This window comes from Butyricimonas sp., from assembly GCF_019423355.1.
In the GTDB taxonomy this organism is placed as follows: domain Bacteria; phylum Bacteroidota; class Bacteroidia; order Bacteroidales; family Marinifilaceae; genus Butyricimonas; species Butyricimonas faecihominis.
In genome coordinates this window covers 1-57,671 of the sequence record NZ_JAHZBP010000012.1, presented here as the reverse complement: position 1 = coordinate 57,671, position 57,671 = coordinate 1, and the positions used below count along the sequence as shown (strand labels likewise).

The 57,671-nt window shown below is 43.3% G+C and carries 43 protein-coding genes, 1 tRNA gene and 1 pseudogene; 31 read left to right on the top strand and 14 right to left on the bottom strand.

The features are described from left to right. Positions 1 to 209 precede the first annotated feature (209 nt). Positions 210 to 1,206: pseudogene (locus QVC79_RS15230) on the top strand (ISAon1 family transposase). Between the two features lie 113 nt (positions 1,207 to 1,319). On the opposite strand, the gene QVC79_RS15225 reads toward QVC79_RS15230, so the two are convergent. Further along, a tRNA-Ile gene (locus QVC79_RS15225) sits at positions 1,320 to 1,393 on the bottom strand. Between the two features lie 172 nt (positions 1,394 to 1,565). On the opposite strand from QVC79_RS15225, the gene rlmH reads away from it, so the two are divergent. Both rlmH and QVC79_RS15215 read left to right on the top strand, forming a co-directional pair. After that, positions 1,566 to 2,039, top strand: a complete 474-nt coding sequence (gene rlmH, locus QVC79_RS15220; RefSeq protein WP_270595541.1) for a 23S rRNA (pseudouridine(1915)-N(3))-methyltransferase RlmH — start codon at positions 1,566 to 1,568, stop codon at positions 2,037 to 2,039. Then, positions 2,032 to 5,658: an ATP-binding protein gene (locus tag QVC79_RS15215; RefSeq protein ID WP_270595542.1), complete on the top strand. Its 3,627-nt coding sequence runs from the start codon at positions 2,032 to 2,034 to the stop codon at positions 5,656 to 5,658. Before rlmH ends, QVC79_RS15215 begins: the two co-directional genes overlap by 8 nt. Before the next feature lie 85 nt (positions 5,659 to 5,743). Here the strand turns inward: QVC79_RS15215 and QVC79_RS15210 are convergent, their stop codons facing one another. Then, on the bottom strand, positions 5,744 to 6,763 hold the full coding sequence (locus QVC79_RS15210) for a glycosyltransferase family 9 protein (RefSeq protein WP_124317914.1): 1,020 nt from the start codon (positions 6,761 to 6,763) through the stop codon (positions 5,744 to 5,746). A gap of 93 nt (positions 6,764 to 6,856) precedes the next feature. Between QVC79_RS15210 and pssA the strand changes: the two genes are divergently transcribed. Then, positions 6,857 to 7,699 (top strand): CDP-diacylglycerol--serine O-phosphatidyltransferase, encoded by an 843-nt coding sequence (gene pssA, locus QVC79_RS15205; protein ID WP_270595543.1) that lies wholly within the window; start codon positions 6,857 to 6,859, stop codon positions 7,697 to 7,699. On the opposite strand, the gene QVC79_RS15200 is transcribed toward pssA, so the two are convergent. After that, on the bottom strand, positions 7,665 to 8,372 hold the full coding sequence (locus QVC79_RS15200) for an HU domain-containing protein (RefSeq protein ID WP_270595544.1): 708 nt from the start codon (positions 8,370 to 8,372) through the stop codon (positions 7,665 to 7,667). The two genes, pssA and QVC79_RS15200, sit on opposite strands and share 35 nt — an antisense overlap. A 128-nt stretch (positions 8,373 to 8,500) precedes the next feature. On the opposite strand from QVC79_RS15200, the gene galE reads away from it, so the two are divergent. Then, on the top strand, positions 8,501 to 9,523 hold the full coding sequence (galE, locus tag QVC79_RS15195; RefSeq protein WP_270595545.1) for a UDP-glucose 4-epimerase GalE: 1,023 nt from the start codon (positions 8,501 to 8,503) through the stop codon (positions 9,521 to 9,523). Positions 9,524 to 9,618: 95 nt separating this feature from the next. On the opposite strand, the gene QVC79_RS15190 is transcribed toward galE, so the two are convergent. The 3 genes from QVC79_RS15190 to QVC79_RS15180 all read right to left on the bottom strand — a co-directional run bounded on the left by QVC79_RS15190 (position 9,619) and on the right by QVC79_RS15180 (position 14,058). Continuing rightward, complete coding sequence (locus QVC79_RS15190) at positions 9,619 to 11,133, bottom strand: PAS domain-containing sensor histidine kinase (protein ID WP_270595546.1); 1,515 nt, start codon at positions 11,131 to 11,133, stop codon at positions 9,619 to 9,621. Between the two features lie 207 nt (positions 11,134 to 11,340). Beyond that, entirely contained in the window at positions 11,341 to 13,179 is a 1,839-nt protein-coding gene (gene glmS / locus QVC79_RS15185; protein ID WP_087421967.1) for a glutamine--fructose-6-phosphate transaminase (isomerizing), read from the bottom strand. Between the two features lie 72 nt (positions 13,180 to 13,251). Next, a complete protein-coding gene (locus QVC79_RS15180) occupies positions 13,252 to 14,058 on the bottom strand; it encodes a glycogen/starch synthase (protein WP_087422227.1) in 807 nt (268 codons plus the stop codon). A gap of 149 nt (positions 14,059 to 14,207) precedes the next feature. On the opposite strand from QVC79_RS15180, the gene QVC79_RS15175 reads away from it, so the two are divergent. From QVC79_RS15175 to pyrF, 17 genes are all read left to right on the top strand, one after another. Continuing rightward, entirely contained in the window at positions 14,208 to 14,621 is a 414-nt protein-coding gene (locus tag QVC79_RS15175; RefSeq protein ID WP_229782957.1) for a YraN family protein, read from the top strand. A 211-nt stretch (positions 14,622 to 14,832) separates the two neighbouring features. Next, the gene (locus QVC79_RS15170) at positions 14,833 to 15,240 is read left to right on the top strand and encodes an OsmC family protein (RefSeq protein WP_027201228.1); all 408 of its coding nucleotides are present in this window, start codon (positions 14,833 to 14,835) and stop codon (positions 15,238 to 15,240) included. Then, entirely contained in the window at positions 15,240 to 16,232 is a 993-nt protein-coding gene (locus QVC79_RS15165; protein WP_270595597.1) for an NAD-dependent epimerase/dehydratase family protein, read from the top strand. The genes QVC79_RS15170 and QVC79_RS15165 overlap by 1 nt, the downstream gene beginning before the upstream one ends. 277 nt (positions 16,233 to 16,509) lie before the next feature. Next, positions 16,510 to 17,151 (top strand): DUF6266 family protein, encoded by a 642-nt coding sequence (locus QVC79_RS15160; RefSeq protein WP_270595547.1) that lies wholly within the window; start codon positions 16,510 to 16,512, stop codon positions 17,149 to 17,151. Between the two features lie 7 nt (positions 17,152 to 17,158). Then, on the top strand, positions 17,159 to 17,797 hold the full coding sequence (locus QVC79_RS15155; RefSeq protein WP_270595548.1) for a hypothetical protein: 639 nt from the start codon (positions 17,159 to 17,161) through the stop codon (positions 17,795 to 17,797). A 127-nt stretch (positions 17,798 to 17,924) separates the two neighbouring features. Further along, positions 17,925 to 18,464 carry an RNA polymerase sigma-70 factor gene (locus tag QVC79_RS15150; protein ID WP_124317263.1) on the top strand — a complete coding sequence of 180 codons (540 nt, stop codon included), beginning with the start codon at positions 17,925 to 17,927 and terminating at the stop codon, positions 18,462 to 18,464. An 812-nt stretch (positions 18,465 to 19,276) separates the two neighbouring features. Next, the gene (locus QVC79_RS15145) at positions 19,277 to 21,970 is read left to right on the top strand and encodes a M1 aminopeptidase family protein (protein ID WP_270595549.1); all 2,694 of its coding nucleotides are present in this window, start codon (positions 19,277 to 19,279) and stop codon (positions 21,968 to 21,970) included. A gap of 93 nt (positions 21,971 to 22,063) precedes the next feature. Beyond that, positions 22,064 to 22,702: a hypothetical protein gene (locus tag QVC79_RS15140; protein ID WP_124318478.1), complete on the top strand. Its 639-nt coding sequence runs from the start codon at positions 22,064 to 22,066 to the stop codon at positions 22,700 to 22,702. A 219-nt stretch (positions 22,703 to 22,921) separates the two neighbouring features. Further along, positions 22,922 to 24,106, top strand: coding sequence for a FecR family protein (locus tag QVC79_RS15135; RefSeq protein ID WP_287642512.1), 1,185 nt, complete (start codon positions 22,922 to 22,924; stop codon positions 24,104 to 24,106). 159 nt (positions 24,107 to 24,265) lie between these two features. Continuing rightward, positions 24,266 to 27,862 carry a SusC/RagA family TonB-linked outer membrane protein gene (locus QVC79_RS15130; RefSeq protein ID WP_287642511.1) on the top strand — a complete coding sequence of 1,199 codons (3,597 nt, stop codon included), beginning with the start codon at positions 24,266 to 24,268 and terminating at the stop codon, positions 27,860 to 27,862. 11 nt (positions 27,863 to 27,873) lie between these two features. Then, the gene (locus QVC79_RS15125; RefSeq protein WP_270595552.1) at positions 27,874 to 29,463 is read left to right on the top strand and encodes a RagB/SusD family nutrient uptake outer membrane protein; all 1,590 of its coding nucleotides are present in this window, start codon (positions 27,874 to 27,876) and stop codon (positions 29,461 to 29,463) included. Between the two features lie 45 nt (positions 29,464 to 29,508). Further along, positions 29,509 to 30,507: a hypothetical protein gene (locus tag QVC79_RS15120; protein ID WP_287642510.1), complete on the top strand. Its 999-nt coding sequence runs from the start codon at positions 29,509 to 29,511 to the stop codon at positions 30,505 to 30,507. A 27-nt stretch (positions 30,508 to 30,534) separates the two neighbouring features. Continuing rightward, on the top strand, positions 30,535 to 31,851 hold the full coding sequence (locus QVC79_RS15115; RefSeq protein ID WP_270595554.1) for a thioredoxin family protein: 1,317 nt from the start codon (positions 30,535 to 30,537) through the stop codon (positions 31,849 to 31,851). 50 nt (positions 31,852 to 31,901) lie between these two features. Next, positions 31,902 to 33,017 carry a TlpA disulfide reductase family protein gene (locus tag QVC79_RS15110; RefSeq protein ID WP_287642509.1) on the top strand — a complete coding sequence of 372 codons (1,116 nt, stop codon included), beginning with the start codon at positions 31,902 to 31,904 and terminating at the stop codon, positions 33,015 to 33,017. A 93-nt stretch (positions 33,018 to 33,110) separates the two neighbouring features. Further along, entirely contained in the window at positions 33,111 to 35,747 is a 2,637-nt protein-coding gene (locus tag QVC79_RS15105; RefSeq protein ID WP_270595557.1) for a zinc-dependent metalloprotease, read from the top strand. Between the two features lie 154 nt (positions 35,748 to 35,901). Beyond that, the gene (prfA, locus tag QVC79_RS15100) at positions 35,902 to 36,987 is read left to right on the top strand and encodes a peptide chain release factor 1 (protein ID WP_270595558.1); all 1,086 of its coding nucleotides are present in this window, start codon (positions 35,902 to 35,904) and stop codon (positions 36,985 to 36,987) included. 39 nt (positions 36,988 to 37,026) lie between these two features. Next, positions 37,027 to 37,854 (top strand): orotidine-5'-phosphate decarboxylase, encoded by an 828-nt coding sequence (gene pyrF / locus QVC79_RS15095; RefSeq protein WP_270595559.1) that lies wholly within the window; start codon positions 37,027 to 37,029, stop codon positions 37,852 to 37,854. A 342-nt stretch (positions 37,855 to 38,196) separates the two neighbouring features. Here the strand turns inward: pyrF and QVC79_RS15090 are convergent, their stop codons facing one another. The 4 genes from QVC79_RS15090 to QVC79_RS15075 form a co-directional block, all read right to left on the bottom strand. Continuing rightward, positions 38,197 to 38,760: an AAA family ATPase gene (locus tag QVC79_RS15090; RefSeq protein WP_270595560.1), complete on the bottom strand. Its 564-nt coding sequence runs from the start codon at positions 38,758 to 38,760 to the stop codon at positions 38,197 to 38,199. A 2-nt stretch (positions 38,761 to 38,762) separates the two neighbouring features. Continuing rightward, entirely contained in the window at positions 38,763 to 39,587 is an 825-nt protein-coding gene (locus QVC79_RS15085; RefSeq protein WP_270595561.1) for an HAD family hydrolase, read from the bottom strand. A 136-nt stretch (positions 39,588 to 39,723) separates the two neighbouring features. Continuing rightward, a complete protein-coding gene (locus QVC79_RS15080) occupies positions 39,724 to 40,596 on the bottom strand; it encodes a pyridoxamine kinase (RefSeq protein ID WP_270595562.1) in 873 nt (290 codons plus the stop codon). 37 nt (positions 40,597 to 40,633) lie between these two features. Next, entirely contained in the window at positions 40,634 to 42,925 is a 2,292-nt protein-coding gene (locus QVC79_RS15075; RefSeq protein ID WP_270595563.1) for a PAS domain-containing sensor histidine kinase, read from the bottom strand. A gap of 284 nt (positions 42,926 to 43,209) precedes the next feature. Here QVC79_RS15075 and QVC79_RS15070 point away from each other — a divergent pair, with 284 nt between their 5' ends. Beyond that, positions 43,210 to 45,390, top strand: coding sequence for a glutamine synthetase III family protein (locus QVC79_RS15070; protein WP_270595564.1), 2,181 nt, complete (start codon positions 43,210 to 43,212; stop codon positions 45,388 to 45,390). Positions 45,391 to 45,393: 3 nt separating this feature from the next. On the opposite strand, the gene QVC79_RS15065 is transcribed toward QVC79_RS15070, so the two are convergent. Beyond that, a complete protein-coding gene (locus tag QVC79_RS15065) occupies positions 45,394 to 46,047 on the bottom strand; it encodes a hypothetical protein (RefSeq protein ID WP_270595565.1) in 654 nt (217 codons plus the stop codon). Positions 46,048 to 46,315: 268 nt separating this feature from the next. Here QVC79_RS15065 and QVC79_RS15060 point away from each other — a divergent pair, with 268 nt between their 5' ends. The 5 genes from QVC79_RS15060 (at position 46,316) to QVC79_RS15040 (ending at position 50,003) form a co-directional block, all read left to right on the top strand. After that, the gene (locus tag QVC79_RS15060) at positions 46,316 to 46,996 is read left to right on the top strand and encodes a hypothetical protein (protein WP_270595566.1); all 681 of its coding nucleotides are present in this window, start codon (positions 46,316 to 46,318) and stop codon (positions 46,994 to 46,996) included. A gap of 24 nt (positions 46,997 to 47,020) precedes the next feature. Continuing rightward, a complete protein-coding gene (locus QVC79_RS15055) occupies positions 47,021 to 47,839 on the top strand; it encodes a KilA-N domain-containing protein (protein ID WP_270595567.1) in 819 nt (272 codons plus the stop codon). A gap of 68 nt (positions 47,840 to 47,907) precedes the next feature. Further along, complete coding sequence (locus tag QVC79_RS15050; protein WP_270595568.1) at positions 47,908 to 48,336, top strand: DUF8440 family protein; 429 nt, start codon at positions 47,908 to 47,910, stop codon at positions 48,334 to 48,336. Positions 48,337 to 48,444: 108 nt separating this feature from the next. Further along, the gene (locus QVC79_RS15045; protein WP_270595569.1) at positions 48,445 to 48,741 is read left to right on the top strand and encodes a hypothetical protein; all 297 of its coding nucleotides are present in this window, start codon (positions 48,445 to 48,447) and stop codon (positions 48,739 to 48,741) included. Positions 48,742 to 48,788: 47 nt separating this feature from the next. Continuing rightward, entirely contained in the window at positions 48,789 to 50,003 is a 1,215-nt protein-coding gene (locus tag QVC79_RS15040) for a sodium ion-translocating decarboxylase subunit beta (protein WP_270595570.1), read from the top strand. A gap of 66 nt (positions 50,004 to 50,069) precedes the next feature. Here the strand turns inward: QVC79_RS15040 and QVC79_RS15035 are convergent, their stop codons facing one another. Further along, positions 50,070 to 51,452, bottom strand: coding sequence for a C1 family peptidase (locus QVC79_RS15035; protein WP_124316078.1), 1,383 nt, complete (start codon positions 51,450 to 51,452; stop codon positions 50,070 to 50,072). Positions 51,453 to 51,522: 70 nt separating this feature from the next. Then, positions 51,523 to 52,914 carry a dihydrolipoyl dehydrogenase gene (gene lpdA / locus QVC79_RS15030; RefSeq protein WP_270595571.1) on the bottom strand — a complete coding sequence of 464 codons (1,392 nt, stop codon included), beginning with the start codon at positions 52,912 to 52,914 and terminating at the stop codon, positions 51,523 to 51,525. A gap of 342 nt (positions 52,915 to 53,256) precedes the next feature. On the opposite strand from lpdA, the gene QVC79_RS15025 reads away from it, so the two are divergent. The 3 genes from QVC79_RS15025 (at position 53,257) to QVC79_RS15015 (ending at position 57,053) form a co-directional block, all read left to right on the top strand. Next, on the top strand, positions 53,257 to 54,129 hold the full coding sequence (locus QVC79_RS15025) for an electron transfer flavoprotein subunit beta/FixA family protein (protein ID WP_270595572.1): 873 nt from the start codon (positions 53,257 to 53,259) through the stop codon (positions 54,127 to 54,129). Between the two features lie 99 nt (positions 54,130 to 54,228). Further along, on the top strand, positions 54,229 to 55,248 hold the full coding sequence (locus tag QVC79_RS15020) for an electron transfer flavoprotein subunit alpha/FixB family protein (RefSeq protein ID WP_124316075.1): 1,020 nt from the start codon (positions 54,229 to 54,231) through the stop codon (positions 55,246 to 55,248). A 98-nt stretch (positions 55,249 to 55,346) separates the two neighbouring features. Then, positions 55,347 to 57,053, top strand: a complete 1,707-nt coding sequence (locus tag QVC79_RS15015) for an Acyl-CoA dehydrogenase C-terminal domain-containing protein (protein ID WP_270595573.1) — start codon at positions 55,347 to 55,349, stop codon at positions 57,051 to 57,053. A 49-nt stretch (positions 57,054 to 57,102) separates the two neighbouring features. Here QVC79_RS15015 and QVC79_RS15010 read toward each other — a convergent pair whose 3' ends face one another. Beyond that, positions 57,103 to 57,318 carry a hypothetical protein gene (locus QVC79_RS15010; protein WP_270595574.1) on the bottom strand — a complete coding sequence of 72 codons (216 nt, stop codon included), beginning with the start codon at positions 57,316 to 57,318 and terminating at the stop codon, positions 57,103 to 57,105. Positions 57,319 to 57,671 lie beyond the last annotated feature (353 nt).

Below are 57,671 nucleotides of genomic sequence, written 5' to 3'. Positions count from 1 at the left end.
GGAGATACCAGAGACGCTTGAGGAACGCGATAAAGGAGTTGACGGCAACGCCGAAGGGCGGTTTCGTCCAAACGGGTTCTATGAGGAGAGTACAGTCAGGGACTATCCGGTTCGTGGTCGCAAGATGACGTTCCATGTGAAGCGCTAGGATATAGTGGCTGAAGGCACCCGCATCTCGAAAAAGTTCGCGGCTTTTTTAAAAGATATGCTTGGACAGGTACCCGATCACGGGTCGCTCTCTTGAATGGTTCTTTGATATTGACGGGGATTTGTTTGAACGTCAGTACAAACGGCATCAGAGTGGATATTGGGAGTGGCAAGATACTCCCGAAGGGAAGCACGCCGAACGGTGGCGAGTCTTCCCCCGAAAACATGGGTGTGCATCTGAGCATCGATGAGACATCGCTCGGCAACGGTGAGTTCTACACGATAGTCACCAATAAGGAAGTGCGTGGCAGGGAACATTCATTGGTTGCCATTGTCCTCGGCACCGATTCTGATGAAGTTTTGAGAGTCCTGAGGCAGATTGACAGCGGCGTGCGCCGTAAGGTGACAGAAGTCACCCTTGATCTGTCCGACAGCATGAACCGCATCTGTCGCTATGCCTTTCCCGGGGCCAAACGTGTCATTGACCGTTTTCATGTGCAGAAGCAGGTACTTGAAGCCGTGCAGGAAGTGAGAATTGCTCACCGTTGGGATGCAATCAATGCCGATACCGAGGCCCGTGAGCAGGTCAATCTGACAGGTGAAAAGTATGAACCCGCACGCCTTGCCAACGGCGACACGCTCAAAGAGCTGCTTGCCCGTGGACGCTATGCCCTGTTCAAATCCCCAGAAAAGTGGACTGACTCCCAGAGGCAGCGCGTCGACCTGATGTTCTCGCTATACCCGGACCTTAAAAAAGCCTACTGGCTGTCACAACATCTCAGTGCAATATTCTCCAACAAGAAGTCAATGGCCGACAATGCCAGACTCAATCTGGCTCGTTGGTACAACCGTGTCGCCGAATCAGGATTCAAGTCATTCAACACAATCGCGGCAACATTTTACGAACACTCCGATGAAATAATCAACTATTTTGACAACCGTTCAACCAACGCATCCGCGGAATCCATCAATTCCAAAATCAAAGTATTCCGCGCAAAGTTTCACGGGGTCAACGATACCAAATTCTTCATCTTCCGCCTATGCAACCTTTATGCCTAAACACAGCTTTTTTACTATGCGCCCTTTTTTACCATACGCCCACATTTGCTCCAAACACCCTCAAAACAGACAAAAAGAAAAGAGAGTCACTTTCGTAACTCTCTCTGTTTCTGTGGTCCCACTTGGGCTTGAACCAAGGACCCCCTGATTATGAGTCAGGTGCTCTAACCAGCTGAGCTATAGGACCTACACTTGCGTGTGTTAAAGTGGTTAGCCTTTAACGGGTGCAAATATAGTGTTTTATTGAAATTCGGGCAAATATTGAGGGGCTTTTTTTTGAAGGTTCGTGGGAGATACCGTAAATTTATTTACATTTGCGTGTAGATGAACTTATTAGTATAATTGATAAAATTCGTGGTGTGAAAGTTTGTTTGTTAGTGATAGGAAAGACAGATGCGGAGTTTGTACGGGCGGGGATTGCCGAGTACGAGAAACGTTTGAGATATTATATCCCTTACGAGATGAAGGTGATCCCGGATGTGCGGAACACGAAAAACATGAGCGAGATACAGCAAAAAGAACGAGAAGGAGAATTGTTGTTGGGGCAGTTGGAGGCGGCGGATTATGTGATTTTGTTGGATGAGAAGGGAAACGAGTACACTTCAAAGGCTTTTGCGGACTTTTTGGCACAGAAGATGCTGACAAGTATGAAACGACTTGTATTTATCATCGGGGGACCTTACGGTTTTTCGGAAGAAGTATATAAACGTGCAAACATGAAAATATCACTATCCAAGATGACTTTTTCTCACCAGATGGTGAGGATGATCTTCACGGAGCAATTATATAGGGCAATGACTATATTGAAAGGAGAACCTTATCATCATGAATAAAGCGAGGGTGAAAAGCATGAAGAAGTTTTGGCTCGTACTATCACTAGCCATGTTCTGTCTGGCCGTGGCCTCTTTGTGGGAGTATTCTCTGAACGATTGGTCCGTGGATAAGAAACTGTTTCTTTTCCAAGAACGGTTGAAGTTCGAGGAGAAACGAATTGACGATCAATTGCGGAAGCTGGATCACGAGGCGGAACGGCAAAATCCGGAATGGAAGGGTAAACAGTCTGTGTTGGTCGGCTTTAAGGGGAGTAAGTTGGTTTACTGGAGTAACGAGAGAATCGGTTCACCTCGTTTGTACGAGATATTGTCAGCGGGAAATGCTTTGGTGAAGATTAATAATCTTTATTTTGATGTTCGTAAGCATGCCGTTGGGGACACGGTTTATTACGCGCTTCTGTTTATAAAGGAGGATTACCCGTATTCGAGTAACTACGTGAAAAGTCATTTTAACCCGTCATTGGGGGAAAATTTGGATGACGCGAGCAAGGTGATTATCCGGGAGACGTGGGAAGATGGGGGAGAACTCGTGTACAACCGTGACGGGAGGCCTTTGTTCAAGATAGAGAGTCGAGTGGAGCATGGAGATGTTGTGCCCACTTATTTCTTGTTGATCCCCTATATCATGTTTCTTTTCTTGTTGTTTTATGCTTACGAAATATCGCTGGATAGGGCCCGATCGTTCCGGATGCAACTGTTTCATGTGTTCGGTTTTTTCTGCTTTATCGTGCTGATGCGTGCCTTGATGGTTGAATACAAGGTTCCGCAAACTCTTTATGCTTTGCCTATTTTCACGACTAGTCAGGTTGGGGGACGGTTTATCGTGTCAGTGGGAGATTTGTTTGTCACGATGTTCTGTTTGGCACATTATTTCTTTATAACCTTTAACAAGCTGAAAATTAAGTATGACGAGCCTCGTTTGGTGCGTTATAAATATATATTCCTCGTAGGATTCGTGATAGGCGTGTTTTTCTACACGAATTTGTTACACTTTTCGATTAACACGTTAATCGAGAGTACGCAGGTCAGCTTGAATATTGCCCGTTTCATCAATGTCGATTTCTCGTCAATCGTGGCTTTTATCACGTTGATTATTGCCGGGATGGGATTTATCGTTTTAATCAACAGTTCTGTGCGTTATTTCCAGAATTTGTTCTCTATCAGTCAGGCGTTTTTTGGAGTAACTGGTGTGCTTGTTTTTTGTGCGGCACTCTGTTATTTCTTTAATTTCTCTCTGTCCCCATTGGAGTGTCTTTTCCCGTTGTCGCTTTACCTGTTGTTTATTTTGGGGGTATATCTGATGAAACAGGATGCCCAGAAAAGTATTTTCATGATCGCGCTCGTGGTGGTCTGTATTTACATTATTTTCTTGGCAAAGAGTAGTGAGATTCATCGGGAACAAGGGGTGAGGGCGAGTTTTGCGAACGAGATTATCAAGGAGAGAGACCCGATTTTCGAGCATAAGTTATTGGAAGTTAACGAGGAAATAAAACAAAGCCAGAAAGTGGATTCGCTGGTGACAGTGGGGGATACGGACTTATTGGCGGCTTATATTTCAAGCGAGTTATTGGATATGACGGGATTTTATTATACTTGTAAGGCGATGATATGTGATCCACGGGACACGATATTGTTGACTCCTACTTACGAAAAATACGGTTGTGACAAGTATTACGACAAGCTGATTGATAGTTTGGGAACCCGTGTTGGTTACACGTCGTTTTTCAATATAAAAGATTTTGACGGGGTGGTTGAGTACCTCGGGCGTTTTTCTTTCTCCACGCCTCGGGGTGGTAGTTGCGTGTATATTCGTTTCGAGTCGAAAAACCGTCATGAAGGGATCGGGTATGCTCAGATTCTATCTAGGGAGATCGGGGCCGAGAAGGAGGCCCGTTATCCCTATTCTTATGCGAAATACAAGGGGGGGCTATTGGTGGATTCCAAGGGGGATTTTAGTTATCCCCGTTCTCTAGAACGTTTCGGGAAGATCGAGCACGCCCGGATTATGAACATGGACGGGTTCTCGCACATGGTGATTCCCGTGGAGAATGACGGGGTGTGTATCGTAAGTTTGGGTGATGACGTGTTTGCACTCTATTACCTGAATTTGTTGTATGCTATTTTTGTCAGTGGTATCTTGACTTCTTACGGGATGTTCTTCCGGTTTGACGGGGGATGGGGAAGTTTCCGACAGACGAGTCTCACGTTGAGAATTAAAAAGAATATCATCACGTTGATCGGAGCGTTGTTCCTGATCATGACGATCATGAGTATTATCGTGAATGCCGAGAGTTTTGAACGTCGGCATAGTTCGAAGGTGATCGAGTTGTCGCGGTATATAACGGATGAGTTGGAACATAATGATTGCGTGGATGCTGCGAAGTGTCCCGAGATATTGAAAAAATTGAAAGATATGTCCGAGGTGCTTTGGGTAGATATTAATATCTATAACTGGGAAGGGGCCCTCGTGGCGACTTCCCGGCCCGTGATATTCGAGAAGGGATTTGATGGGACATTGCTGAACCCGAAGGCTTTTGAACAGATTGTTAAGAGGGGACAGATTAATTTTGTACAGGATGAGCGAATCGTGGAATTGGCATACATGGCGGTGTATATGCCATTGGTGTTGGAGAGCGGGGATAGGTACGTGTTGAGTATCCCGTATTTTACCCGTGGGGAGGAACTGAACAAGGATATTTTGCTGATCGTGATTATTGCGGTGAATATTGCCATGATTGTGATGGTGCTTGCCTTTATTCTGTCGAGTATCGTGGCCGAGCGGATCACGAAACCGCTACAAGTGGTGAATGAGAAACTGCGTCAGATGAGGGTGGGGGGAAAGAACGAGAAGATTGTGTACCACGAGCGGGATGAAATTGGTATGCTGGTGAAGGAGTATAACGAGATGGTTGATAAACTGGAGGCGAACGTGAAGAAGTTAGCGAAGTCGGAGCGGGAGAGCGCTTGGCGGGAGATGGCCCGGCAGATTGCTCACGAGATCAAAAACCCGTTGACCCCGATGAAGTTGAATTTGCAGTTTATGCAGCGCACCTTGCAAAAGGGGGATATGGAGGAAGTGCGCCAGCGGTTTAAGGATATTTCGGCCGTGTTGATCGAACAGATAGATCACATGGCATCGATTGCCTCGGCTTTCTCTGATTTTGCCAAGTTACAGGAGGCGAATAACGAGTGGTTCGATCTGAGTGAATTGGTAAACGGCTGTGCAAAGTTGTTCCATGAGAACGTGGATGCCATGGAATGTGATATAGAACCGAATGTTTCCGTGTATGGTGATCGGGATCAGGTGAACCGGGTGATCGTGAATTTATTGAAGAATGCGGAACAGAGTATACCGGAAGGACGGGAGGGGCACGTGTTGGTGCGACTGAAAACGGTGTTAGGCAAGATCATATTGCTTGTTAAAGATAATGGTTGCGGGATTCCGGAAAGCATCCGGGATCGTATCTCCGAACCTAATTTCACGACAAAGTCTGGGGGAACGGGACTAGGATTAGCGATGTCCTACAAGATTATAGAGGCTATGGGTGGCTCGATCACTTTTGAAAGCGTGGAGAATGAGGGTACGACGTTCTATGTGGTACTGAAACAAGACAATTGAAATGATTAAGTGATTGACGATTTAATGATTAGGTGATTAAAAAAAGGATAGAAAGGGATCACTTAATCGGAAATCATTGAATCATTTAATCCATAAGATTTAAAATTCTTAAGGCTGTGTTGACTACTCGTTTGGGGAGAATGTCGACCATACATTTTTGCCAGATGGATTGTTTGCATTTACCATGACCGTCTTTGGTACAGGGGCGGCAGGGAAGATCGACTTCGATGACTTCGACTTGTTTGCCCGTGGGGTAGCCGAAGGCCGTCGGGCCCATCAAGGCGATGGCTTTCGTGTGGAACAGGTCCGCAGCGTGAAGAAAACCGGTATCCCCACTGATCACGAGGTTGGATTGCTTCACGAGGTAACAGGATTCCAATAGACTGGTTTTTCCTGTCAGGTTGTTGACTCTTTCGGGTGCGATAGCCTTGATGGTCTCGCAGAACGTGTCGGTCGGGCCTGCCAGAATGATAAAACGGTAGTCGGGCATAAGTTGGATCACTTGCTGCCAGTTACTAACCGGCCAACGTTTCATTTCCCAGTTGGCGGAAGGAATGAGTGTGATGGTCTTCGGGGTAAGCGTACGGTGAAAACGTTCCTCGTATTCTGCCGGAAAATTCCAATCACAGTAATCGGATTCAAAATTCGTGATTCCCCATGTGGCTAGTGGTTTTTGGTAAGAAACGATGCCCCGGAACGGTTTGTCGAATTTGTTTATCCGTAGTTTAAAAAGCAAAAATCGTTTCCAGCGGTCCTTGTGGCGTAGCGTGTAATGCGGTCCTCTTGGAAAAAGGTGGTAAAAGGGCGGGAGTAACACGGCTTTCAAGATGTTGGAGCGGATGTTGCTGTGTGCGTCGTAGATATAATCAAATTTCTCGGCTTTCAGTTGACGGGCCATTTGTAATAAACCTTTGAATCCCGTTTTCTTATCATATCCCCATACCCGGTCGATGCGTTTGTCCATGTTAAGGAAAGAACCCATGTCTTTCCGGGCAATCCAGTGAATTTCAGCATCGGGAAAATGGTTCTTGATGCCGTTCACGACATTCATGCATTGGATGATGTCTCCGATGGAGCTGAACCTGATAATGAGAAATTTAGCCATATCTAAAACGAATTTGCAACAAAAGTAATAAAAATGTAGTTTATCTATCGTAAAAAGAACTATTTTCGTGTTCAGATCATAAAAAGTAATACCATGAAGAAACATATACCTAATCTGATTACCTGTATGAACGTTACGTCCGGCACGGTGGCTATTTATGCTGCTTTTTACGGGCATCTGTACCTTGCTGCTTGGCTCGTGATTTTGGCGATGGTATTTGATTTCTTTGACGGTTTTGCCGCTCGCTTGCTGCACGTGAAGTCGGAAATGGGCAAGGAACTGGATTCTTTGGCCGACATGGTTAGTTTCGGGGTGATGCCTTCCGTGATGGCTTTTTTCCTGATTCGCGATTTGGGATATAGTGGTGGGGAGTTGTTCGCGGTAAATTCTTGGCAGGGGGCGCTTATGTACGTGCCGTTTCTGGTTCCGGCTTTCTCGGCTTATCGCTTGGCTAAGTTCAATCTGGATGTGCGACAAACTCATTCGTTTATCGGTTTGCCGACCCCGTCGAACGCTTTGTTTTGGGTGATGTTGGTATTTACCCGTTATCATCAGGAAGAGTTTTTCATGGCGATGTGGGGTAAACCGTGGCTGTTAGCTCTTTTTTCCTTGGTGCTGGCCATTTTGCTGATCAGTGAAATCCCGATGTTCTCGTTGAAGTTAACCAGCTTTTCGTGGAACGGGAATGCTCTTTTATATTGTTTCTTGGGGGCCGTGATCATCGGTTTTGCTGTTTGGGGTGTGAAAGCGTTATCTTGTATGATCCCCGTTTATATCTTGATTTCTTGTTATGATTTCAAGAAAAAATGGAACTGGAGGTTTTGGGGAATACTTGTAGTACTCTTCCTATTATTGAAGTGGGCAGCGTTGTTTATCGTTTTCCCGGCTTATTTGATTGTACTTATCGTGAAACTGACAGCCCGGGCAGATCAATAACCGGGTCATAATCCACGAAGTCATAGTTCGGAGAGATCACGGCAGGGTCTTCCACGATGATTATTTTGTTTTTCACCGGGGAGGGTTGCATGTTTGTCATGTTCGTCATTCCGTCTCCTTGGAATATGTCCTGTTGGGAGATCACCACGATTCCGGCCACGACGGCTGCCGACAAACCGAATTTGAATAAACGGGTAACGAGGTTACCGGATTCAGTGTTAATCAGTTCATCTTGAGTTTTACGGATCTTTTTCCCGTTAACAGTTGCCAAAGGCAAGGATTCCATACCGATCACGTCCGGCAGGAAGTTGTGGTTCTTGGATTCAAAGAGAACGTTGAACCGACGATCGACCGAAAAGGTTCCGATTGTACCGAAGTCCACTTTTTGTTTCTGGTTCAAGCGTACCTTGATTTCTTCACAAAATAGAGCCAGACGTCGTTGCGCTTTCTCATAATCGATCTGTTCTTTACGTGCGATCCAATCAATCAGAAGTCCGTCATTTTGTTTCAGGTGCTTGTTGAACACGACTTTTTTAGACGGGGGAACAATAGTCCCCGTTTTCTCGTTGATGTTTGCGGACGTGTAGTCACAAATGAACCCTCCGAATCCCGGAACGATCACGCAATCATGTAGATAGAGCAATTCTTCAATGTGTTCAACATATTTATTCATGCCACAAAGGTAAGAAAAAACGTAAGGTTGTCAAACTCATTTTAGGCATTTCGGATTATTATTATTTACTTTGTTGTGTCTATTGCAGACACTCAGAATGTTATAAATTGAGATAAAATTATTGGCGTATGAAAATTTTTGTGACAGGAGGTACAGGGTATATAGGTTCCCACACGGTGGTCGAACTTCAGAAAAATGGTTATGATGTAATTATTGCTGACAATCTCGTGAATTCGAGTCTGGACGTGCTGGACGGGATAGAAAAGATCACTGGGATACGTCCCGAGTTTGAAGAGATAGACCTTACTGATGGGGAGGTTACACGGGATTTCTTTGCCCGCCATTCGGATATACGGGCCGTGATTCATTTTGCCGCTTTGAAGGCCGTGGGAGAGTCGGTGAACAAGCCTTTGGAGTACTATTTCAATAATTTGAACTCTTTGATGAACGTGTTGACTTGTATGCGGGAATTTAAGGTGCCGAATTTGGTGTTTTCCTCTTCCTGTACGGTGTACGGGCAGGCCGATGTGTTGCCGGTAACGGAAAAAACACCTCGTCATGAGGCTGAATCTCCTTACGGGAATACGAAGGTGATGAGTGAAGATATTATTCGGGACTTGATGCGGGTGGAGCCTGACATGAAAGCTCTGGCATTGCGCTATTTTAACCCGATCGGGGCTCACCCGACAGCGTTTATCGGGGAGTTGCCCAATGGAGTACCCAATAATTTGATTCCTTATTTGACGCAGACGGCTATCGGGATTCGTGAGCAATTGAGCGTGTTCGGTGACGATTACAACACGCCGGATGGTTCTCCGTTACGCGATTATATTGACGTGGTGGATCTGGCCCAAGCGCACGTGGTGGCTATCCGTCGGTTGTTGGAAGGGAAGAATAAGAAGAATTACGAGTTTTTCAATATCGGTACGGGAAAGGCGCTTTCCGTGCTGGAAATTATTCACGCTTTTGAACGGGCAACCGGGGTAAAAGTGAATTACAAGGTCGTGGGACGCCGTGCCGGGGACATCGAGAAGGTTTGGGCCGATACGACTTTGGCCAATAACGAGCTGGGATGGAAGGCTGTCACGCCGATCGAGGAAACGCTGGCGAATGCTTGGAAATGGCAGAAATCACTGGAAGCGACTAATTGATAGAGGAAAAGAGGTAAAAACGAGCATACACTCTCGTGTACATTGGGAAATGGCACGAGAGTGTATGCTTTTTATACGGTGCCTACCGTGTGGCATTATTTGTTCTCGTGAATATTCATGTTTACGGGGAGGTCAACCAGAAAGCGGGTTCCTTTGCCAATTTCAGATCGGACTGTAATGTCTCCTTGTAAACGGTTTACAATTGTTTTACAGATTGAAAGTCCCAAGCCGGTTCCGGCTTTGAATGAATCGATCTTGTAAAAGCGGTCGAAAATATGTTCGATATGTTCCTGTGAAATGCCTTGTCCTGTGTCCTCCACGTATAGTTGTATCTTTCCTTCCAAAACTTCAAATCCCAAGTGAATATAGCCTTCCCGGGTGAATTTGAAAGCATTGTTTGTAAGATTACCCAAAACTTGCTTCAGACGCATGGGGTCTGTCACGATATACGTGGTTTGGGATGAGGTGTGCAATTCGAATTTTATGTTCTTTAAATTTGAATGATTATTCATCTTCTGTTCTTGGAAGACATTTTCAAAAATGGCATTGAGTGATGTTTTCGAGAAAATGAAGTTCATCGTGTTAGATTCAATCTTGGCGAGGTCAAGAATATCACTGATTAGCATCAATAGCTGGGAACTATTGTTTTTAATCAGCTCGACATATCCTCGACATTCTTCCTCGGATAATTCTCCCAAGGTGGAAACGAGTACGTCGGAAAAACCGACGATGGCATTCAACGGAGTACGGATTTCGTGGCTCATGTTGGCCAGAAAGGCACTTTTTAACCGATCGCTTTCTTCCGCTTTGTTTAGTGCGGCCGTTAGTGTCTCTTCGATGTTTTTATGTTCTTGAATACTCATGCAGATACCCACTAAACGATAGGGTAATCCGGATAGCCTGCCGATGTAAGTGGATTGTCCTTCAAACCATTCCCATTGTCCGTTTCCGCGTGAGAGACGGAAGGGGACCGGTTTTTCGAATACGACATTTCCGCTGAATTGTATGGCGAAGGCATCATTCAGGGCTTGGCGATCGTCGGGATGAACCATGTTCGTGTACTCTTCCATGGTTAATGAATTGTTGGGGCCGGGTTCTATGCCTAGATATTCAAAATATCGAGGGTCAAGGACGAAAACACCATGATCGATGTCTAGGAACCACGGGTATATTTTCGAACGTCGCAAGGCGGTGGTCAATATGTATTCTTGAGTGAGTTCATTCGTGGTATTGTGAAAATAGAAGATAATTTCAACTGTTTCATCATTAATACGAAAAGAAAAGAACTGCCCACTCACGGGAAAAAGCGTGTGAGTGGCTTTCTCTTTGATGCAGGTGTTCTGCATGAGGTCTATTTTTGATTTCCCTTTTTCGAGTTCATCGAGAATCCGGGGTAAAATGTCTTGATCAAGTTGCATAAGGGATAACAGATCGGATATGTATAAATTGTCTTCTTGATATTTCTTTGAGGAAGACGTGTTGATATGTAGCTCTGTTTGGGCCTGTAAGTTAATATGAGAAATTTTACCATCGGGTAACATGGTGATAATTCCATCGGGCAAAGCGTTCAATAGATTATCCGTGTAGTATTTTTGTTGAATGAAATTCATAGTAAATATCTGTTAATCCACGCAATTAAATAAACAGATAAATGTAGTCAATTAATCCAAATGTTGTTATGGATTATTGGAATAAGAATAAATTATATTGGAGTATAGATTAATCTAATATTATGGCAATGGTACTATGCCTAAAAAGAAAGAAAAAGATACCAAAAAACGGCTATATCGTGATTGTTTTTTGGTATCTTTTTAACTTTATTCTACCGTCACGGATTTAGCTAAGTTTCTCGGCATATCCACGTTGCAGCCTCGCATTACGGCAATGTGATAGGAGATGAGCTGTAATGGAATCACGTTCAGAAGTGGGGAAAGATATTCCAGTGTTTCAGGAATTTCGATCACGTGTTCCGCCAGTTTTTTCACCTGTGCGTCGTTATCATTGACAAGAGCGATCACGTGTCCTTTCCGAGACTGGATCTCTTTGATGTTGGAAACGATCTTGTCGTAATAGTTGTCATTCGTGGCGATGGCAAAAACCGGCATATTCTCGTCGATCAAGGCGATCGGACCGTGTTTCATCTCTGCTGCCGGGTAACCTTCCGCGTGGATGTAAGAAATCTCTTTCAGTTTTAGCGCACCTTCTAGGGCAACCGGGAATTGACAACCTCTTCCAAGGTAAATGGCGTTCGTGGAGTCCTTGTAAATGGCCGCTATCTCCTTGATCTTGTCATTCTTTTCCAGAATCGCTTTCACCTTGTCCGGTAAGTTATATAGTTCGTTGATATATTTTTTGTACAATTCGTCGGATAATGTTCCCTTGCGGTGGCCGATCTGTAAAGCCATCATGGCCAACACGGATATTTGAGCCGTGAATGCTTTCGTGGAGGCAACCCCGATTTCCGGGCCCGCGTGAGTGTATACCCCAGCATCGGTTTCCCGGGCGATACTTGAGCCCACGACATTACAGATGCCGATAACCGTGGCCCCGTGTGCTTTGGCATACTTGATGGCTGCCAGCGTGTCGGCTGTTTCACCACTTTGTGAAATGGCGATAACAATGTCGTTGGCGTCCACGATCGGGTTCCGGTATCTGAATTCCGATGCGTATTCCACTTCTACCGGGATTCGGGTGAATTCTTCCAAGATGTATTCGCCTACCGTTCCGGCGTGCCATGACGTACCGCAACCGATAATGATAATGCGGTGGGCGTTGACCATCTTCGGGATAATTTCGGAGATACCTCCCAGATAGATTTCCGATGCCTCGGCATTTACGCGTCCGCGGATCGTGTCGTATATTGAATTTACCTGTTCAAAAATTTCTTTCAGCATGAAATGCGGGAAACCGCCTTTCTCGATTTTCTCGATGTCGATGTCCACTTGCTGAATGCTTAATGAAACAGGGGTGTTTTTGATCGTTTTCAGGATCATTTCGTCCCTCTTCAAGATGGCAACATCGTCATCGTTTAAGTAGATCACGTTTTTCGTGTATTCCACGATGGGCGTTGCATCCGAGGCCACGAAATATTCGCTTTGACCCACGCCGATCACGAGCGGGCTACCTTTTCTTGCCACCACAAGCTGGTCCGGTTCGTTCTTGCATAAAACAACCAGTCCATAGGCCCCGATAACTTTGGTCAAAGCGAGACGCACTGCATTCTCCGCGTTGACTTGGCCTTTCGTGTAAATGTACTCGATCAGGTTTGCCAGAACTTCTGTGTCGGTTTCACTTTGGAATGAATAGCCTCTGGCCTGTAATTTTTCCTTTAATAAAGCGTGATTCTCGATAATTCCGTTGTGAACGATAGAGAAAAGACCGTTCATAGAAGTATGGGGGTGAGCGTTTGCGTCATTTGGTTCCCCGTGGGTAGCCCAGCGAGTATGTCCCATACCGATCGTTGCGCTGGTGTCTTCCAGTTCCATGTGATGTTCCAGGTCTTGCACCCTTCCCTTGCACTTGTAAACTTGGATGTTATTATTATGGATCAACGCGATTCCGGCAGAGTCATATCCCCGGTATTCCAGACGTTTCAGACCGTTAATTAAGATCGGACAGGCTTCTTTGGGCCCGATGTATCCTACAATACCACACATAAATGTTATGTTTTAATGATTTATATTAATGAAAACAAGCGGCATAACAACCATTGCCGCTTGTTTATATTGTTATTCAATAATCTTGTCGAAAAAGTCGGAATAAGCCTCGATGTAACTTTGCTCACCCGGGTATTCCAAGGTAGGTTTCTTCAGATCGGTGGCAAAGGTACGGAGTTCATCGTCCACGTCTTTGTGGTTGAAAATGATTCCGTCAGCGTATTGGAATGCCAATTTATTAATATTCGTGTATGTCGGGTCTTTTAAAAGTGCCACGTCTTTCCGGGCAACCCCTTCCGTGATCGCTTTTTCCCCGAATTTTTCATCCAGTTTTCCCTCAAATTTGTCGTTATAAGTAGAGAATACCACTTTCGTTTTGGAGAAAACAGGGTCATCATGATATTCTTTTTTCAGGTAAAGGGGAACCAGCGCTGTGAACCACCCTTGGCAGTAGATCAGGTCGGGGGCCCATCTTAGTTTGCGCACGGTTTCGAATACTCCCCGGGCGAAGAAAATAGATCTTTCGTCGTTGTCCGGGAAAAAGTTTCCTTCTTCGTCGGAGATCGTGTGCTTACGTTGAAAATAATCCTCGTTGTCGATGAAATAAACCTGCATTCGTGCAGCTTGAATCGAGGCGACCTTGATGATTAGCGGATGATCCGTGTCGTTGATGATCAGGTTCATTCCGGAAAGGCGAATTACCTCGTGAAGTTGATTCCGTCTTTCATTGATGCAGCCGTAACGGGGCATGAATGTTCTAATCTCTTTACCTTTGTCTTGTATCCCTTGAGGTAGAAATCTTCCAATATTTGCCATTTCTGATTCCGGCAGATAAGGAACTATCTCTTGAGAAATGAATAAAACTCTTTTTTTAGCCATAACTACTACTTTTCCCAAAAACCATACAAAGATAGGCATTTTGGTTCAGATTTCAAAACTACTTTGGAATAAACCTCTCTCGAAATAAACCACTTGAATCTTAAAAACGATGCGGGGTATAGGATTTTTGATTAAAAAATTTTGCTTTTATGATAGATTTGTATAACATTGCGAAACTCTTTTTAGGCTGTAAATTAGGGGAAGACTGTACTATGGCGTGGCATAATAAACTGGGCGAATACGGGGAAGAAAAGGTGAACCGGTATCTTTTGGATATGGGGTATACGGTTTTGGAGAGAAACTGGCGGGTGGGACATCGGGAATTGGATTTCGTGTGTCTTGACGGGGAGGTGCTGGTCGTGGTGGAGGTGAAAACCCGGGCAGATGACAATGTGTCACTTTTTGATTTGCTGGATTACAGAAAAAAGAGGAATCTACAAGCTGCGGGTGCCGCTTATCTAACGAAAAAGAACATTCATCGGGAAATACGATTCGATTTGGTTGTGGTTACCGGGGCCTCTATGTGTCTAGAATACATTAAAGAAGCTATCGATTTGTTTTAAAGAACCGGGTGGCTTTTGTCGTGTGTGTGGTGTGGTAGGAATATGAAAAGCCACCCGGCATAAGAAAAGTGTCAATAGGGATACTTGTGTATTATCAAAAATTGTGCTAGAAATTCGGATTTCCGGAAAAAATATCAAATTTTCTTTCGGATGGATGATTTTGTGTGAAATTTACTATCTTTGAAAAATAAAACATAAAAGAAAAAAGGATATGGCAACAGTAAAAGCAAAATATTTAGGGGATTTGCGTTTGGAGTGTACGCATTTGCAGAGTGGTACAAAGATTATCACGGATGCGCCGACAGATAATAACGGGAAAGGTGAGGCATTCTCTCCAACCGACTTGTGTTCCACGTCATTGGCCGCTTGTGCCATGACAATCATGGGAATTTATGCTAAAAATAACGGTATTGATTTGACGGGGGCCGAGATCGAGATTACCAAGAAGATGGCGGCAGAACCTCGTCGTATTGCCGAAATAGACGTGATCTTTAACATGCCGGCTAACGGTTATTCCGAGAAGGAGAAAAAGATTCTCGAACGTGTGGCACATACTTGCCCCGTGCATTTGAGTTTACACCCGGATGTGAAACAAAATTTCGTGTTTAATTGGCAGTAATGGTCACCGGGGCTACCGGTTTACTGGGTAGCCATTTGTTGTGTCATTTGGCACGATGCGGTGAGACGATCATCGCGCTAAAAAGAGATAAGAGCCACGTTGAAGAGACGATGGCTCTCTTTTCGTGTTATTTTGATTCACCGGAAGATGCCATATCCCGGGTGACTTGGGTGGTTGGGGATGTGTTGGATGGGGAATCTGTGGCCCCGTTTGTGGAAAAAGTGGATACTGTTTATCATTGTGCGGCCATGGTTTCTTTCAATGGCAGCGATCGGAATACTTTGCTGGAAACGAATATCAAGGGGACGGAAAATATTTGTAAGATTTGTTTGGAACGTGGGGTACGCCTGTGTTTCGTGAGTTCGATTGCCGCTTTGGGGGACGCTCCCAACGAGAGCGTCGTGATTGACGAGAATACACCGGAGATTCCGGGATCGGTCCACTCGCTTTATTCCGGCAGTAAAGGGGAGGCTGAGAAAATTGTCTGGAAGTATGTCCGTCAAGGACTGGACGTTGTGATCGTGAACCCGGCTATTATTTTGGGGGCGGGATTGCGGGGGCGAAGTAGTGTCAAGTTGTTTGAACAGGCGAGTAAGGGGATGCCTTTCTACACGGAAGGCGTGAATGGATACGTGGATGTGCGGGATGTCTGCGAGTTGATGATTCGTTTGACTAAAAACGGTGATATTCGGGGAGAGCGTTTCGTGTTATGTGGGGGAAATTATTCTTATCGGGAGTTGTTTACCGTGATTGCCGGTGTCGTGGGTAAGCGCCCGCCTCGTATTCGGATGGCACCGTGGATGACAGGTTTGGCGTGGCGGTTACTGGCTTTCGTGGCTCTGTTCACGGGAAAGAAACCGGCTTTCACGAGGGAAACGGCTCGCTCGTCTCAACATAAATCCCGTTATTCCAGCGCGAAGGTGTTGTCTCTTTTTCCCGATTTCCATTTTCACACGCTTGAAGAGACGGCTCGTTTTTTCAAGGATTTGTGATGCGGGTTGCTTAGATCGGAATTCATGAGGTCCGGTGGGGGCTTTCCCTGTCCCGAGGCTATCTTCTCGAAAATCTCCATTTAAATTTCTTTATTAGTTCATTTAGACCACGGAGCATTCATCCTGCATTCATGTTGCATTCATCTTCGATAAAATAAATCTTTTTGTCCTTTTTATTTGGATTTTGGTAGGTTCGTGTTGTATATTCGTGGTATGGGAGGATATTTTGCTATGTAGCTTGATGATTGGGGAATGTGTAATTAATAATAGCGAGGTTATGGAGTTAGTTGATAGTTCATTATTGAAAGGTTTTTCGGGAGAGATTGACGGGTTGATTGTTTACACGGTTGGGAAAAAGACGTATGCCCGGAGAAAGCCGGAGAAAGTGCGTGATCCACAGACCGAGAAACAATTGCGACAGCGGGCCAAGTTCCCTGCCGTGCAAGCATTTTATCAATCAGTCAAAAGCGGGGTTTTAAAGGATGTGTATGATTTGGCGGCGAAAGAAGAGGGACGACGTTCCGGTTATCATTTGTTCATGCACTTTAATATTGCGGCCTTTGGAGGGAATGGTTTTATTGATTATTCGCTGTTACGGCTGGCACACGGGATTCAGCAATTACCTTATTCGCTGGAAATAAAGACGGTGTCAGCGGATGGGGTGGAATTTTCGTGGTTGGATAATTCCCTTACCCTGATGGCTCAAGGGTCCGATCGCTTGATGGTGGGTGCTATTTTTGATGATGATCCTTTTCAGGTTGTGATGCTTGGCGGGATCACCGCCTGTCGGAAGGAGGGTTGGGCTCCCGTCAAGCTACCCGGCGGGAGTTGGAAAACGGCTCATTTGTATTGTTTTTTCGGGACCGGGGATCGGAAACGGTTTTCGGCAAGCAAGTATTTCAAAGTAAACAAACAGTAAAGTAAGTATGGCAATATTTAATTCCATTTTGTTCCACCGGGCGAGAAAGTCCGTGGGGAACGTGACCTTGTATGCTTTAAAGGAACAGAACGTGGTTCGGGCGAAAGGTATTTATCGACGGGATCGGAAGTCTTTGGCTCAATTGAAACAACGAGCCCGGATGAAGGCAGTCCGGGAGGTGGGGAGCCATTTTTATCACGTGTTGCCGCAAGGCTTTTGTTGCTCTTCGCTAAAAGAGGGGTTGAATTGTTTCGTGAAGGCAAACGTGGGGAAAATATTCGTGGATGACGAGTTGAAGGTGAGTTATGATCTCTTGAAACTGGAAATTTCCGGTGGTACGTTGATGCCACCGGTTTTATCAGCAAAATTAGAGGCTGGGGAGAACCGGGTGGTATTTCGGTGGGAGAAACAACGATTGATGCCTTACGCTTTTGGTGATGATTTGCTTTACGGGGTGGTTTCGCGAACGGAAGATCGGGATGGGGAGGTCGTTCCATTGGGAACTCGGGGTGCATCCGGGGAGTTGAGTTGGGATTTACCCGCGGGTTGGGATGTTTGCGATGTCGTGGTACATGGTTTTGCCATGAATAGCAAAGGGAACCGGGCTTCTGTCAGCGTGGGATTGGCGGTAGGGGACGAGGTGTAGTTGTTGCTCGTGTTTATTTTGATTAAATAATTTTCTTGTTTGTTATATGTTTCTCGTTAGAAAAATGTATTTTTGATGCGAGAGGTAGGGCGAGTCGCGATGGTTTAACGGCTAAAATAAGATATTAGTGGATATACTGAACGTGAAACAACCGGAAATATTTGAAAGTGTATTTCATAAATATTATGCGTCGCTATGTTATTTCGCCAATAAGTTCGTGCGAGATGATGAGGCGGCAAGGGATATTGTGCAAGAGGTGTTTCTTCGTTTTTGGGAATCCAAGGGGAAATTCGAGAATCAATCGGCGTTAAAATCATTCTTGTATAATTGTGTCCAGAATGCGGCATTGAATTATCTGGAAAAATTGCAAGTCCGTGCGAAGGCGAATCGGCGATTGGGATTGAAATCTCCTGACGAGGAAGATGTTTTTTGTTTTCAGGTGGAAACGGATGTTTTCGAGGAAATCTTTGCCGCTATTGATGAATTACCTACTGAATGTCAGCGTATTTTCAAGATGAGTTATATCGAGATGTTGGATATTAAGACCATTTGCGAGCAACTGGATGTGGCCGAGTCAACTGTGAAGACGCAACGCCAACGAGCTAAAAAGTATCTGCGGGAGCGGTTGCAACATCTTTATCCGGTGGTGGTATTTATGTTTTTTTGATCGATAGGGTTGTTGTCTAAGCCAGATGGTGAAGAAGCGGTCGTGGATGATGTAGCCGTTGTTTGCTTTGTATACTTCTCTTTTTTCACAAGAGAGCGAAGGTAATCGAAAATTTTCCCCAGTGTTCCTTGTCATTCTTTTCAGTATTTAGCTGTTTATGTTATGAGTTGGGGAAATATATGTGAAGGCGAGTTGCTGTATAGTTTATTTTAATTGTACAAAATGTAATAATGTTTTTTATGAATCTACATCATGTCATCTTTGAAGCTTTGTATGAGATCAAGTTAACACGGCGAAACCTATTGTTTAATATGTTTGTTTTTTTTGCATTATTGACTACGATATCCTTTACTTTCATTTCATTTTCAGAGAGTGATAAGATTGAATTCGGAGAGTTTTATTTGCCGTGGGTTGTTCAGGCATTGCCTTCTTCAATCCCGTTCATGACTGCTTATTATTACAATTTCGTTCAAGTGTTGATGGTCTTTTTTATGGTATCTAATGATTTAAGGCGTTTGAGATTTACCACGATATCAGCTTTAGAGGCTCGCCCACAGGATAATAGTGATACCATTATTGGAAAATTTCTAGGACGGGTCGCTATTTTTAGTCTCGTGAACGTGTTGATTTATTCCGTGATGATATGTTATAATCTGATCTACTATCCTCGAGTATTGAATATATCGTATTATTTTTTTTACGGGATAACATTAAATTTTCCTGTGCTAATTTATTTCCTGAGTTTGTCGATTCTTGTTTCTCGTTTTATTAATAATCAGGGTATAAGTATTTTATTTCTGTTATTTTTTTGCGTGGGAACGACGATATGCGGGGCTGGAGTGATGAATAATTTATTTGATCCGTTTGCTCGTTATATTCCTAATTTATTTTCTGATTTTGTGGGACATGTACAGTTAACGTGTTTTCTTTTGCATCAAACGATCTATTTGTTAATGGGTATTTGTTTTCTGATATTGTCTATTCTTGTTTACAGGCGTTTGCCTAATAATATCCATCAAGTTCGCAGTGTGCTTGTGTTTGCTATGTTTCCATTCATTTTATCGGTTATTTTTATCGCTTTTTACATGGGGAATTTTATGCGTGTCGAGAGAAATAAAAACGAGTATCGTCAATTCTATTTTGAATATGAATATGTTTTAAAGAATCGGGTATTGTCTAATGAAATTCGATTACGTGATCTAGGTAAAGAAGGTGTTGCTGTCGAGAGTAAAATGAAAATCGTAAATAGAAACGAGGAGCAAATTCCGGTGTTATTATATTTAAACCCGGGTTTGACAGTAAATGGAATTAAAAACGGTAGTGTTAATTTGTCGTTTGAAAGAAAGGGACCTGTGATCTTGGTTGATAAGCAACTTGCAGCGGAAGATACCTGTGATCTTATCGTGAGTTATGAAGGAATTGTTGATAATGACGTGTGTCATCTTGATCAATTTGCAGTTCCGGGATATCAACGTCTGAATGAAAACAGGCGCGGGATATATAGTTTGGGGACTCAACCGGCGTATTGTGTAAATAATTATAAATTGTTTACTCCGGAAGTTTTGTGGTATCCGACTTGTGTTCCCCCGACTTGCTTTTCTTTTTTTCGAAATATGGATTTTACGTATTTTTCGCTTGTTGTTATTCATGATGAGGAAAATACCGCTATTTCTCAAGGGGAAATAATAAATGAACAGATAGGAATAACTATTTTTAAACATGAACACGCTATAAGTGGCATCAGTTTGTGCGTGGGAAAATATGATAAAAGAGTGGTGATGATGGATTCTATCCCGGTTGAAATTTATTATGAACCTAGTCATGGATATTTATTGGATTCGTTTCGTATAGATGTTGATGTGTTGGAAGAACATTTATTGAATTTTAAAAGTAAACTGGAAAAGAGAAACATGAGTTCTTATATAGATGCTGAAACGAAGAGACTTAAATATAATTATTCGACAGCGCTTAAAAGTGACCTTGAATATCCCTATTCTTGGTTACGCTTTATTGAGACTCCACTTGATTTTTACCCTTTCCCCAAGCCGGATGCGATGGATGGTGAAAGAATACAAAATGGTTTGATTTTTTTGACTGAAAAACTTTGTAATCAACATTTTATAGATGGAGAATATAATCCGGGATTAAGAAAATATGGAAGCGAATGGCATTTTAAGATGTTGTTAGATAGTAATTTGACTCATGGCGGCTGTAATATTAAGTCGATGTTACAAAGTGAGTTTAATTATGTATCGTCTGTTGATTATCCAATGATTAATGAAATATTGATAAATATGTTGTCCAGGTATTCATTTGGCTTGATGCAATCTTTTGAGCCTATGGATGAATACCGTGCTATGAATTACTTATCACGACATAGTTTAAGAGAGGCTATTCATGATCTGAATTTGTCTTCTAAGGAATTGCATTTTATCATTAAAAAGAAGGGTTGGGAGTTATATTCTTTGATATGTACACGGGTATTCAGGGACAAGTTTGATGATTTTATATATGATTTTTTTTCTAAATATCGTTTTATGAATGTTGAATTAAAGATGTTTAGTAAGGATTTGATGGAACAATGTGGGGTTGATCTCGACCATATTTTGCCAGATTTATATGATAGCAATAGATTACCTGTTTTCAAAGTGGATGCCGAGTGTTATCGGGTTGGAGATTTGATTGATTCATGGCAAGCAAATCAGTATTTTCTTTTTAAAATATATAATATGAGTGATGTGCTTGGTGTGATTATGACAAGGCCTGGGGGATTTTATTTGATTCCGGCGCATTCCTGCAAGGAAATTGTAGTTAATGATACAACTAGTTCAAGTATATCTTATAGGATAGAAATGCCGATGTCTCAGAATATACCGTCTGTTAAACGATTTCGGGCCAAGAAGATTGTATATCATGAGTTGGGATTAAAGGAAGGAATTCGAGATATTGATTCCCTGTATTTTCAAGATGATAGTCTTGATATTATTGTTGATAATGTTGATGAAAGATGTAAGATTGTAGAGACTAAAACTTGGCTTCAGGATATGTTTGAAAAGTATAATGTGAATATTCCTTTTTTGTGCGAAAGAAAAAAGAATCGTAATCAATGGTTGGTAGGATTCAACACGAAGTTCTATGGTTTTCCGGTTCAGAGTGCCTATTATAAAGAGGCGGGAACAGGTGATAAACGGGTGGAGTGGACCATAGATATAATTCGTCAAGGGAAGTATGAACTTTTTTTTCATAATGTAGATGATACTAGGCATGAAAAAAGTTTAGATGATAAGACATTGTATTTTTCTGTTTGTAATGGAGGAAATACATTCGATTTGAAAATTGATGTTGGTAGCGAGAGCGATGAATGGGTTTCGTTGGGAAGATACGATGTATTTGATTGTATTAAAATTATTCAGTACGATAAACAAGAACTTCTTTCTTTATTTTCTTTTAAAGGGCTTAATAAGGTTTTTGTAGATGCAATAAAAATGAAAGAGATTCGGGAATGATGAAATCGTGATAAGTTTAGTTGGTAAATAAACTTAAGGGAATAATTTTGAGAGAAAATCTGTAATATAATTATTACTATAAATTTAATGATCATGAAGAGGAAAAATGTTATTTATGGGATTGTTCTTTGGGGTCTTATTAGTTGTACAAAAGATGCTATTGATAGAAATGATGTAGAAAATCGTTTATCCATATTGAAGCAAAATTATGGAATTCAATATTGCAGAACGGATGTTTTACCTGATTCTTGCGTGGTTCTAACTCTTGATGAGTTAGAAGGTTTATTCGCTATGATTGATGAACGATCCGAGATTTTGGTAGGGACAAGAGGTGTAATTCCTAATGCTGAAGAAGTTAATTATGTGGTTGGTACTGGAGATGTGTGTATTGTAGATCCTTGGGAAGTGGTTATTGCAGGGATAATTCCAATCAATAACTATTGCTGTATCAATTTTTTTTCTAGTTGTATGCTTGAGAATAATGATGCAAGACTATGTGATGAGCGAGTTTCTTTAAGTCCTTATACCTCTGATTGTACGATAAACGAGAGCGATGCAGTTCTTGATGGTCAAGGCAAGATATCGTTTTATATAAGATGTTCATTGTCATTAACGGTTTTGCAATCAGGTCATGTTTTTAATGTTCTATGGGAAATGCGTATTGCGGGAGCACGATTGAATAGAGAAGGTGAATTTCGTGCTTATTATAGCAAAGAATATTATGACGATTAGTTCGATAAACAAACGAACCAAGCAAATATGGAAAAATAATTTACTTTTTTTGTCATCCTTTTCCGACTTAATCTGTTTTAGTAGTAAATGAAAAAACGATCGTTTAATGATATAAATAATTAGATGATAGATTTTAAAATTTGCACTTACATTAAACTATTAAATATTAGCGCATTAATAAAATATCAACTTGCTCCAAAAGCAATAAAATAGATTGGGATGAAGGCAAAAAAGGAATATAAAAAAACGATCGTTAAAAAATATAGAAGAAGGGACGTTGTTCGTTCCATTTTGACTTATTTGAAGGGAAATATGACGGATGATCAAAGGAAAGAATTTGATGAGTGGCTCGGCTTGGATGAGAGGAATCAAAAATTATTTGAGCGATTACAGAATGTTGATTACGTGGAGGGAGGATTACGGGAATTTCAAAAGTATAATTCTGTGGAAGATTGGAAAAAACTTCAAGCTAAATTGCAGGTCTCTCGTCGAAAAATTGGTAATTGGATGCGGGTGAGTGCGGCTTCTGTGATGATTTTGTTTTGTGTGGGAATGGTATGGTATTTTGTAGGACGTGATATGAATAATGAGAATGTTACTTCGTCTGTTATTGAATATGGGCATTCGAGAGCGATGTTATTTTTGGCTACAGGAGAGGTGATCGAGTTAGAATCAACTCAAGATACGGTATGTACTAGGATTGAGGGAGAGAGTTTTATGAATGATGGTAAGAGATTGGTGTATGCGGACACCACCCGGATAAAAGAAGTGGAATGGCATACGTTACAGGTTCCGCGAGGCGGTGAATTTGTGTTGTGTTTGTCTGACGGGACTGTGGTTACTTTGAATGCGGATTCAAAAATTCATTATCCGGATCATTTTATGGGGAAGGATCGTCAAGTTTCATTAGAAGGGGAAGCGTTTTTTGAAGTAGCGAAAGATAGTTTGAAACCTTTTGTCGTGAAAACAAACGGTATTGATGTCCGGGTATTGGGAACCGCTTTTAATCTGAAAGCATATCCGGATGAACATCAACAAACTACGTTGGTACGTGGGGCTGTGGAAGTGGTGTTGGATAAACAACAGGTGTTATTACATCCCGGAGAGCAAGTGACGTGCATTGATAAGGAGTTAAGAATTGAACAAGTAGATGTAAGGCCTTATATAGCTTGGAAAAATGAACGGTTTGTTTTTGAAAATGAACCCTTAGAGGGGGTCTTGAAAAAATTAGAACGGTGGTATAATATAACGGTTTTTATTCAGAACCAGAGATTAAAACAGATGCGATTTACGGGTAATCTACCTAAATATGAAAATATTAATAATGTGTTGAATATATTGGCGTTAACAACAAATATTAAATTTGAATTGAATGACCGCACTCTAGTCGTGCAGTTAGAGTGAATGAAAAACGGGAACTTGCGCTAACAATTTCCCGTGTAAGATAACTGCCATTGGGGAATGGCAAATTATTAATAATTAAAACAGTACAAATCTATGGAAAAAAATCGAGATTTTGACATAGGATGGGGATCTAATGTCATTACGAAAATGTTTCGAATTATGAAAGTCTTTATTTGTATTTTGATTCTGGGTCTATCGACCGTTTCTGCAAGCACGTTCTCGCAGGTCCGGGTGAGTTTAGACATGAAAAATGCAACTCTTAAAGAGGTGCTTAAGGAGATTACCAAAGTTACCGGGTATGAATTCGTGTACAGTAACAATGAATTGGAAAACGTGGGAAAGATTTCTTTGAGCGTGGAAAATAAAGATTTGCAGGAGGTTTTGGCCGAGTGTTTAAAAGGAACGCAACTTTGGTATGTCATTGAAGATCAAATTGTGGTAATTTCTCCGAAGTTAAAGGAATTCTCTCAAGTAAAAAAAGAGAATCATTCGACCGTGGCCAGTGGTAAAGTAATTGATAAGGATAAAAAGCCTATCCCGGGAGTAACTATTTTGATAAAAGGAACGACGACAGGAGTTGTTACTAATGTTGATGGCGTGTTCTTTATTTTGGTTCCGGATACAACGGCACGCGTGGAACTCGTTTTTTCATTTGTAGGCATGAAATCCAAGACGATCGCCTATAAAGATCGTCCGAAAAAGGGAGATTGGGTGATTACTATGGAAGAAGATTTGTTGGAAATGGATGAGGTGGTGGTTACGGGTTATCAAAATTTGAAGAAATCGCAGGTAGCAGGTTCCGTGAGTGTTATTGATGCGGCAAAGGTAAGATTAGGGGGTGTCCCTAGTATAGAAAATATGTTGCAGGGACAGATTACTGGTATGAATGTGATTATTAATTCTGGAGATCCTGGGGCTTCAGCCAAGATTCGAATTCGTGGTACGTCGTCTATTTTGGGTAACCGAGTCCCGTTATGGGTGTTAGATGGAATTATTTTGACCGAGGATGACATGGGCGAGATTAATATGACGGATTTGAATGGTGATGATGCCGCTTATCTCGTGGGGAATGCCATATCTGGAATTAATCCGAATGATATTGATAAGATCACAGTGCTAAAGGATGCTTCAGCTACGGCAATCTATGGAGTACAAGCTGCTAACGGAGTTATCGTTATTACGACCAAACAAGGGCAAACAGGTCCGCCAAAGATTTCTTATTCGGGAAGTTACGCGATTAACCAACGCATGGCCTATAGTGATTTAGAGAGGATGAACGCCACGGAACGTTTACAACTTTCGAAAGAGATTATAGAAGATAACTCATATTATTATTCCATGCCTGTAAATTATGGCTATGAAGGGTTTTATATAGATTGGTTGGCTCGTAAAATCACGTATGAAGAATTTGCAGAAGGTGTACAAAAGTTGGCTGATATGAATACTGACTGGTATGATATTTTGTTCCGCAACTCGTTTACTCATACTCATGCATTAAGTTTGAGCGGGGGAAATGAGGGAACTCGTTATTATATGTCTGTTGGATATGATGATACACAGAGTACGGCAATAAAAAATTATAGTCGCCGTTTTACGATGTCTGCTAAACTTAATTCTTGGTTGCTAAAAGAGAAGCTTTATTTAAGTTTTCAAGCTAATGTTTCTACCAAGAATACGCTTGGCTTTCATTCTTCGGTAAATCCGAATACTTATGCTTATAACACGTCTCGGGCGATACCTTGTTATAATGAAGATGGGTCATTATATTTTTATGACACGTATAATCGTTATTATCGGGATTGGGGAAATTATATCTATTATAATATTCTTAACGAGATGGGTGAAACGGGACAATCCGGACGAGTGAATTCAATATCTTCACAGATGAATTTGGAATGGAATATCTGGGGTGGATTGAAATATAAACTGCATTTATCCTATCAGAATAGTCATTCGATGAAGAAAAGTTGGGCAACGGATAATTCTTATTATGTGACTAATGAGCGAGGTTATAATTTGGATTTTTATGAAACATACGTACCTGCGGAAGGAGATAAAACAAAGGATAAAATCAAGGATGATTCAAAAATCCCGACAGGTGGTATTTATGATAAAAACACATCACAGTCAGATACCTATACAGTGCAAAATACATTGGAATTTAATTACGTGATAAAGGAAGATCATTTGATAAATTTGATGGCAGTATCCGAGATTCGCCAAATAAAGACGGATGGTTTGTCTGGTACATATTATGGTTGGTTACCGGATCGAGGAGAGACGTTTAATCCTGCTATAACGACAGCATATGTATCTTTGCTTACCGGGGGAACTCTTAATCCGGTATTGACAAAATCAACGAAGAATTATGTGTCGTGGATTTTCACCGGATCGTATTCATATAAAGATAAATTCGTGTTGAATGGAAATTTACGTATGGATGGTTCTAATCAGTTTGGTTCCAATCCCAAGTATCGTTTTTTACCTATCTGGTCTGTTTCTGGAAAATACACGTTGAGTAATGAAAACTTTTTGAAGGATAATGATATTATTTCTTATTTGGCTGTACGAGCTTCGTATGGGATTCAGGGAAACGTGGATAGCGGAACATCGCCGGATTTAGTGATAAAAGTGGGCTCTCAAAATACCATAACGGAACATAATGAATCTACTATAGCTTATTTGCCTAATCCGGATTTACGCTGGGAAAAAACAGAATCGTATAATATCGGATTGGATGTGTCTTTGTTGGATAATCGGATTTCAGTCGTGGCGGATGTGTATAAAAAACGAGGTACTGATATGGTTATGACTAAAAACGTGTCGCAAACTAACGGAATCCAGACTGTCAAGATTAATGCCGGGAGAGTGGATAATAGCGGGATTGAAATTGGAGCAACCTTCATCCCTTTGAAAACAAAAGACTGGGATATCGCTTTAGGCATTAATTATTCTTACAATAGAAACAAGCTTGTTGAAGCCAATGAACACGCGGTCACTAATGATGATAAATTGGCAGGTAATGCATTGATTGTCGGGAAACCTTTGGGAACACTTTATTCGTATGATCTTGTTGGGTTAAATCATGAAACAGGTTATCCGGTATTCCGTGATATACATGGGAATACTTCTTTTATTAATGATGATGGAGAAGATAACCCGAATTACTCTCTTTGGGCAGATGAAGTAAATCTTGTAAAATCCGGGGTGATGACGGCTCCTAGTCAAGGTGGTATTAATATTAGTGTCGGTTGGAAAGGCTTGCGTTTAAGTGGAACTTTTACTTACCAATTTGGTGGGGTGAATCGTCTCTCGAATATTTACGGGAGTAACTGGAATTACGTGTTTAATCCCATGACAAATGTGTCCAAGGAATATGCGATGCGTTGGCGGAAATCCGGGGATGAGGATAAAACGGATATGCCTGTACTTTATAATAGCAGGGTGTATAATAAACTTACACATAGATATTATGTTTCGGGAAAAGATGAGGTGGCCGGAACGACAATGTATGATAAATCTTCGGTTCGGGTGGCAAAGACTGATTTCTTGAAAATGAGAAGTTTGTCATTGAACTATTTGATACCTCGAAAATTCGTTTCCAAGTGGCATATAACGGATTGTGCGATAGGATTACAAGCAACCAATTTGTTCACTTGGGCTGATAAACGGTGGGAAGGTTCAGATCCGGAAGCGGCTTTTGCAACAACGCCGTTGACAAGAACTTATACTTTAAATTTGAACATAACTTTTTGAAATGTGGTCATATGAAAGCGAAATATAAATTATTCATTGTTATCATGTTCATTGGGATAACAGTCGGTTGTGATGATTTCCTTGAACGTTCTTCTCAAAATTTAATTGTTCCGGAAACCGTGAAACATTATAAGGAGTTGTTACAAGGTGATGGTTATTTTAAGGATTTGTATGAAAAGACTAAATGGGTCTTATTTATGACTGATGATGCCGAATTTCAAGAAAGCTATTCTCGTTTCTCTGATTATTCGTTTACCTCTGATAATGTGACTCATTATGGAGATATTTATACTTGGCAATCTGAGATAGAGAATGACAATTTTACGGATGAGGCTTATCTTTATCTATATAAACAAGTGAAGCTTGCAAATCTTTGTCTTGAAGGAGCCATAAATGCGGAAGGTGAAAATGAGGATCGGGAAATTTTATTGGGACAATCCTATTTTACACGTGCTATGGCCTATTTTTATTTGGCGAATTTGTATGGACAAGCGTATAATGAAGCCCAACCGAGTGATATGTGTGTGCCTTTGGTATTAGAACCGGATATAACTATCGTTTCTCCTAGTAGGGCAACGATTTCTCAGATTTGGGGACAGATGACTTCAGATATAGAAAATGCGATTAAAAATTTGAAAGATAAATCAACAGGTGATTATTTTACCATTGGTTATGATGCTGTCCTTGCACTTGCTACTCGAATTTATTTGTTTATGGAAGATTGGGATAATGCCATAACGTATGGAGAGGAATTGGTGGGGCGTAAGCCAGAGTTGCAAGATATCACGAGCGAAACTAAAGCGACTAGTTCAACTTATGGTAGTACGGATAAAGCCGTGATTAATTTTTTCCGTGCGGATAATCCCGAGATTATTTGGAATTTTAATACCGCTCCGACATCTAATAGTACAGGTAAAACATTTTACGGGCTTTTTGCGAAGTATGGAGTATATACTGCCGGGTATTGGATTGCGACATCTTCACAATCTTTTTATCCGGGACAAAAAACACTTATCGAGATGTATGATACTGATGAGACGGCTAAAACGGGAGATCGACGCTTACTTTACTGGTTTATACCGCCAGTGAAAAAGACTTCGTCTTCTTATGCGGATAGTTATAATACGTATAAAACATTGAAATATGATCCACAGTATGATAAACAAAATATGTTAATGCAATGTTTTCGTACTGGTGAGGTGTATATCTCTTTAGCAGAAGCTTATGCTCGTCGAAATGCTGCGGGGGATAATGTGAAAGCTATCGGGTATTTGAATTCTTTGCGTGAGAAACGAATTAACCCTTATACGGCGTTAAGCTTGGGTGATTTTGTTTCTAATGATGCTCTTGTGCAATTCTGTTGGGACGAACGTCGTCGTGAATTGTGTTTTGAGGAATGCCATCGTTGGTGGGATATGCGGAGACAAGGACAAAAACAAGTGACTCATCGTTATAACTATGGAGGAACAAGTGGTGATGCCTTTGTTACGTTTACATTACAGGAAAAAGATCCCGCTTTTATATTAAATTTCCCAATTGTAGAACGTAATCAATCGCCTAATTTGGTCCCTAATTCCCGTCCTACTAGAAATGAAAATTAATGAATATTTAATAGGAAAGAGATGAAAACATTTAAATATATATTAGTGCTATGCATTATGGTGACGGCCATGGCCTGTGATCGTAGTGATGATTCGAATTTTGATGTTTTGCTTCCCGATAAACCTTCATTTGATGAATCGACAGTTTATGGGAAGCGGATGAAAGAGTTTTTTGATAAATATGGAATATGGTGTCAATATAATGTTCCTGCTAATGATTTGTTTTATACGTGGACCGGAAGTGAGAACTGGACATCAAGTGCTCTTGATTATGAATACGAGGAGGCTAATGCCGAATACATCGTTAAGGCTCTGGATTTCTTGGAGAATGAAGTGATGATAAATATGCCTGTTAGCATTCTTGATGAATATTTAGGATTATATATTGCTTTTGAAGGACGAGTGTTCCATTCTTGTGAGTTGGAGGATGGTCTGGATTATACTTCAAAAGAAGATTATCCCGGTATAGAAGAGGAATTTGAGGAGTCCGCTTATGGGTGGAACGGTAGCCGTTATTTGCTTTTAGCCCCTGTTGGTCCTGAATTTGATAAAACAGATAAAGAAACTTTAAAACGTGAATGGACGGCATTGATTTTTTATGAAGCATTGAAAAATTTACCGAATCCTGATGCTTTTGAAGATAAAAATAGTGATGCATGGGATGCTTTTGCTTATTTCTATTATGATTATCTTGTTGGTGATCATGAAGATGGTTGGGCTTATAATGATTATTTAGGTAAGTATCAAGGTCCTTATACAGATGGTCTTGTGAGTCCGGGACCAATTTCTTCTGCGACCTTAATGGATGGTTATGATGACGAAGAGAATGGAACAGGGTTTTATGCAATGATTTACAAGTGGTATGGTAAATCGAGTTGTCTGGATGCCTTTGCTGCTTACGTGGGGTATATTATGTACGCATCGGCGGAAGAAAAAGCCGAAATCCGTTCACAAAGTGATAATGTTCTGGTGAATGAAAGATTAGTTAAGGAATATTGTAAGAAACACTTGAATTGGGATATTCCAGAATTAGGAGAAAAATGATGAATTAATTTGATAAATTGTATAAACGTGAAAAAACTATTTATTTTATGCGTGAGCCTGTTTATAACAGGCCTCACGTACTCTCAGACAGTCTTTATGGAAAATGAATCGTGGGATGCCGTGAAGTCGAAGGCTGTAAAGGAGAATCGGATGATTTTTATGGATTGTTATACCTCTTGGTGTGGACCGTGTAAGGGATTAGCACAGAATGTATTTCCGCAACCGAAAGTTGGGGAATTCTTGAATTCTCATTTCGTGTGCTGTAAGTATGATATGGAAAAAGGGGAGGGAATCATGCTGTACAAAAAGTACAAGAATAACATACCGGGATTCCCGACGATGTTGGTGATTAATCCTGCTGATGAAAGTATCGTTCATAAGGTGGTCGGGTACACGGAACCGGATGCTCTTATTGCGGCTTTGCAGGATGGATTGGACGGGAAGACGTTGGCTGTATTCCAGAAACGGTATGATGCGGGAGAACGTTCGTTGGAGTTGATAAAAGATTATTGCAAGGCTCTTGACGTGGCGTATGATCAAGAGACGAAAGAAAAAGTAGTGAGGGGATATATCGAGTCTATGCCATTGGATTCATTGATGAATAAAGAGTTGTTTGAGATGTATCTGCCTTACATGGATGATGCTTATTCAGCACGGTATGAGTATGTTGTCAAGAACTTGGATAAGTATCAGTACCGGCTCAAAGTGAATCGCTATGATATAGAATCACGTTTGCAAAGGGCAATGTCGGATGCCGTTCGGGAGATCGTGAACATGACGCTTGCGAACACGAATGCTGACACGTTGGCCTTGATGAAGGCGAAGGAAGAAAAGTTGAAAAAGCTGTTGCAGGGTTCTGCGGTGAGAGGTTTCAGTGAAATGTATGCTAAGCTCGCCATTAATGATGTGCGGATGGAAGGGGATATTCTGGTTCTTGATGCGATCCTTGATGCGGATAAGGTATTGCTGGCCACGAGAGACGAGTATGTTTTCCGTCCGGCCATGTACAAGTATATGATTGAATATGCTGATGCTAAAACGCAGAAAGAGATTATCCGGAAATATCTGGCGCTTGTACAAAAGAAACAGGAGGTTGCGGACGAGAGAAGTAATGGTAAAGTGACTCTTTTCACGGAAAACGATTATGATATTTTGGCTATCGGGTACTATCGTTTGGGGGATAAGAAAAAGAGTGAAGAGTATGCGAAGAAATATGAGGAACGTTACAAGTTGCGAGTTGCGGATATAAAAGAGACGTTTAAAGATGAGAAGATGCAGGCCGAGGTTGATGCAGAATATCTCCGGAGAATGAATGAGTTCCATGCTAAAGTCGGCATGAAGTGATATGTTTCGTACGAAGAATGATAATGATGTCGTATTATAAAAATGGAAGTATGATGAAAAATGTGTGTTATGGGTTATGTGCCGTGCTTTTGTTCGTTATGGGATGTAACCGGGAAAAGACTTACACGATTTCGGGAACATGGGAGAACGGGAGTGGAAAGGTCGTGTATTTGAAAAAAGAACTCGGGGAGAAGCAGTTTCAGATCATGGATTCTGCTATCGTGAAAGATAATCAGTTTCAGATGACGGGGGCCATCCCGCAAGTGGATAAACATATACTGGCACTTGGAAAGGATGAACAAGAGGTTTTATTGGACGGGGAACCGATCGAGGTGGTTGCAACACAGATGACGAATAAAAATGGGGAGAAGATTGATGCTTACAAGGTAACCATCAAGGGAAGTCATGAACAGGAAATTTTCCGTACGGCCCGGGATCTTTCTTTGGGAAAAAGCATGATGGGATTGGCCGGAATGTTTGCGATGGTACAGGTAAAAGATGATTCCGTGAAACTGGATTCCACGTATAAAGCGGTGGAGATGATGAAGAAAGCGGTTGATGAAAGGATTAAGAATTTCGTGGATTCGAATAATAATAGTCTGGCGATCACGTATGTGATCGGGGACTTCATTGCTAGGGAATATCCTTTTGAAGACGTGGAGCGCTACTATAACAACCTGACCCCGGAAGTGAAAGCTTCCTATCCGGGACAGTTACTCAAGGAAAAAATGACAAGCTTACGCTCGATCAACGTGGGTGGCATTGCTCCCGATATTGATTTGGTGGCTCCGGATGGAAAACATGTTAAGTTATCTTCATTGAGAGGCAAGTACGTGTTACTGGATTTCTGGGCGTCTTGGTGTGGGCCGTGTTTGGCAGAGGTGCCGAATGTGAAAGCGGTTTATGAGCAATATAAGGACAAAGGGTTCGAGATATATGGTGTGTCGTTGGACGACAAGAAAGATGCGTGGGTGAATGCCATTGAAAAGCACGACCTACCTTGGATACACGTCTCTTCTTTAAAGGGATGGGAATGTCCGGTGGCGAAGATTTACAACGTGACGGGAATTCCGAAAATGTATTTGTTGGATAAAGAAGGTCGGATCGTGGCCATGGACTTGAGAGGAGAGGCATTGAAGGAAAAAGTGGCGTCTTTTTTTAATTGAAAAAGAGACTCTTCTTGTCAACCGTTTTGACTTTTTTAGTCTATAACAAGAAAAAGGTGTTTTATGAAACACGAATTATTTAAAACAGTATGTATGAAAAAATGGATGATTGTATTGTTGGCAATGATTATTGTCATGCCGTTGTCGTCAGATCTGTACGCGGCGAGTAAGAAGAAAAAGAAAAAAGGAACCGCCACGGCAACTCTGCCGACCCCTAAGAAAGTAAGTCCTTACGAGAAGTTATTGAAGGGGAAGAACGTGGAGACTTCAAAAAGTGATTTTATCACGTTGCATAAAGTAGGCAGTAAATTGTATTTCGAGATACCCTTGAAGTACATGGATCGTGAGATATTACTGGCGTCAACCGTGACGAACGTGACTTCTCCGGAATTTTGTGACATCGGTTACAAGGCGAATAATCCCTTGCATCTGAAATTCACGAAACGGGACAGTTCTATTTTCCTGCGTTACGTGTCAACGGGCGTGACGACCGATAATTTGCAGAAGGCGATGAATAACGTGTATGGTGACCCGATCCTGTATGCCTATGACGTCAAGGCGTATAACCCGGACAGTACGGCCGTGGTGATTGACATGACCACATTGTTCACTACGAACGTGAAAGATTTGAGTTTTTTTGCGGATGCCATGATGGGGGGAATGGTGAAAATCTCTTCTTCTTTTAAAAAAGAGGCATCTTATTTGGACGAGATCAAGGCTTTCGATGATAACTTGAGCGTGAAAACGGTGATGTCTTACGGGGTGTCGTTGAGCGTGATGGGTATGATGAAATTGATGGATGATTATCCTTTCACGGCCACGGTGACCCGTTCGATCTTGCTTTTGCCGGAAGATAAGATGATTCCCCGAATCTCAGATTCCCGCGTGGGGGTTTTCAACAGTACGAAAACCCGTCTTTCTATCACGAAGGAGGATGAAATCGGGAATTATTCCGTGGCTCATCGCTGGAGATTGGAACCGAAGGACGTGGAGGCTTACAAACGGGGCGAGCTGGTGGAGCCCGTGAAACAGATTGTGTTTTACGTGGATGACGCTTTCCCAGAATTGTGGAAAGAACCGATTCGTCAGGCGGTGACTACATGGAATGCCGCTTTTGAGAAAATCGGTTTTAAAAACGTGATGGTCGCGAAGGATTTCCCGAAGGATGATCCCGATTTTGACCCGGATAACTTGAAATATTCCTGTATTCGTTACGTGGCTAATTCCACGGCTAATGCAATGGGACCGTCTTGGACAGACCCGACGACGGGAGAGATTATTAATGCCTCCGTGTTGGTTTACGGTAATATCATCCAGTTGATCAACAACTGGCGTTTCGTGCAGACCGCCCAACTTGATCCTTCCGTGAGAGGCAAGAAATTGCCGGATGACGTGGTGAAAGCCTCTTTGATCTACGTGGTGGCACACGAAGTAGGGCATTGCTTGGGATTCATGCACAACATGGCCTCTTCGGCAGCCTTCCCGGTTGATTCGTTGCGTTCTGCATCGTTTACTCAAAAATACGGAACGACACCTTGTATCATGGATTACGCTCGTTTCAATTACGTGGCGCAACCCGGGGATAAGGGCGTGAAATTGACTCCCCCGAATTTGGGTGTTTATGACGAGTTCTTGATTAAATGGAATTATCAATATATTCCCGGAACGAGAGACGAGTGGGAGGAGCAACCTATCGTGGAACAATGGGTGGACGAACATGCGGGAGACCCGATTTATCGTTATGGTCGCCAACAGATACAGACTCGTTATGACCCGAGTGCTATCGAGGAAGACTTGGGTGATGACCCGATGAAAGCCAGCGAGTATGGTGTGAAGAATCTGAAGTATATTCTTTCCAACTTGCAAGGATGGATTAATGATGATCCGGATTATTCTCACCGTCAGGCCCTGTATGGTCAGATTATGACACAATATTATCGCTATCTGAGGAACGTGATGTATAATATCGGGGGAATCTATCTGACAGAAGTGAAAGAAGGTACTCCGGGTAAGCGTTATGAGGCTGTGCCGAAAGCTCGCCAGAAAGCATCGATGGCGTGGGTGTTGAAACAGTTTAAATCTATGGATTGGTTGAATAATGCGGAATTGAAGGCTCACTTCCCGTTAAGTGTTGACGGGAGTGCAATCGTTCGGAGTCGAGTGGCCGGGGATATTCAGGGATTGATCGGTAACGTGATTCTTTCTTCTCACGTGGCGTCCTCTCCTTACTCGATTAATGAGTTTATGACGGACCTGTATAATGGCACGTGGAGTAACTTGTTACAAGGGAAGGCATTGACAGAGGGAGACAAGATTTTGCAAAACACGATGGTGGATATGGTTTGTGCATCATTGAATGATGGTGGTGCCAAGAAAAGCGCCTCTCCTTTCGGTTTTGTACCTTCTGTTGACGAGATCGTGGCTTACGGGTTGGATGAGAGTGGTTTGATCAGTCGTTTTGCCGACCAGTTCCGTGCGGTTGATGAAGAATATGGCCGGGGATACGTGGCCTCAAATATGGTGGCCGATCAGTTCGGAACTCCCGGTTACGGTTGGCAGAGAACGGTTGCCACGACGGCAATTGACGATTCCAAGGCCTATTTGCAGGATATGGCCGTGAAATCCCGGAATTTATTAAGAAGTAAAATAGGAGGAATGTCCGGAAACGCGAAAGTACATTATCAGGCTCTTCTTATCAAATTAAACAACGCGTTGAAGGACAAACTATAGTGTATGTTTTCTAGTTTGTGTTCAGAGTATGACGTCTGAAATTAATCCGGGGCAGTTCGTTTATCGAGTTGCCCCTCTTCATGTGGAATAGAATCCTTTTGAAAGCTATTAATAATTTATTAAATTCGCGTTCGATTATAATTTAGATATATATATGAGCGACAATTCCCTATTAGAGAAATTAGAGACATTTTATATTCGTTTCCGTGAGATCGGGCAGTTGATAACCGACCCGGAGGTGATACAGGACATGAATCGTTTTGTGAAGTTGAATAAAGAGTATCGTGATCTGGAACAGATCGTGGAGGCGGGAGACGAGTTGAAACGTGCGGTGAGTTCTTACGATGAGGCACAGGAAATATTGAATACGGAGACCGATAAGGAGCTGAAAGAGATGGCCGAGATGGAGATCGAGGAGCTGGATGCCAAGATTCCCGAATTGGAGTCGAAGGTGAAGATGTTGTTGGTACCAGCTGATCCGGAGGATTCAAAGAACGTGATTCTTGAAATTCGTGCTGGAACCGGGGGGGACGAGGCTAGTCTTTTTGCAGGGGATTTGTTCCGTATGTATACGAAATTTTGTGAGTCCAAACGTTGGAAAATAGAAATAACCAATTACAGTGAAGGAACTTCCGGAGGATACAAGGAAATCGTGGCGAACATCACGGGTGACGGTGTTTACGGGATTATGAAATACGAGTCGGGAGTACATCGCGTACAGCGTGTTCCGGCAACGGAGACTCAAGGACGGGTTCATACCTCCGCGGCCACGGTGGCTGTACTGCCGGAGGCAGAAGAAGTGGATGTGGTATTAAATCCGGCGGATATTCGGAAAGATACCTATTGTTCTTCCGGTCCCGGGGGACAATCCGTGAACACGACGTATTCCGCTATCCGTTTGACACATATTCCCACGGGTATCGTGGTGACTTGTCAGGACGAGAAGTCGCAGTTGAAGAACTTGGCGAAGGCAATGACCGAGTTGCGCTCTCGTATTTACGCGATCGAGCATCAGAAATATTTAGACGAGATAGCTACAAAACGGAAAACAATGGTTTCCACAGGTGACCGTTCCGCCAAGATTCGTACTTACAATTATCCGCAAGGACGTGTGACTGATCATCGTATCAATCTGACACTTTATAATTTGGCTGCCGTTATGGATGGCGAGTTGGACGAGATTATCGAGAAATTGCAGATCGAGGAGAACACGGAAAAGTTGAAGGAAAGCGGATTTTAAAGATAAAAGTTAAAAACTAAAAGATAAAAGTTAGAAGGTATGACTTATAACGAGTTATTTGAACAGGTAAAAAAGAAAAAGTCCTTCCTTTGCGTGGGCTTGGATTCAGATATAAAGAAATTACCTCAACACCTGACGGGAGCGGAGGACCCCGTGTACGAGTTTAATAAAGCTATCGTGGATGCGACGGCCGACGTGGCAATTGCCTATAAACCTAATATCGCATTTTACGAGAGTAACGGGGTTTCCGGGTGGATCACGTTGGAGAAAACGGTGAAATACATCAAATCAAAATATCCCGAAATCTTCTTGATTGCCGATGCTAAACGCGGGGACATTGGAAATACATCCGAGATGTACGCCCGTGCTTTCTTGGAGACGATGGAATTTGATTCTATCACGGTGGCTCCTTACATGGGAGAGGATTCCGTGACCCCGTTTCTGAAATACGAGGGCAAATGGGTGATTCTATTAGCTTTGACTTCTAATAAAGGTGCTTTTGATTTTCAATTCTTTGAGGAGAATGGCGTGAAATTGTATGAACGGGTTTTGCGTAAATCTCAGGAGTGGGGAAATGACCAGAACATGATGTATGTCGTGGGTGCCACGAAAGCGGAAATGTTGAGCGGTATCCGTGAGATCGTCCCGAACCACTTCTTGCTGGTTCCGGGAGTGGGAGCGCAAGGCGGCAGTTTGGAAGAGGTCGCAAAATACGGTATGAACTCCCATTGTGGGTTGATCGTGAACTCTTCTCGCGGGATTATCTTTGCGGATAAGACCGAAAATTTTGCCGTGAGAGCGAGAGAAGAGGCCGTAAAGTTGCAACAACAGATGGCAGAATTGCTTGCTGCCAAAGGGGTGATTTAAGAGAAAAAGATTAAACTATATTCAAGAGGTGTGTTGCTTGGCGACGCACCTTTTTGATTTATAAAGAGGGTAATTTTATTATTGTAGAATGCTTGCTAAAATAGGTGGTAATTTGTAGAAAATATTTTCTATAATTAAGGTGTTAACAGATAGGTCTAATCCAAGGAAACACAGGAATGTATTAAAAACTCGTCTCGAAAAGAAAGGTCGTGAGTTGACTACAATTTGTAGTCAACTGAAATTGTCCTCGTCCGATTGTAAATATTTATAGAACGGATGTTGTTGATACAGAGTAATTATTTCGGTTAATACCATCTTTCGTTTTTCCCGTTGACGAGATCATCATGGACGATTGGGGGTATGTTGTTTAAGTGTGTTGATTACAAAATTTGCTCGCTCTTCTGGTGTCCCTTTAGGCACGATTACGGGCGAGTAATCAAGTTGTTGGTAGGTGACGAGCATAACATCGTAGGTTTCGACGGCTTCTTGGTAGGTTTGTTTGCGTTCGGAATCGGTTTCGTAGATCTCGGGCCAAGGGGGAAGGATGAATACTTGCGGATTGTAGCGGAAATCTTGAACGGCATGTTGGAGTTCGGGAGATGGGGATTGATGGGTAAGGTGTGCGTAAGCGAGGGTGTCGGGGATACCCCGGTCGAAGAAAAGAACAGATTCCTGTTTTTGGTGCTGTTCGAAGGATTCCACGGAGCGGGAAAACATGAGGTGGGTGTAAGCGGGTATATTTGCCCAAGGGAGGGCGTCTCCGTTTCGGGAGACTTGTTCCCGGATAATCTCCCGGGCTATTTCGGGAACATACGGGAAGCCTTGTTGGGCCAACGTTTCCAGTAAGGTCGTTTTGCCAACACCGGGTCCCCCGGTGATGACAAAGAAGTTCGGTTTATAAATCATGTTTACAAGTTTAGGGCGTGCCGGATGAAAACGGCCAGACCGTTATCTTCATCCGCGGGCATGTTGTCGAATTGATCCCGTAGAGGCTGTGCAGCATTGGACACGATAAACGGGTGACCGCAGCGTTTGAGAAAATCAAGGTCGTTATAATCATTCCCGAGTCCGGCACATTCATCGTAATGAATACCTAACTGATCAAGGAGTAACTGGCAAGACGTACCTTTATTGACATCGGGAGCGAAAACTTCGGTCCAGATGGCTTGGTTGTCGATGGGGGACGTGGAACGGATCACGGAATAGGTTGATAATTTTTGTTGAATATCACCGTGAAGTTGAAGTTGTTGTGCGTCTAGGATAACAAGAAATTGAGTGGCCCCGCCCTGTATCTCGTCGGTTGAAGAGATGGGAGTTCCCAAGCCGGGATAATTCTCGATACGGCGTCGGAAATCTTCGTGAAGAGAGGAGATATTTCGGTAATAAAAATGATGGTTGTCGGGAATTCTTTGCTGTATGGTAAAATTTATATCGTATTTCCAGAGGTGGGTAGCGATGTCCAGTGTTTCTTCGGCCGATAATTCCCGGGTGAGAAGAATCTCTTTGTTATCCCAGCGCATGATGCCGGCCCCGGAAGAAAATACCATGTAATCCACCGGAAGGCCTTCGGGTAGCGTGTTGTTGAGAGAGAACACGGAACGTCCCGTAGCGAGGATGCGAACCACGCCTTGTTGGCCCGCCTCTTCCAGTGCAACCCGGTTCTCCTCGCTTATCTGGTGCCAGTTGCGGGGAAGTGTGGTCCCGTCCAAATCAATGATGATAGCTTTAATCATGACTAATTAATTTCTTGATTTATGATTTTAGATTGAACTCCCTCCCCCTTTGGGTACTCCCTCTATAAACAGAGGGAGAGTTGGAATACTCACCGTCTTCGGGAAACATTTCATTCTAAATTCTAAACTTTAAATTCTAAACTTTTTCAATTGTCTCAACGAGTTCATACTTGTAATAAGGTAATGGTTCGTTGAGGTAGTGGAGTACTTTTTCTTGGTTCATGCCGTCAAGAGGATTGTGAGCGTAACCGAAGGTGGCTTTAATTCCCATATTGATAAAGTGTACGGCCCGGTCGAGGGCTTCCGGGAGACTGTCTCCGTTGAGCATACAGCCAGTGATCACGCTGGCGAAGGCATCGCCCGTGCCGGGATACGAGGCCGGGATATAATCACACAACACTCGCCAAGTTCGTTGATCCAATCGGTTGTAAGCGAGCGTGGCCACGTTCTCCGCGTTGCTTCCGGGGGCGGAGGTGATAATCACGTGTTCCGGGCCGAGTTCGCTCAGCTGTTTGCTCCATTGTATCGCGGTTTCCACGGAGATTTCCTGCCGCGGGTTGTAGCCTAGCAAAAAGGCGGCTTCCGTCAAGTTCGGGGTGATCACCTTTGCTTGGGAACATAGTTTACGCATCCCTTCCACCATGTCGGGTGTCATGCTGGAATATAATTCCCCGTGGTCTCCTAGTACGGGATCGACGAGAATGAAATTTTGGTCATTCTTGAAATGTTCGAAGAAATCACTGACGATGCCCATTTGTTTCACGGAAGCCAAGTACCCCGTGTAAATGGCGTCAAACTGGAGTTGCAGCTCTTTCCAGTGAGAGATGAAACTTTCCATGTAATCGGTCAGGTCCAACGAGCGGAAATCCTTGTATTCGCTATGAGCGGAGAGTATGGCGGTGGGAAGAGGGCAAACCTGAAATCCCATGTGTGTCAGTATGGGGATGGCCACGGTCAATGAAGCCCTTCCGTAGCCAGACAGGTCGTGAATGGCGGCAATTTTCTTCATGATTAATCGTTTTCTTTATCCCCCAAAGGTAATAAATTTATTTCAGTGGAACATACGGCAAGGTAAACCAGAACGTGGAACCTTGGCCTTCTTCAGATTCGACGCCTATTTCACCGCCTAATTTCGTGATAATCATTTCACTGATGGCTAATCCAAGTCCTGTCCCTTGAGCGAAGTTGTTCAGTTTGATAAAGCGATCGAACACCTTTTCTCTTTTGTCGGGGGCGATGCCGCAACCCGTGTCGGACACGTAAAAATAGAGCGTGTCGGGTGACGATAGCTTGTAACCGAGTTTGATACTTCCCCGGTGGGTAAATTTGATGGCATTCGTGATGAAGTTGTTTATGACTTGGGACACGCGATTACGTTCCGTTTTGATGATACATTGCGGTAAACGTTCTTTCACGCTGAACGTGACATCGGGATTCATCATTTTAAGTTGGGTGGCTTGAGCAATTTCTTCGATGAGATTATTAATATCTACTTCCGAGTACACGAATTCCAGTGTTCCCGCTTCAATTTTAGAAAGATCAAGAATATCGTTGATCAATTGTAGCAACAGGTTATTGTTGTTTTTAATAATCTTGATGTACTCCAGTCTTTCCGCTTCATTTTCAGTTATGGCGAGTATCTCGGAAAAGCCCACGATCGAGTTGAGGGGAGTCCGGATTTCATGGCTCATGTTTGCCAAGAACGCGGATTTCAAACGGTTGCTTTCCTCGGCCTGTTCCTTGGCGTGTAATAGCTTTTGTTCCATTTGTTTGCGTTCCGTGATCACGATACTTGACCCGATAATGGTTTTCGGTTTGCCTGCGCTGTCATATTCATAAACGGTTCCTTGCTTGTTGATCCACTCGTATTCCCGGTCATTGTACCAATGCACGAGGTACTCCTCGTGAAATTCCTTGCGTTTGCCTGACAAGAGTTCATTGAACACGTCACGCATATGTTCCCGGTAGTTAGGATGTATAGAATTGATGTACTTTTCGACTTTACAGTAATATTTACCGTCAATGGCGAAAAGAGCATCTTCATGATGATAGATGTCGTAATCACAGGAAAAGGTTAGCGACGGGACATCGCAATCCCACGGGAGAACATGGGCTAGGCTGAGGACTGAGGAAAGCGAGGAATTTGTGATTTCCAGTTCTTCCTTGGCATCTCTCAACGAGGTTTCCAGTCTCTTGTAATCGTCGATGGAGCAGGAGGTTCCTATTAGACGATTGGTGTTTTTGTGTGTTCCGTCCTCTTCCTGCAAGGCGTTAATCTCGACCCATTTATAATTTCCGCAGTGTCTGAAATCGGCCCGGAAGGTGAATCTTATCCGGTACACTTTCCCGCGGATAAGATTGTTGAATTCTTTCGCCACACGTTCTCGGTCATCCGGATGAATGGCGTTATAAAATTTGATCATGGGTATTTTCAAGTCCCATTCAAGGGTTTCCCTGTAAATACCTTTTAATTGCAGGGAGTTGGTTACAAACACTTGCTCTTCGATGTCGTACATCCAGAGGGCATGTTTCGTGATATTCAGGGCGAGAATCAATTTTTGGGTAAGGGATTTGATTTCTTCCTGTTGTTTTTGCATATTACTTATGTCCAGTGAAGTACACACGAGCCAGTTCATGTTATCTTCCGTGAATAGGTGCTTGGTGATTAGCAACGTGTGTTCTTGACCGTCGGCGAGGATGAATTTTTCGGCCCCTTGGTAAGATGCTTTTTCCGCGGCAAGTTTCCGGTCGAATTCTTGCATCTTTCGGGCTTGTTCTTTGGTCGTGAATCGTTCTTCCGTGTTCCCGATCATCTCTTCGGCTGTGCGTCCGAATATGCTTGATCGTTCACTCCAGAATATATAACGTTCCGTGTTCATGTCTTTGATTGAAATGGGGAACTCGATGCTTTCAAGTACCCGGCTTAAAAAGAGCTGTAATTTTTCTGTCTCTGTTTTTCTCAACGTGTAATCGGTGATGTCTCGCATGAACGCGATTACTTGATTATTCGGAAGGAGGGCCGTGTGAACATCAAAAAAGTACTTCGTGTTTTTAACCGGGAGATAGATGTCAAAATATCGGGGAGTTTTTCCCTCTCTCGTCTTTTGCAGTTGTTCGTGAAAGTGGTTTCGGCTTTCCGGTTCTTCGATGAGTTCTTCCAATGTTTTGCCGACCATCTCTTCCGGGGGATAAGGAATATGTTCGAGAATGGGGTTGTGCAAGCCAACCAGATGATACGAGTCATCAAAGATGACCATCATGTTCGGGGTTGCGGCTAGTATAGCCTCTTGCATTTCCGCCGAAAGCTTTGTACCGGAAGTTGAAAAATATTCTGACATAAATAATGCTATTTTGTGTGCCTTTATCCCCTGTGTCGAGATATTTTTCAAATGTACGTTTTTTTTGTTTATGTAGTCATTCAGATGATTGTTTATTTTTATGGATGCGGATATTATAAAGGGAATATAAATAAGCGGGGTGTGTTTTTTAGGGGGTATGTCTTGATAATAATATAAATTTTGAGAATTGTGTTATAAAATATAGGGGTGTTTGCTCAAAATAAATAATATTTTATATATTTGACCCCTGAAAATATAGGGTACAATTCTAAAAATGCAAATTTATGGCGAAATTTAGATTCTTAGCTTTACAAGAGATTGCCCGTCGTAAACCCGTGGAGTGCGGGGAACGTCCTAGGTGTTCTGTCGTGTTTGGAGAAAACGTGTTTTCAATGGACAAAATGCGCCACTATCTTTCCATCGAGGCTTACAAAAAGTTGGAAAAAGCCATGTCAGAAGGATTGGCGATTGATCGCGGTTTAGCCGATCAGGTGGCCGCCGCGATGAAAGCTTGGGCCGTTGAGCGGGGCGTTACTCACTACACGCACTGGTTTCATCCCTTGAACGGTGCCACGGCAGAGAAACATGATTCTTTTATTGATTTGTTGCCGGATGGTGACGTGATCGAATCGTTTGACGGGCGACTACTTGTCCAGCAAGAACCCGATGCATCCAGTTTCCCGAACGGGGGAATTCGTAACACGTTCGAGGCTCGCGGTTACACGGCTTGGGACCCGGCTTCCCCGGCTTTTATTAACAATCGCACGTTGTGTATTCCCACGATATTCGTGGCTTACACGGGAGAAGCGCTTGATTTTAAGACACCGATGTTGAAATCGTTGGCCATGATCGACCGGGCAGCGGTGGATATTTGCCAGTATTTCGATAAAGACGTGCAGCGAGTGATTGCCACGCTGGGGTGGGAGCAGGAATATTTTTTGGTGGATGAGGCCCTGTATAATGCCCGTCCTGACCTGAAATTATGTGGTCGCACGCTCATGGGGCATTCTTCCGCGAAGGATCAACAGCTGGAGGATCAATATTTCGGCTCGATCCCGGCACGGGTTACGGCTTTCATGGAAGAGCTGGAATACGAGTGCCATTGCTTGGGAATCCCGATCAAGACCCGCCATAACGAGGTGGCCCCGAATCAGTTCGAGTGCGCCCCGATTTTTGAAGAGGCGAATCTGGCTGTCGATCATAACCAGCTGTTGATGTCCACCATGAAGAAAGTGGCTCGTCGTCATAATTTCCGGGTGCTGTTGCACGAGAAACCCTACAAGGGGGTGAACGGTTCGGGTAAACACAATAACTGGTCGTTGTTGACGAACACGGGAGTGAACCTATTGTCACCGGGTAAGAACCCGAAATCGAACATGCAGTTCTTGATCTTTCTGGTATCGACAATCAAGGCCGTGTATGAACATGGTGATTTGCTGAAAGCATCGATCGTGTCGCAAGGAAACGAGGCCCGGCTGGGAGGAGACGAGGCGCCACCGGTAATTATGTCCGTGTTCTTGGGGAATTACTTGTCGGGAATGCTCGACGAGTTGGTGGAGAAGGTGAGCGACCGAAAGATGAGTCCGGACGAGAAGACCGAGTTGAAATTGAACGTGGGTAAAATTCCGGAGATCATGTTGGATAACACGGACCGTAACCGTACGTCGCCTTTCGCGTTCACCGGGAATCGTTTTGAATTTCGTGCGGTGGGGTCGTCAGCCAATTGCGGGGGACCGATGATTGCGTTGAATGCCGCTGTTGCCGAGCAGTTGATTGCTTTTAAAAAAGAAACGGATGCTTTAATCGAGAAAGGCGTTAAGAAAGACGAGGCAATTTTCCAGATATTGCGTAAATACATCATCGAGTCCAAACCCGTACGTTTCGAGGGGAATGGTTACAGCAAGGAATGGAGGGAAGAAGCCGCCCGTCGGGGATTGTCCACGGTGGTGGATTGTATCCCGGCTTTAAAGGCTTATTGCTCGGAGAAGGCTAAGCGGTTGTTCGTGGACAACGGGATATTGAGTGAACGGGAGCTAGAAGCGCGTTTCGAGATCAAGAATGAAATTTATTTGAAGAAATTGCAGATAGAATCTCGTGTTTTGGGTGATCTCGTGTTGAATCATATTATCCCGACCGCGATCACTTACCAGAATACTCTGTTGACGAACGTGACAGCGCTGAAGAATATCTTGCCGGATTATGAATCCGTGGCTGACGTGCAAATCGAGGCCATCCGCACGATTTCCTATCATATCCGGGAGATCCAGACGATGGTGTCTGATATGACGGAAGCTCGCAAACAAGCCAACGCGATTGCCGACGAAGTGGCACGGGCCGAGGAATACACGGAAAAGGTTCGCCCCTATCTGGAGAAGATCCGTTATCACGTGGATAAGCTGGAATTACTCGTGGACGACGAGATCTGGCCGTTGCCGAAATACCGGGAACTGTTGTTCTCCCGGTAGATTTTATACTTGAGCGTACTCGCTGGGTGAAAATCGGGCGAGTTCGCTATCTCCAAAAAATAAATAAAGATGTAGTGGTGTCCCTTCCGGTTGATCCCCGGAGGGGATTTCTATGGTTACGCTTTCGTCGCCCCTGCGAGCGGGTATGTCACGAAGTAGACGGGGAGAACGTCGTAGCGTGTCGTAGAAATAGCCCACGAACACTTGGTCTGACGAACTTGCTTTCGGGCAATCAATACCGTTTTCCCAGTTCAAGGTGACCGTCCACCCGTTGCGTTCCGTGCCGGTGATGACGGGGGCTTCTAGTGTTCCCATGGAAAAACGGAAAGTTTTGAATGCCCATACTCCTTTGCCCGGGAGTAGGCATCCCCCGTTGGTTGAATGGAATAAAGAGTCGCTCTTGGAAACCCCTCTCTCCCGGGCCGCGATTCGCCATATTAGTAAGTCCCCGATAGCCCGTTTGTAAATTTTCCACATTTTGCGGGCTTCCGTGAATCGGTCCGTGGTTTGCTTCTCTCCCTCTGTTCTGGATTTTCTGGGTCCCCGGGTGGATTTGCATTTCCGGACTTTCCCTCCGTACAAGAAATAAGTATACCCGTCGACTTTAACCGGGCCGTTTGCAAGTATGGCTAAAAATAGAGGAGAGGTTATGTCCATGTCAATACTGATTTAAAAATGAATAATTGATGAATACCGGTGCAATAGTAATAATAATATTTTGAATAAACAATACCTATACTTTATGAACCTTATTATATATAAGGTTCATATAAGGTTTCTATAAGGTATCTATAAGGTTCATAAAGGTATTGATTCGGTATTCTTCAAAAAATGAAGATAAATTTTTATTTCAACTTTTCTACTACTTAGCTTTATTTTAGAATTAATTGTCGTATATTGCGGGTCTTAATTAAATAAAAGGATTATGGCGGAATTTGTAAACTCTATTGGTCAGGTGCGGGGAAAATTCGGAAACGTGGTTGCCTATGTGCGGGCTAACGGTAAGAATTATTGTAAAGGTGCGAGTATTTCTCGTAAACCTAGCACGGAGTCGCAAAAGCAACAGGCTGCGGCGTTTGCTGTTGTGGTGAGTAGAAAGGGATGGATGGCTCGGGCGATTCGATTGGGATTTCCGGGAAATCAATACCCGAAAGGCTTTAACGGGTTCACGAGTGCGAACGTGACAACGGCCGTGACGGTTGAAAAGGTTAATCCCATGAAACCGATAGTCCGCTATAAGAAAGCTATTCAGGAATACCGGGGTATTATTGATTACTCGAAACTTCGCGTGGCGGCGGGTGCGCTTGTCAGTCCGGTAGTTGTTTGCAAGGTGGAGACCGAGAGCCGGAAGGTGCATTTCTCGCATCAAGGAATGGCCGTGGAGGCAATTGATTGTTTTTGGGATGACGAGATTTATGGCGTACTTCTTCACGAAGCGACGTATTCCTGTAAAGTGATGCGATTAGGAATGCGTGGGGAGGATTGGAACGAGAGCATGGATTTTCCGGAAGAGGCCGAAGTGGAGGGGCTGGTTGTTTATGTTTTTGCCCGAGCGGCGGATGGGAAGGACACTTCTGATTCGGTGTGTTTGAAATGCAATGGATAACTTGAAAATTAAAAAACTGGATAAATGGTAAAAAAGGCGGTTATACAGGTTCGGGACACGATGATCCGGACGTTACAGGAAAATGGAATAGACTACATCTGTATCACAGATATTGCTCGTCAGAAGAACCCGGTTGAGCCTAAAGATGTGGTGAAGAATTGGATGAGGGTAAAGAATACTTTGGAATATCTTGGTCTGTGGGAGAAATTGAATAATCTCAATTTTAAAGGGGTCGAATTCGACCCCCTTTTGAACGAGGCGGGAAACAATGCTTTCACCATGAGTCCGTCTCGTTGGGTGGAAACAACGGGAGCTATTGGTATTATCACAAAAAATGGGGCAGGAGGAGGCACGTACGCCCAAAGGGATATTGCGTTTAAATTTGCCAGTTGGGTTTCCGTGGAATTTGAATTATACTTGATCAAGGAATTCCAGCGTCTGAAAGAACAGGAGCAAGCTCAACTCGGTTGGTCGGCCAAACGGGAGCTTTCAAAAATCAACTACCATATCCACACGGATGCGATTAAGCAAAATCTGATCCCGGAAGAGCTTTCTCCGGCACGGGTTTCTCAAGTGTATGCCAATGAGGCTGACGTACTGAACGTGGCCATGTTCGGGATGACGGCTTTCGAATGGCGGGAGGCGCATCCGGATTTGAAAGGTAATATTCGGGATTATGCCACGATCAATGAATTGATCTGCCTTTCGAACATGGAAAACTTGAATGCCGTTTTTATTCAGGAAGGTATGGCTCAACAAGAGCGTTTGTTGAAATTAAACCGGATTGCCATCCAGCAAATGCGAGTGTTGGCGGACATGGACGGAAGGAAGCTGATGAAATAAAATTGCTCAAAAAAATGTGTCTGAAAAATTGACAATTCACATAGAATAATTGTAAGTTTGTGCCCGCAATGAAAAAATTCATTATAGGCATATTAATTGGCTTTGTGGCTATTTTTTGTTTGAATGAAATTTCAGACAAAAGGGGACAGTTATCCTCAAGCGTGCAGACTGTTACAGAGCAATATGCCGATGATGCGGAGCATACTTGCGAGCTGTCTTCGCATTCCAGACAAACGCTTGCCAATGAATGGCGTTTTTCGTTTGAAGGACTGGATGCCGTTAATTTAAGGAGAGATGATACATCGCTGTCTTCTTCCTCCGGTCCGAGAGGGACGAATCCTTCCCGAAGTTTAAAGTTCGCATCTACGATCTTAATGTTGTCTTTCTACGATGTTCCGTTGACTAGTCGGGACACGAAAAATTTATATTATCATTATTGTTTCGTGAAATCATCGTGCAGGTATTTTGTCTACACATTGAGAGAAATAATTATTTAGTGTCTGATTTATTTATGAGTGTACGTGCAGATATCCGGTCGGGTAGCTGTGATGAGGTGTGTGTTCATTTTATTTATTTACGTTATTCATATTTAAATTTATATCGCTATGTCTAATTTATTTTTATTCACGTTTGTAATGTTGATCATTACCTTCTTTATTGGTTTTTTTGTTGCCTTGATTATAAAAATAATTGCTTCTTGGGCTGATCTCCTTGATTTTTGTCAATTACATAGAGAGGAACTTGCAGAGATAAAAAGAGCCAAGAAATTACACCATCAGACGGTGCCCGTTGCGGTTCAATCCGGGAGAGAGAAGTTGGTTGCCGAGAAAAATCAACATACGGCTCATCGTTTGCAAGAGGTTGTTTCCAGTGTGAAATCCGATAAAAGAGCCGCTGTTTAATTTGGATGGGGCGTATTTTTCGATAGTCTTATCAGATTTATATTACGATGGAAAATATAGATGTTCTTAATTTATTCCAAGGTATTGGAACGATGGTTGCTGGCGGATGGTTTCTTGCCATTGCCCGTGTAGTGCTGGTCATTATTGGTTTTTTGTTGATCTATTTGGGATGGAAGGGAATTCTTGAGCCGATGATTATGATCCCGATGGGATTGGGTATGATCGCGATTAATTGTGGAACGTTGATCATGCCTGATGGTTCGTTGGGGAATCTTTTCTTGGACCCGATGCTCTCGGATACCGATGAGTTGATGAATGTGATGCAGATTGACTTCCTGCAACCGATATATACCCTGACATTTAGTAATGGGTTGATAGCCTGTTTCGTGTTTATGGGGATTGGGACGCTATTGGATGTCGGGTATTTGCTCCAGAGGCCTTTTGTCAGCATATTTCTAGCCTTGTGTGCGGAACTTGGGACATTCTTGACGGTGCCGATCGCGTCGGCTATGGGGTTGACGTTGAAAGAGAGTGCCTCCGTTGCCATGGTAGGTGGAGCTGACGGACCGATGGTCTTGTTCACTTCTCTGGTGCTTGCCAAACATCTGTTCGTACCGATTACCGTGGTGGCTTACTTGTATTTGGGATTAACGTATGGAGGGTATCCGTATCTGGTTAAGTTGTTGATCCCGCAACGTCTGCGTGCGATTAAAATGACCAATCGAAAGGAGCCGAAGCAATACGGGGCCAAGGTAAAACTAGCTTTTGCCGTCATTCTTTGTGCCGTGTTGTGCTTTATGTTTCCCGTGGCTTCCCCTCTTTTCTTCTCGTTGTTTATCGGGGTTGCCGTTCGTGAGTCCGGGATGAAGCATGTTTATGACTTTGTGAGTGGGCCGTTGCTGTACGGGTCAACGTTCATGTTGGGAATGTTACTGGGTGTTTTGTGCGATGCGCATTTGTTACTTGATCCCAATATTATCAAATTATTGATTTTGAGTGTGCTGGCATTACTACTCTCCGGTATCGGTGGTATTATCGGTGGTTATGTGATGTACTTTATCAAGAAAGGAAATTACAATCCTGTTATTGGTATTGCAGCCGTCAGTTGCGTGCCGACCACGGCAAAGGTGGCTCAGAAAATAGTCAGTAAAGAAAATCCTGAATCCTTTATATTAGGAGATGCTCTGGGTGCTAATATTTCGGGAGTGATTACTTCCGCTATTATCACCGGAGTATATGTTTCTTTTATTCCGTATTTATAGTAAGTGTTTTTGAAAAGTAACGCCCGGAGATCCCTCCGGGCGTTATGCTTTTTGTTTGAATTTCTTTTAGAACATATAGTCCCACATCGGCAGCAAAATCGGTTTCTGATCTAATGCTTTCAATGCTTTTTCTCCCAAGTATTTTTTGTGAATAACTACCCGGAAGATGTATTCGTCAAACCATTTGTCGGTGAAGGTGAGATAACCGTTGTGTCCGGCTTGCGGTCCCCAACTGTTCTCGAATTCCCATTTCGTGGGTTTGCCGTTCGCGTCAACGTCCACGGCAACTAATGACATGGCGTGGGCGGAACCGCTTTGGCGGGTCAGGATGCGGGTTTTCTTGTCCATGGAGAAATCTACGCCCATCAATGAATTGTAGTCGTACATTTCCGGATCGAGGATTCCGGTTTCCCGGTTGAAATACTTGCCCACGTCGCTGGAGGTGTACATGGCCTCGTTCCCTTTGATGGATGCGATAGCGGCTTCTTTGATGTCCTCGTTCGGCAGGTTCAAGTATACCCAGTTGATACCTTCAATCGTGTTCCGGTAGTTTTGAATATCATATACTTTATAATATTCCCGGGTCGGGTCGTTCATGATCATGATGTAATTCTTCGGGTTATAATCAGCAGGTGTGATCTCCTTGTAGAATTGTTGAGGCGTGTAGTTTGCCAGTTCCTTGATCTCCCCGTTTCTGTCCTTGTATCTCCAAGTGAACGTGGTTGGCGGTTCACCTAAGCAGAGAGCCAAAATGCGATAGATATCTTTCAAAACAGATACTTTCTCTGCACGTAGTTCTTTGATTTTTTTGCCTTGAGCGGCCATTTCTCGAATGGTATAACCACCCTTGCGGAGACGCTCGTTGATCAATGATCCCATGGCACTCGTGTTGTTCGAGTGAGCGGTTTCCGGCATGACTTCCTTGGGTACAACACCGTATTTTTCTCCTAGGTTGTAATAAAGATTCCATACACCGCCATCACCCACGGGAGCTTGGAACATGAAGGTCACGTCCCTGTCGTCCATCGGCTTGTTGGCTGTGGCAATCATATTCTCCAAGAAAAGATTGGATTTTTCGAACATATCCCAAAAATAGAGATAGTTGTGAGAGAAATCGAATCCCGTGAGGTTGTATTTCTCGATGATGCTCGGACGTAACACGTTCATGGAAGTAAACATCCAGCAGCGTCCGGAACTTTGCTGATCCGTGATACCCTGTACTTTTACCCGATATTTGAAATAATGGTCTATTTTTCCTTGAATCTCCCGGTTAAGGGCGTTATCCCGGATATTCTTGTCATTGGTCAACACGTTCTGAATGGCTTTCGTGGAAGCGTCTTTCTGGAAGCTTCCCTTGATGTCATTCAGTTCTTTTTCACCGATCGTTTGGGCGCATAGCGACGCCCCGGTCAGTAATAAAGTAACTAATGTAACTTGTATTTTCTTCATAGTTTATTTATTATTGAATTTTATTAAACCTGTAACCTGTCAACTTGTAACCTGTAACGTTGCGCTGCAACTAAATATGGATTACTTCGTCGTAAGCGGCAGCAGCAGCCTCCATCACGGCCTCGCTCATTGTCGGGTGCGGGTGAACCGTTTTGATGATGTCATGAGCGGTAGCTTTTACCTTGCGGGCAAGTACCATTTCAGCAATCATTTCGGTCACGTTCATACCTACCATGTGAGCGCCCAGCAGGGTATTGTCGGCAGCATTGAAGATCAATTTGATGAATCCTTCGTTTGCCCCGGCTGCACTCGCTTTGCCTGATGCGGTGAACGGGAATTTACCGATCTTGATTTCATAACCGGCTTCAAGCGCTTTTGCCTCGTTCAGGCCGACAGATGCAACTTCCGGTGTCGTGTAGGTACATCCGGGGATGTTGGTATAATCGATCGGTTCCGTGTGTACTCCCGCGATGTGTTCCACGCAGCAGATAGCTTCGGCAGATGCCACGTGAGCCAATGCCGGGCCATGAACAATGTCACCGATAGCGTAAACGCCTTCCACATTCGTGCGGTAATAGTCGTCTACTTTTACACGACCTCTTTCCATTTCAATATTCAATTCTTCCAGACCGATGTTTTCCACGTTCGGGGCGATACCCACGGCAGACAACACGATTTCAGCCTCGTGTACTTCGATCTCGCCTTTCTTGTTTTTGATGTTCACTTTCAACAAACCTTCTCCGCTTTCAACGCTTTCCACGGAAGATTTCACCATCACGTCGATTCCAGCTTTCTTGAAAGAACGACCTACTTGTTTGGATACTTCCTCGTCTTCAAGCGGCAGGATGGTCGGCATGAATTCAACCAACAATACTTTGGTACCCATGGCGTTGTAGAAGTATGCCAATTCGGAACCGATTGCCCCGGAGCCTACCACGATCATGGATTCCGGCTTGTGGTCAAGAGTTAAGGCCTGACGGTAACCGATAATCCGTTTTCCATCCTGAGGGATATTCGGTAACTGACGGGAACGGGCGCCCGTGGCTAGAACGATATGTTGAGCCTCGAAAATGGTCTTTTCTCCGGCAGCATTTGTAACCTCTACGGTTTTCTCCGCGGTCAGTTTTCCATGACCTTCGATCACGGTGATGTTATTCTTTTTGAACAAGTATTGAATCCCTTTGCTCATCTTGTCGGCAACACCCCGGCTGCGAGCGATGATGGCATCGAAATCGGGTGCGGCATTCTCGATCTTTACCCCGTAATCTGCAGCGTGATGGGCGTATTCCAACACTTGTGCGGATTTAAGCAGGGATTTCGTGGGAATACATCCCCAGTTCAGGCAAATACCTCCCAGTTCGGCACGTTCTACGACGGCCACGGTCATTCCTAGTTGAGACGCACGAATGGCAGCCACGTATCCTCCGGGACCACTACCAATCACGATTAAGTCGTATTTCATTTCTTATATTTTTAATAATGTGAATAATTTTAGTGTTGAATCATCGGGACACAAAATTAGGGGATTTGTTTAGAATAGAAAATAAAATCACTCCAAAAGTCGATTCTTGCGCAAATGTCTGTGTGTTATATATTTTATTTCAATGGTTTATATGGTCATTTGGGTAAGAGTTGATGTTAAAATTTTGGTTTTATAAGTTGAAATAGTATCTTTACACGCTTAAAATTTTATTAGTGTTGAAAATATTTGGTATATGGAGTATTTCGTAGCGTGAATTCATGTCTCTGGTTGTAGATCAAAGGAATACTTCATGTCACTTGGAACATAAAATTGGATATTAATATGAAAGGACTAAAAATTGTTGTTCTTGCTAAGCAGGTTCCCGATACGAGAAACGTGGGGAAAGATGCGATGAAAGCAGACGGAACTGTAAACAGGGCAGCTTTACCTGCCATCTTCAATCCTGAGGATTTAAATGCTTTAGAGCAAGCTTTAAGATTAAAAGATACAATTGAAGGGACAACCGTTCATGTACTGACGATGGGACCCGGCCGTGCTGCCGAGATCATCCGTGAGGCTATGTACCGGGGTGCAGATGGAGGTTATTTATTGTCTGATCGCGCTTTTGCCGGTTCGGATACGTTGGCAACTTCTTACGCTTTGTCTTGCGCATTACGCAATTTGGAATATGATCTGATCATTTGCGGTCGTCAGGCTATTGATGGGGATACCGCTCAGGTAGGTCCGCAGGTGGCTGAGAAGTTGGCTTTACCGCAGGTTACCTATGCTGAAGAAATTCAAGGTTGTGACGGGAAAATCGTGACGATCAAACGTCGTTTGGAAAGAGGTATTGAAGTGGCTACTTGCCCGATGCCTTGCGTGGTGACCGTGAACGGTTCTGCCGCTCTTTGTCGTCCGAGAAACGCACGTTTCGTGATGAAATACAAGAACGCAAAGGGTACTCAGGAGGCACAGGATGCCAACGAGGATTATTTTGCACTGGTGAACGAACGTCCGTATTTGAAATTGACCGAATGGAGCGTGAATGATATTCAGAGCAGTCCGGAAGATCTCGGTTTGAGCGGATCTCCGACCAAGGTAAAGAATATCGAGAGTGTGGTGTTCCAAGCGAAAGAGGCTAAAGTACTTTCCGGTACGGATGCTGAATTGGATGCCATGATGAAAGAGTTGATAACTAACCATACAATCGGGTAATTTTAGATTTTAAATTGTAAGTTTTAAATTGAAAACTTCTGAAACGAGGCAATTGGAATTTACAAAATCTAAAATCTAAAATCTAAAATTTTAAATGATATGAACAGTGTATTTGTATATTGCGAAATAGAAGAGGGTACGGTTGCTGACGTGAGTCTCGAATTATTGACCAAAGGACGTGCCCTTGCAACAAAACTTGGCGTGAAGCTGGAAGCTATCGCTTTGGGCGAAGGACTGAAAGATGTTGAAAAACAAGTATTCCCTTATGGAGTGGACGTACTTTGGGTAGGTGACGATGCTCGTCTGGCTCCTTACACGACGTTACCCCACACGAAGATGTTGGTACGTTTGTTTGACGCTGAGAAACCGCAAGTGGCTTTGATGGGAGCAACCAGTGTGGGACGTGATTTAGGTCCTCGTGTGTCCTCTGCATTACATAGCGGTTTGACGGCCGACTGTACGAGTCTTGAAATCGGTGAATATACCGATGCCAAGAGCGGAAAGAAATACGAGAATTTGTTATACCAAATTCGTCCGGCATTCGGAGGAAATATCGTGGCCACGATCGTGAACCCGGAATGTCGTCCGCAGATGGCTACGGTTCGCGAAGGTGTGATGAAGAAAGAAATCTTCAATCTTCAACATCAGGGAGAAGTGAAGAAATTGAACGTGGACGAGTATTTGGATGATACCGACTTGGTGGTAAAGGTGATCGAGCGTCACATGGAAAAATCCAAAGTGAATATCAAGGCTGCCCCGATCATTGTTGCCGGAGGATACGGTGTTGGTTCTAAAGAGAACTTTAACTTATTATACGAGTTGGCTTCTGTTTTAGGCGGGGAAGTTGGTGCTTCTCGTGCTGCTGTTGATGCCGGGTTCTGCGAACACGAACGTCAGATCGGACAGACAGGAACAACGGTTCGTCCTAAATTATATATTGCTTGCGGTATCTCCGGACAGATCCAGCATACTGCCGGAATGGAAGAGTCTTCTATGGTAATTGCTATTAACACGGATGCAAACGCTCCGATTAATAAATTTGCCGATTACGTGATCACGGGTGACTTGAACGTGGTTATCCCAAAAATGATCCAGTATTATAAGAAGAACAGCAAATAATATTGAGTGATTAAGAGATTGACGATTGAGTGATTTTTTAATCACAGAATCGCAGATCATTAAATCACAGAATCACTAAATCTAAAATTAAAAAAGGTATGGCAAATTTCTATACAGATAACGAGGATTTGAAGTTCCACTTGGGACATCCCTTGATGCAGAAGATTGTTGCTTTGAAAGAGCGCAATTTCGAGGATGCAGGGAAATGCGAGATCGCACCGCGTGATTTCGAGGATGCAATGGATAATTATGATAGAGTGTTGGAGATCGTGGGAGATATTTGTGGTAACGTGCTGGCTGAAAATGCAGAGAGCGTGGATCACGAGGGACCGGAAGTGATTGACGGTCGTGTAAAATATGCTGCCGGAACTCAACAGAATCATGATATGCTGGCTCAGGCCGGATTGTACGGTATGTCATTACCGCGTGAGTATGACGGGTTGAACTTCCCTATGGTTCCTTACGTGATGGCAGCAGAGTTGGTTTCCCGTGGTGATGGTGGTTTCGCTAACATCTGGGGATTACAGGATTGTGCTGAAACGATTCACGAGTTCGCCAACGAGGAACAAAAACGTCAGTACTTACCCCGTGCTGCAAAGGGGGATACTTACGCCATGGACTTGACCGAACCGGATGCAGGATCGGATTTGCAGTCTGTACAGTTGAAAGCTACCTATTGCGAGAAAGACGGTAAATGGTATTTGAATGGAGTGAAACGTTTCATCACGAATGGTGACGCTCATATTTCATTGGTACTTGCCCGTTCAGAAGAGGGTACGCATGACGGACGTGGTTTGTCCATGTTTATCTATGACAAAGCTAACGGCGGAATGACGGTTCGTCGTATCGAGAATAAATTGGGTATCAAAGGTTCTCCGACTTGTGAGTTGGTGTTCAAGGATGCTCCGGCTGAATTGGTGGGAGAGCGTAAACTTGGATTGATCAAGTACGTGATGTCTTTGATGAACGGAGCCCGTTTGGGTGTTGGTGCTCAATCTGTGGGTATTGCAGAGGCTGCTTACCGTGAAGGTTTGAAATATGCTCAAGAAAGACGTCAGTTCGGTAAAGCAATTATCGAATTCCCGGCTGTATACGAGATGTTGACCAACATGGAGGCTAAATTACAGGCTGCACGTTCAGTGCTTTACGAGACGAGCCGTTTTGTAGATATGTACAAGGCTTACACGCACATCGCTAACGAGCGGACCTTGAACAAAGAAGAGCGTGAGGAGATGAAGAAATACCAGAAGTTGGCCGATATCTTTACCCCGCTATTGAAATTGTTCTCCAGCGAGTATGCAAACGAGATTGCTTACGACGCTTTGCAGATACACGGAGGTTCCGGGTTCATGAAGGATTACCCGATTGAACGTTTGGTTCGTGATGCACGTATCACGAATATCTACGAAGGAACTTCTCAGTTGCAGGTCGTGGCTGCCATTCGCGGTGTGACCACGGGACAATTCCTGAAACAAATCCGTGAGGAATACGAGCAGGCTCCTATCCGTCCGGAACAAGAATATGTTCGTGAGATATTAAAAGGAATGACCGGGGCATTCGAGGCTGCCGTGACGAAAGTAACGGCTGTTGGAGAAACTGAATACGTGGATTTCCATGCACGTCGTTTGGTTGAAATGGCAGGATATATCATTTTGGGTTACCTGTTATTATTAGACTCTCAACGTTGCGATCGTTTTGCTAAATCTGCCGAGATTTTCGTGAAATACGGTCAGTCAAAAGTTGCCGGATATGCAGCATTTATCAATGATTTCGAATTGAAGGATTTGGGAATGTATAAAAAATAATATGATCGAAATGGTCATGAGAAAGGGAGGCTTTTAAAACCTCCCTTTTTTATTCCGCTCTTTTTATTTCAATCGGTTTATAATTTGCTCTTTCCAAGCGATCTGTCGTGGCAGCACAACTAATACCTCGTTCCTTCATGGCTTTATTTTTCCCGATGTGGGTATCCGGGAATTTCTTTTTCTTACCGAAAAAAGTGGATATTCCCAGTCCTAAGAAAGCCAAGCCGATAATTACGGCTATAATAATAAAGTAGATTCCTATCATAATGGTTTATTTTATATATACAAAGTTACTACAAAAAAGTGGAATGCGGAAGAATGTAGTAATAGATTTGATTTACAGAGGTTTCATTTAAGCTGCCGATTATTTCCAACGCCACCATAATCCTTGCCGAAGCCAAGTCAAGACGTCGCTACGTTACTTGTTCGTAACCACACCATATAGGTAACAAAATGGGTGCGAATGGCAAAACAAGGCATTGTGATATAGTGAGTTACCGACAACTCACGCAACAAATCCGGTTACGGAAAAAGATTGCGTCGTTCCTCCGTGTTTTGCGTACTGACGAAGGATTCTTCACCGACTAATTTTGAACCTAAAAAAATTAAGGACGATGA

Excerpts from the sequence above, each read along its gene's own strand:
- QVC79_RS15060 (WP_270595566.1), top strand. The coding sequence starts at position 46,316 with ATGGCGGAATTTGTAAACTCTATTGGTCAGGTGCGGGGAAAATTCGGA.
- prfA (WP_270595558.1), top strand. The coding sequence starts at position 35,902 with ATGAGCGACAATTCCCTATTAGAGAAATTAGAGACATTTTATATTCGT.
- QVC79_RS15165 (WP_270595597.1), top strand. The coding sequence starts at position 15,240 with ATGGTCACCGGGGCTACCGGTTTACTGGGTAGCCATTTGTTGTGTCAT.
- QVC79_RS15130 (WP_287642511.1), top strand. The coding sequence starts at position 24,266 with ATGAAAGTCTTTATTTGTATTTTGATTCTGGGTCTATCGACCGTTTCT.
- lpdA (WP_270595571.1), bottom strand. The coding sequence starts at position 52,914 with ATGAAATACGACTTAATCGTGATTGGTAGTGGTCCCGGAGGATACGTG.
- pyrF (WP_270595559.1), top strand. The coding sequence starts at position 37,027 with ATGACTTATAACGAGTTATTTGAACAGGTAAAAAAGAAAAAGTCCTTC.
- pssA (WP_270595543.1), top strand. The coding sequence starts at position 6,857 with ATGAAGAAACATATACCTAATCTGATTACCTGTATGAACGTTACGTCC.
- QVC79_RS15155 (WP_270595548.1), top strand. The coding sequence starts at position 17,159 with ATGGCAATATTTAATTCCATTTTGTTCCACCGGGCGAGAAAGTCCGTG.
- QVC79_RS15035 (WP_124316078.1), bottom strand. The coding sequence starts at position 51,452 with ATGAAGAAAATACAAGTTACATTAGTTACTTTATTACTGACCGGGGCG.
- QVC79_RS15210 (WP_124317914.1), bottom strand. The coding sequence starts at position 6,763 with ATGGCTAAATTTCTCATTATCAGGTTCAGCTCCATCGGAGACATCATC.
- QVC79_RS15025 (WP_270595572.1), top strand. The coding sequence starts at position 53,257 with ATGAAAGGACTAAAAATTGTTGTTCTTGCTAAGCAGGTTCCCGATACG.
- QVC79_RS15050 (WP_270595568.1), top strand. The coding sequence starts at position 47,908 with ATGAAAAAATTCATTATAGGCATATTAATTGGCTTTGTGGCTATTTTT.
- QVC79_RS15065 (WP_270595565.1), bottom strand. The coding sequence starts at position 46,047 with ATGGACATAACCTCTCCTCTATTTTTAGCCATACTTGCAAACGGCCCG.
- QVC79_RS15015 (WP_270595573.1), top strand. The coding sequence starts at position 55,347 with ATGGCAAATTTCTATACAGATAACGAGGATTTGAAGTTCCACTTGGGA.
- QVC79_RS15010 (WP_270595574.1), bottom strand. The coding sequence starts at position 57,318 with ATGATAGGAATCTACTTTATTATTATAGCCGTAATTATCGGCTTGGCT.
- galE (WP_270595545.1), top strand. The coding sequence starts at position 8,501 with ATGAAAATTTTTGTGACAGGAGGTACAGGGTATATAGGTTCCCACACG.
- QVC79_RS15055 (WP_270595567.1), top strand. The coding sequence starts at position 47,021 with ATGGTAAAAAAGGCGGTTATACAGGTTCGGGACACGATGATCCGGACG.
- QVC79_RS15125 (WP_270595552.1), top strand. The coding sequence starts at position 27,874 with ATGAAAGCGAAATATAAATTATTCATTGTTATCATGTTCATTGGGATA.
- QVC79_RS15020 (WP_124316075.1), top strand. The coding sequence starts at position 54,229 with ATGAACAGTGTATTTGTATATTGCGAAATAGAAGAGGGTACGGTTGCT.
- QVC79_RS15080 (WP_270595562.1), bottom strand. The coding sequence starts at position 40,596 with ATGAAGAAAATTGCCGCCATTCACGACCTGTCTGGCTACGGAAGGGCT.
- QVC79_RS15075 (WP_270595563.1), bottom strand. The coding sequence starts at position 42,925 with ATGTCAGAATATTTTTCAACTTCCGGTACAAAGCTTTCGGCGGAAATG.
- glmS (WP_087421967.1), bottom strand. The coding sequence starts at position 13,179 with ATGTGTGGTATTGTAGGATACATCGGGCCCAAAGAAGCCTGTCCGATC.
- QVC79_RS15045 (WP_270595569.1), top strand. The coding sequence starts at position 48,445 with ATGTCTAATTTATTTTTATTCACGTTTGTAATGTTGATCATTACCTTC.
- QVC79_RS15085 (WP_270595561.1), bottom strand. The coding sequence starts at position 39,587 with ATGATTAAAGCTATCATCATTGATTTGGACGGGACCACACTTCCCCGC.
- QVC79_RS15175 (WP_229782957.1), top strand. The coding sequence starts at position 14,208 with ATGATAGATTTGTATAACATTGCGAAACTCTTTTTAGGCTGTAAATTA.
- QVC79_RS15135 (WP_287642512.1), top strand. The coding sequence starts at position 22,922 with ATGAAGGCAAAAAAGGAATATAAAAAAACGATCGTTAAAAAATATAGA.
- QVC79_RS15160 (WP_270595547.1), top strand. The coding sequence starts at position 16,510 with ATGGAGTTAGTTGATAGTTCATTATTGAAAGGTTTTTCGGGAGAGATT.
- QVC79_RS15215 (WP_270595542.1), top strand. The coding sequence starts at position 2,032 with ATGAATAAAGCGAGGGTGAAAAGCATGAAGAAGTTTTGGCTCGTACTA.
- QVC79_RS15105 (WP_270595557.1), top strand. The coding sequence starts at position 33,111 with ATGAAAAAATGGATGATTGTATTGTTGGCAATGATTATTGTCATGCCG.
- QVC79_RS15180 (WP_087422227.1), bottom strand. The coding sequence starts at position 14,058 with ATGGCTAAAAAAAGAGTTTTATTCATTTCTCAAGAGATAGTTCCTTAT.
- QVC79_RS15140 (WP_124318478.1), top strand. The coding sequence starts at position 22,064 with ATGAAGAGGAAAAATGTTATTTATGGGATTGTTCTTTGGGGTCTTATT.
- QVC79_RS15190 (WP_270595546.1), bottom strand. The coding sequence starts at position 11,133 with ATGAATTTCATTCAACAAAAATACTACACGGATAATCTATTGAACGCT.
- QVC79_RS15040 (WP_270595570.1), top strand. The coding sequence starts at position 48,789 with ATGGAAAATATAGATGTTCTTAATTTATTCCAAGGTATTGGAACGATG.
- QVC79_RS15070 (WP_270595564.1), top strand. The coding sequence starts at position 43,210 with ATGGCGAAATTTAGATTCTTAGCTTTACAAGAGATTGCCCGTCGTAAA.
- QVC79_RS15110 (WP_287642509.1), top strand. The coding sequence starts at position 31,902 with ATGATGAAAAATGTGTGTTATGGGTTATGTGCCGTGCTTTTGTTCGTT.
- QVC79_RS15170 (WP_027201228.1), top strand. The coding sequence starts at position 14,833 with ATGGCAACAGTAAAAGCAAAATATTTAGGGGATTTGCGTTTGGAGTGT.
- QVC79_RS15200 (WP_270595544.1), bottom strand. The coding sequence starts at position 8,372 with ATGAATAAATATGTTGAACACATTGAAGAATTGCTCTATCTACATGAT.
- QVC79_RS15090 (WP_270595560.1), bottom strand. The coding sequence starts at position 38,760 with ATGATTTATAAACCGAACTTCTTTGTCATCACCGGGGGACCCGGTGTT.